A 56,598-nucleotide genomic window follows, 5' to 3' on the forward strand; every position below is an offset into this window, starting at 1 on the left:
GCCGTATGCTAGCTCCAGTGATCGAAGAACTTGCTGAAGACTTTGACGGTAAAGCAAAAATTTGCAAGGTAAATACTGACGAAGTGCAAGATCTTGCAGTTGAGTTTGGCATCAGATCGATCCCAACATTGTTATTTTTCAAAAATGGCGAGCTAGTTGAACAAATGGTCGGTGCACAGTCAAAACAAGCCTTAACTGACAAATTAAATTCGCTTCTTTAATGAGCGAAAAAAGAAGAGGAAGTCTACTTCCTCTTACATATATATTTGGTTCATTTTTTGGTGCAGCTATGATAGCAGCTGCATTTGCGTATAGCAACTATCGTTTTTCACAATATAAATTTGTTGATTTTGCAAAGCTAGTTTTTTACGAAAAAAGCGAAATTTTCACTCCAAAAGAGCCAAAATACACGCTTTTAATCTTCAGCTCAAATCAATCAAAATTAGATGAAATTTTACCAATCAAAAATGAAACAGTTGTGGCAATCGATATCTTTCAAAAAAGATATGAGTCAAACTCAACACTAAAATATATAAGCTCAGATATTAATACGGTCTTGGAGCTGATGCGAAATTTGAGCATTACAAAGCTTCCAAGTAGTGTTGAGATAGTTCATCAAAGGGGTGAAATTTATAAACAAAATTCGCCCATAAATGTTTTAGAATAAAGGAAATTTATGCTTGATTTAGCGATCATCGGAGGCGGTCCAGCAGGACTAAGCGCCGGACTTTACGCCACTAGAGGCGGACTAAAAAATGTTGTAATGTTTGAAAAAGGCGAGCCTGGCGGTCAGATCACCTCTAGCTCAGAGATAGAAAACTACCCAGGCCAAAAAGCCCCTGGCGAGAGTGGTTTTGACTTTATGAGCACTTGGTGGAAGCAGTGCAGTGCATTTGGGCTAGTTCACAAGTGGGCAAACGTCGTTGGCGTTAGAAAAAATAGCGACGGCAGCTTTGAAATTTTACTTGAAGGTGGTAATAGTGAGCAGGCAAAAGCGGTTATCGTAGCGACTGGCTCAACTCCAAGACGTGCTGGCTTTAAAGGCGAGGACGAGTTCTTTGGCAAAGGCGTAAGCACATGTGCGACATGCGATGGCTTCTTTTATAAAAATAAAGAGGTAGCTGTCCTTGGCGGTGGTGATACAGCTGTTGAAGAGGCACTTTATCTAGCAAATATCTGCTCAAAAGTCTATCTTATCCATAGACGTGACGAGTTTAGAGCAGCACCTACGACCGTTGAAAAAGCTAAAAAAAATGAAAAGATCGAATTTATAACAAGTGCAACGATAAAAGAGGCGCTTGGCGATAAAATGGGCCTAACAAAGATTGTGCTTGATACCAAAAATGGCGAGCGCGTGCTTGATGTGCCTGGCATTTTCACCTTCGTAGGACTAAATGTAAATAACGAAATTTTAAAAGATGAAAATGGCAAATTTATCTGCGAAATGGTTGATGGTGGACAGGTTAAGACAAACCTTAAGATGCAAACCAGCCTAAAAGGGCTCTTTGTAGCAGGCGACATCAGAGAGGACGCTCCAAAGCAAGTCATCGTAGCAGCAGGTGATGGCGCAGTGGCTGCACTTAGCGCTATGAGCTACATAGAAAGCTTGCATTAATACTCAAATTTAGCCAAATTTTTGGCTAAATTCCTCTTCTTTTTTTCTATCAAATTTTTGATTTTATACGTATTTTTAAAGCCTATTTGTAATCTATCTATAATAAATTTTATGTTAAATTTCAACCAAAAATCAAAGGATAAATTTTGGTAAAAATAGGCCTTTATGGTGCTAGTGGAAAGATGGCTCAAAGTATCATTTCTTGTTTAAAAGATGAAAAAGATGCCACTTTAAGCATCGCTTTTAGCCAAAAAAATCAGGTTGAAAATTTAAGTAGCGATCTTTTGACAAATGACTTTGCTAAATTTTTTGAAGCATGCGATGTAATAATCGACTTTAGTCAAAAAGAGGCGACTATGGCACTGCTAAACTACGCTAGAACTAATCCAAAACCACTAGTTATAGGTACGACCGGGTTAAATGACGAAGATAAAAACTTACTCCACCTAGCATCAGGAACTATGCCTATTCTTTACGCAACAAATATGAGTTTGGGTGTGGCTGTACTAAACCGCCTTGCAAGGATTGCTTCAAAAACATTAAGAGAATTTGACATAGAGATCGTAGAGCAACACCATAGGCACAAAAAGGACGCTCCAAGTGGTACAGCGATGACATTAGCTGGTTGCGTGGCTGAGGCTAGGGATTTAAATTTAAAAGATGTTTTAGTCACTGGTAGAGTTGGCATGGTGGGCGAAAGAAGCAAGGACGAGATCGCAGTTATGGCACTTCGTGGTGGAGATGTGGTCGGTCGCCACACAGTTGGCTTTTATAATGACGGCGAGTTTATTGAGCTAAATCACACCGCAACAAGTAGGGCAACCTTTTCAAAAGGTGCGATCAGGGCTGCTATTTGGCTAAAAGATCAAAGTAGTGGTCTATACTCGATAGACGATAGTTTAGGGCTTGATGATTAAATTTGAGCTTGATGATATAGAAAGCTATAAGCTAGAATTTGGTGATAAATTCTACTTGCCAGAGCGTGAAAAGCGTCAAAATTTAAGAACCGGCGATATAGTAAAGCTTATATTTGGATTTGAAGATGATGAAATTGCTCAGGTTGAGCGCATGTGGGTGGTCGTTAGCGAAACAAATAACGGCGAATTTACCGGTATACCGGTATTTTAGACAATGAACCATTTATAAAAGGCTATTTAAATGCTGGCGATGAGATCAAGTTTAACTATAAAAATGTTCTTGAAATTTACAAAGATGATGAAAACTAAAGGAAAAAAATGTGTGCAATAGTTGGTATTATAAATTCTAAAGATGCAGCAAAGACTGCCTATTATGCGTTATTTTCTATGCAGCATCGCGGTCAAGAGGCTAGCGGTATTAGTGTTTGTGATGACGGAGAAATTTCTACTCACAAGGGTAATGGTCTGGTTACAGAGGTTTTTAATGAAGAAATTTTAAGATCGCTAAAAGGCGATATGGCGATCGGTCACAACCGCTATGCAACGGCTGGTAAAAACTCGGGTCGTGATGCCCAGCCAATAGCCGCTAATTACTCTTTGGGACAAATTTCAATCGTCCATAATGGAAATTTGGTAAATAAAGATGAGGTTAGAGATGAGCTTATTAAAGATGGTGCGATATTTCAGACAAATATGGATACTGAAAATATCATCCATCTAATTGCAAGAAACCATAGCGAACACTTGCAGGACCGTATTATCGCGGCACTTGACAAGATAAAAGGTGCTTATTGTTTGCTTATCCAGTCACGCCATAAAACCTTTGCCATAAGAGATCGCTGGGGTGTTAGACCACTAAGCCTTGGCAAGCTAAAAGATGGTGGATATATCGTAGCTAGCGAGACTTGTGCTTTTGATCTTGTGGGGGCTAGCTTTATAAGAGATATTAGGCCTGGTGAGATGATAGTTTTTGAACATGGAAAAAGTGAGTTTCAAAGTATTCAAATTTATGATCCAGATCCTAGAATTTGTGCATTTGAATATATCTATTTCGCACGTCCAGATAGCGTGATAGAAGGTAAAAGTATCTATGAAGTTAGAAAAAAAATGGGTGAAGTACTAGCTAAGAAGAGCAAAATTAAAGCAGATTTTGTCGTACCTGTACCAGATAGCGGAGTACCAGCAGCGCTTGGATATGCAAATGAGAGCAAGATCCCTTTTGAGCTAGCTATCACCAGAAACCACTATGTTGGTAGAACCTTCATCGAGCCAAGCCAAGAGATGAGAAATTTAAAGGTTAAGCTAAAACTTAACCCGATGTCATCGGTTCTAAAAGGTAAAAGCATCGTTGTTATCGATGATAGTATAGTTCGCGGTACTACTTCAAAAAAGGTGGTTGATCTTTTAAGACATGCGGGCGCTAAAGAGATTCATTTTAGAGTCGCATGCCCTGAGCTTAAATACCCTGAGCGATACGGTATCGATACGCCAAGTTTTGAAGAGTTAATAAGCTCTAAAAAAAATGCAGAGGAAGTAAGAGAATATATCGGTGCAGATAGCTTAGAATTTTTAAGTATAGACGAACTTAAAGAAAGTATCGGCAATGAGCGAAAATATTCGCTTGTAAGCTTTGATGGTGACTATTTCATAAAGTGAAAAATTTAGCCATTTTTTTGCTTGTTGCAATATTTTTTAGTGGTTGCTCACAAAAGAGTCCAAGCAAAAAAGACGAAATTTCTATTTACGTAAGCTACTATGAGATAAATGGCACAAAGCAGCAGCTACAAATAAAAACTGTTCAAAATTTTGTAGAACAAAATGCTAGTGTGCCATTTTTTGGTGTAGTAAATTTTTTAGCAGAAGATAAAATTTTAAATGCTTATTCGCTTGCAAAGGGCACTATAAACGTACTTGAGGTAAATAATAGCTCTATAAATTTAAATAAATCAAGTGATATTCTGGCTTTAAAAAGAGCTAATGAGATAAAATTTTATGAGATAAGGCCTGATGTGCTTGAGAGTGTTAAATTTGGCTCACAAAATAGTGTTTGCGGTGATTTTTTGTTACAAAAGCCAGTGCATGTAAATGTAGCAACAAACTACTATTTAAGAGATGATAGCTTTTTTGCAAGCATTATAGAAGCAAATTTCTTTTATAAAAAAGGTGCAAAGATCCTAAAAAAAGAGTTTGCTTACAATATATCTGAGGCCAAAATCCTAGAAGAAGCAAAAGAATTTACACAAAAAACAAAGCAACTCTTTTTAAATGACCTACAAAAATTGGGTAGGCTACTTGACATACTTTGTACTTTTTAAGTCTTTAGCTTAGAAAATCGTGTTTATTGCAGATGCTAAAAAGATAAAATTTACTCTAAAATCAAACTAAGACTTAACGTTTTATCCTATGAAATTTGTAAAATTTTGCTTTAAATTTTTATTAGTAGCAATTTAGTTTTGTGATATTCATGCCATTTTTAAAATAAGGCGGATATGGCATATATACGGTAAATGGTGTGCTTTTTTGCTTTGGTAAATTTTTGGCTACATCAAATTTATATTCAACTGTATTTGGCCTCTCGTCCTTATCTGTACCAAGAACCCATGAGAAAAATGAAAGCCCACTTGGCTTAAAAAATGCTTCACCGCCAAGGTCATTTTTATTTAGCGGTTGGTTGATTAGTTTGACTGTCAGCGTGCAGTTGCTAATTGTAAATTTACCAATATTTCTCACTTGTCCCTTAAAAACAATACTTTCATTTCGCAAAATTCGCTCACTTTTTACATTTTCGAGCATGCCTTTTTTTGTGTATTTATCAAGCACTAGCATCAAAAAAACAGCAAGTGTGGTTGAGACTAGAATGTTTGTAAAAAATAGTGATAAAAATAACTTTCGCTCAGCTCTAAGTGAGAGAACAAGAAATAAAATAGAAAGCAGAGCAATCGCAAAAAGAACGATAATATGAACGATCGTAAAATATGCTGAGCTCATCAAAAACACTCCACTTTTTTAGAGATATTGTAATCTATAAATGCGAAATCATTGACAAATTCTTTAATCTCAATGCTTTGCTTTGGCAAAAATTCCTCGTTTAAGATGATTCTTTTTCTAGCAAATGGATTAAGTGAGTTAAAAAAATCTTTCGTATTTTGCCTTGAACTTAGATAGAAGTCAAGCTCGATTTTACAGATACTAAGTGCATTATTTGAATTATTTGTAATATTAAAATCAACCATTAGTGCATCAACATATTGAAGCTGCTTGGTTATTATTTTGCTTATGCTAACTGGTCTTAAATTTTCATTTATATATTTGTTCGCGTAGTAATTACCTACAAAAAGTCCGAAAAAAGCAGCCAAAATAAATAAAAATCCTATCTGCCACCACGACTTTATCGCAATAAAAATTCCTAAAAGTACAATTAATATAAATGCTAAAAATATCCAGCCATAGGTTAGAAAATCAATGAGCTTTGCATTTTGCAATACAAAAAGCAAGTTGTGCTTAATGCTATTTAACATCTCGCGATCTTTTCTCTTCAATGCCGCTCATGCCAAAACGCCTTGCAAGTTCGTTTTTTACAGCATCTGGATGGATATTATGGGCCGAAAGTGCTACAAGTGCATGAAAGCAAAGATCGGCTGCTTCGTAGATCAGATCATCTTTTGCTTTTTGCTCATTTTGCTTTGAGTTTTCTGCGAAGCTAAGATCCTTTGCGGCCATTATAAATTCGCCAGCCTCTTCGCCAACTTTCTTTAAAATTTGATTTTCGCCTTTTTTAAAAAGACTTGCCACATATGAAGCTTCAGGGTTAGCATTTAGCTTTCTATCTTCTATTACATGGTAAAGCTCGTCAAGTACGCCATAATTTATTTTTTTGACTTCAGTTTTTGTATCTAAAATTTTACCGTCATGCAAATTTATCTCATTAAAAAAACACGACCTTGCTCCAGTGTGACAAGCAGCGCTTCCGTTTTGAATCACCTTTAAAAGCAAAGTATCGTTGTCGCAGTCTAAAAAAGCAGCCTTTATCTCCTGAGTATTGCCACTTTCTTCGCCTTTTTTCCAAATTCTATTTTTAGTACGTGAAAAGTAGTGAGCGTAACGGCTAGATAGACTTAAATTTAATGCTTCTTCATTCATGTAAGCAAGCATTAAAACTTCATTTGTGGCATGATCGCAAACCACTACTGGAAGCAATCCACCAACCTTTTGCCAGTCTATACTTTTTGTTACGCTATTCATTTTTATCTCTCGCTTACTGAGCTAGCCCTTGCTTTATCTTTTGCATCTAGCCAGATGTTTGGCACAGCCCCACCAGGTGTTAAGAAAATTTTAGCATCTTTGTTTTCTTTTAGAGCCTCGTTAAATTTGTTTTGCGTCTCGATCTGCTTTAAATTTAGTAGATTTTGATCGACACTTTTTGCGACCTCTTTGTTCGCATACGCAGTTGCGTCAGCCTCGATTTTAATGGCATCAGCCTTACCTTTTGCTTCAATAATCGCAGCTTTAGCGGTACCTTCAGCAAGTGCGGCTTGTTTTAAGGCTTCTTGATTTGCTCTTTCTACTTCATATTTTGTTCTTTCGGCTTCTTGTTTAGCGATTTGGACGCGCTCGATCTGCTCTTTTACCTTTGAAGGCAAGATGATCTCACGAAGCTGCACTGTTAAAAGCTCAACTGGCTTATTTGGCTGAGAGTCGATGTCTTTTCTTATGCCATCATCGATTTGTCTTGCTAGATCGTTTCTCTTTGTTGGAAGCTCTTCTGCTGTATATTTACCAGCGATACTACGAACCACGTCACGAACGACAGGATCAACTATCTTGCTCTCCCAGCTAAGACCCCAAGAGGCAATGGTTTGAGGGGCATTTTCTGGATTTAAACGGTATTGCACAGTAATATCAATGCTAACTGGTAAATTTCTAGCATCAAGCACTGAAATAGAATTTTTACGTAAAATTCCAGCACCAACACCTTGATATGATTTTTGCATTGATTCGCCCATATCCTCGCCAGAAGTATAGTTTATGATCCTAACTCTGGTATCTACGATGATGATATCTTGGATAAAAGGTAAAAAGAAGTGAAAGCCTGGCTGCAAAGGATTTGGCTCATATTTACCTGCCGTAGACTTGATGCCAACTTCGCCTGAGTGAATCACTTTAAATGGCTGAGTGATAGCAAAAATAGCAATAATTGCAATTACAATGTAGGCAAGTGCTCCAAATTTACCAAAGCCACTTGGTAAATTTGGCATTTTAAAGTCCTTTTTGAAAGGCGGCTCTTTGTCGCTATTTTGACTAGAGCCTCTGTTGTCATTACCTGGCTTTTTTTTATTGAAATAATCGTTTAAATCAGCGGGCATTTCGTTCCTTTAAATTTTTAAATATATGTTAAAAATGATTCATATTTTTTATTTAGTCCATAAACTACGTCAAAATAAGCTTTTTGTAGTCTCTTTGTCACTTCTCCTCTAGCTCCGTTACCAATGATGCGGTTATCTATGCTATTTATCGGTGTTACTTCAGCTGCAGTACCTGTGAAAAATGCCTCGTCAGCTGTGTAAGCCTGATCTCTTGTGATGCGCTCTCTTCTTACTTCGATGTCAAGGTCGTGAGCAAGTTTGATAACTGTATCTTGAGTGATGCTAAGTAGGCTGTTGTCATTTGGTGGAGTGATCAATGCACCATTTTCAACGATAAAGAAGCACTCACCAGGACCTTCAGCTACAAAGCCTTCGCTATCAAGCAGTAGTGCCTCATCGTATCCAGCCTCTTTTGCCTCGTAGTTTGCCATTTGTGAGCTTAGGTAGTTTGAGCTAGCTTTTGCTCTGTTCATTTGAGCAGCAGGCGCAAGTTTGGCAAAGCTTGAAATTTTAACTCTAATGCCTTTTTCTAGGCCTTCATCGCCAAGATAAGCACCCCATTCCCATGAAGCGATAGCGGTTTGCACTGGTGCTTTTGTGTGAGCTACACCCATTACGCCGTATCCTAAAAATATAAGTGGGCGGATATAAACATTGCCGTCATATTTATTTGCACGAAGAAGCTCTATTTGCGCTTTTTCAAGCTCTTCCTCAGTGTAAGGTACATTTAAAACAGTCATTTTTGCTGATCTTAAAAGCCTTTTTGTATGATCTTGGAGTCTAAAAATAGCTAGACCTTTTTTTGTTTTATAAGCTCTTGTACCCTCAAATACGGCATTAGCGTAGTGCAAAGAGTGAGTTAGAACGTGTACTTTTGCATCGTCCCATTTAACTAATTTTCCATCCATCCAGATAAATTCTGAAGCATTCATTGTTAAACCTTTCTTTTTTCTTAGAAATTTTGGTCTGAGTTTATCTAAAATTGCTTTAAATTTACATTTCTAAGACCAAAATTTGCAGATATTGCCTGCTAAAAACTACTTATCTAAAAGGTCTTGTATGATCTTTGCCATCTCATCGATTGATGAAGCTGCGCTTAAGTTTATTAAGTATTTGCCACTTACTACAAAAGCTGGCACACCGCTGATACTTGCCACATCATAAGAGGCGAACCATGCGTCTAAAAGCTCTTTTGCTATTTCGCTATTTAGTGCTTTTTCGTAGTCGTCCTTGCTCACGTGAGCTGCTTTAAGGGCTAAATTTATAAATTTCTCTTTGTCTTTGCCATCACTAAAATCATCTTTTTCATCATGTCTTGCTTTATAGATCGCAAATTTTGCTTGCTTAAATTTTGACTCATCGCTTAGTAGATCAGTGCCATTTGCCTCATCTATCGATATAAGAGCGGCGAAAATTTTACTTGTTGTCTCGCCAAGCTTGCCTTTTGTGCTTAGGTGATATGGGATAAATTTAACCCCATCAAGCTTTGACATCAGCTTTCTTGTGATCGTTCGGTCAAATTTATAGCAGTGTGGGCAGTCGTAGCTAAAGACCTTAACTACCGAGTTTTTAGGCACATTAAGCGGTTTTGCTAGAGTTTGATACTCCACACCTTCAGTTAGTGCTGATAAATTTAGTGCAAAAAACGCACTTAAAATTAGCAATTTTATAAGCTTCATCTTTGCTCCTTATTTTGCTAGATCAGCTAGCACTTTTGCGGCGTGGTCTTTGGCTTTTACGCTTTTGTAAATTTTAGCTATCTTGCCGTCTTTGCCGATCACAAATGTGCTTCTTGCTATACCAAGATACTCTTTGCCGTAGTTTTTCTTAACTTGCCAAACACCATAAAGCTTTGAAATTTCTTTATCCTCGTCGCTTAATAGAATGTGCTTTAAATTTTGCTTTGCGATAAAGCCAACGTGAGACTTCACACTATCTGGGCTAACGCCGATGATAACTGTATCGTTTTTGATAAACTGATCGTAGTTTGCGCTAAATTCGCAAGCCTCAGTTGTGCAGCCTGGAGTGTTGTCCTTTGGGTAGAAGTAAAGCACTACATTTTTGCCCACAAAGTCTTTTAATGCGACCTTTACACCGTCTTGATTTAGTGCTTCAAACTCTGGCGCTTTATCGCCAACCTCAAGCGTTATCTTTCTTTCTAAGTCTGCTTTGCTAAATTCGCTCATTTCATCCCCTTTCTCTTATCTTCTACGCTTTCGCCACCTACGCCGATGTTGCTAGCATCGTGAGTTTCTATGAAAATCATAATCGCCTCTTTTTTCTTGCCAAGCACTCTTACAAGCGTCTCAGTCACCTCTTTAAAAACTTGATCTTTTTGCTCTTTTGTTGGCTCTGGGCCTGCTATTTTGATATTAACATAAGGCATTATTGCTCCTTTTTCAAGATGCAAAATATTAGCCAAAATGAGTGAAATTTCAGATTAAAGCCTTTATTTAAGAATTTGGCATTAAAATACAAAAACTTGTTACATAGGAGCGAAAAATGGACTACAACAAACATAACAAAGGCTTTGTTTGCTTTATGTACGGCTTTGGACGAAGCAGGGCAGTTTATGCTGTTTTGATGGTTTTAGTCATATTTTTGCTTGGTTTTTTGACATTTGGCTCAAGTGCTCAAACTGATATTTTAAATTTACAAATAGCCCTTGGTGTCATGCTTTGCGGGCTTTTACTCATCCTTCTAAATCCAAAAATTTTTATCATCAAGCTAATTGGCTATTTAATTTCGCTTGCTGGCGTTATGATCGCTCTTCACAATGCAAATTTACTAGGTGAAGGCTTTAGCTTATATTTTTACACAAGCCTAGTCTTTGGCGCATTTATGATGCTCATGCTTCTTAGCTGGTTTGTATATAATGCAAGAAGCAGCGAGATAAATGAAATTTAGTTCGCCACTCCCATAAGCACGCTTGTGTAGGTATTTTGTTTTGACTCTGAGCTTGTTGCATCGTTTATATTTATGCGGCCAGTCTCAAGCCCAGCTTTTATGAGTGCCTCTTTTACTGCATTTGCACGCTCATTTGCAAGCTCAACTAGCTTTTCCTTATCCACTTCGATAGCTTTTGTTGCCTCTTCTCTTAAGGCTTTATCGCTTTTGTCTTTAGCGTTTGGAACGAGAGAATTTAGCACGGTAATATAATCTTTGCCGCTTGAGGCGATTATTTGATTTATCTTTTGATCAAGCCTTTTTTCTTTAAAGTAGAGCACATCTATTTCGGAGTAAGTAGGCGTGATGCTAAGTTTCATCATAGGCTTTACAGTAGTTAATTTTATAAAATCAGCTATTTTTGGTGCTTCTGAGCTTATTAACTCGCTACTTCCAGCAAGAAAATCAATAGAGCTAAGATCCTTGCTGCCAAGTCCTAGAGCATTACCTAAAAATCTAAACGGAGCTAACGTAATGTCTGCAAAGAGTTTCTTAACAGCAGCCCAAATGACACCGCCATATTTAAAGTCAGGATCGTCTAAATTTCCTTCAACTGGCAGGTCGATATTTATTTGATTATTTTGATCGCTTAATATCGATATAGCAAGCGAAAGTGGCAAATTTACAGCATCTTTTGAATCAACCTTTTCTCCAAGTGTGAGTGTGTCAAAATTTATAAGATTTGAGCCGTTTAGTTTTGAATCAACAACGCTATAATTTAGATTTAAATTTAACTTACCTTTTTTTATTTTATAACCCAAAAATTGCCCACTATATGGCGTTATGTCGATTAGATCGATGTCTTTAAAATCAAGCTTAATATCGGTATTTTGCTTTAGCTCAAAAGGAAATAGTTTTGCTGTAATCTGAGAAAAACCGTTTTTACCAACTGTGCCTTTAAACTCGCCAGAACTTGGACGTTTTTTATCGATGTCAGTTAGCTTGCCATTTAGATTTGAAATTTTCGTAGCAAATGGCATAAATAGAGACGCATCTGAAAAATCAACCTCGCCGTTGTTAAGTGAGAAATTTTTAATGCTAAAATTTAGCTCGTCATCTTTTTTACTAGCTGCTTTTTTGCTCTCAGTTTTTTGCTCACTTTGGGCTTTATTTTTATCTTCTTTTACGATTTTGCTTAGGTTAAATTCGCGCTCTTTACTTAGATGAGCCTTGATAAATGGCGAATTTAGAGCAACTCCAGTAATTTCAAGATTATTTTTAAAAAGTGAAATTTTATCCACTTCTAAACTTTTAAATGCGATTAGCTTTTCTTTATTTTTATCATCTAATCTAATATCTTTTACGCTAAGCTTTGCATCCGCTTTTATATCTTTTGCATAGTGAAGCTGGGCATCTATACTCATCTCTCCACTTGAAAGGTCTGCCTCTAAAAATGGCTTTGCGTAGGCAAAATATTTTGGCAAATTTTTATCTTCAAGTTTGATTTTAGCAGTTATATCAAGTGGTTCAAGTTTGATCTTTGAGGTTAGGTCTAAATTTAGCTTTTGCGAGCTTTTCATATCCACTTTTGCGTCAAATGGCTTACTAAAATCGCTACTTAAATTTGCTATTTTTACAAACAAATTATCAAATTTATGAGCGATCTTCTCGCCTTCAAAAAGATGCGTCAAAGCGATATTGGCGTTATTTACATTGATATTTTTTATGTCAAATTTAAACTCACTCTCTTTGCTTTTTGAAGCTGATGTATTCTCTTTTTTAGTTTTAGTGCGATGATTGGCTGTTTTTGCTGGCTCTTGCTCACCAAGTCCAAGCTGGTTTATCGCGCTTAAGCTGCTACCATTTAACTCTGAGTTAAATTTTGGTCTATTTACATCGATATTCTCAGCACTCAAAGCCATATTTAAAATATCAAATTTGATCGTTTTTGTCAGCACATCAGCGATATCTAAAATTTCTTTATTTTTTGCCTTTAAATTTATGCCATTTATACTAAGCTCATCAAGAGTTGCAAGGCTTTTATTAGTATCTTGAGTGAAGCTAATGTTTGAGATTTTAGTCCCTGCCACATTTGCATTCGCATTTTTACTAAGCGGGGCATTGATACCTTCAAACGCTATTTTTTCAAGCGCTAGATTGGTTTTGTTATTTGCTAAATTTGCATTTAAATTTGAGGCATTTATATCTTTTAGATTTACTAAATTTTTACCAGTCTCGTCTATTTTTAGGGCATTTGCATTTATGCTATTTAGTGCAGCTGTCGCATTTAGCTCACTTTTTTCATTTAAATTTGCTAAAAGCGAAATATCGTTTAAATTTAGTGATTTTAAGCTTGCTGTTATTGCATTTTTAAATGATACATCGCTTAAATTTATGGCATTTGACTCTAATTTAGCATCTATCTTGTCTGCTATTTTACTCGATAAATCAAATTTTGGAAGCTCTAGCTCACCAAGGCTTAGTTCGTTTTTGCCCTCATCTATGTTTAGCGATTTTACATTTAAAAAGCTATCCTTTAAATTTATATTTGTAGCGTTCTCGTCGGCAATTAAAGCGTAATTTATTCCTAAATTTATGACCGCATTTTTAAGATTTAGTGTGTCGTTATCGATGAAGCTAATCGCGACTGGATCGATGCTAAAGTTCTTTATGCTGATATTGCCCTCGATTTTTAGGGGATTTAGCTTGATATCGCCATTTAGATCGATCTTGTGAGCTAGAGTCGAATTTGAGTCAAAGATGTGGCTGCCTGCGCTATTTTTCTTCGTATTTAGCGAGCTTAGCTCGTAGTTTATATCGTCAAAATTTACGTTAAATGGCTTTGTTAAATTTTGATCGCTATATGAAAATGAGCCTTTGATGATTTTTGCGTTATTTAGGGCAAAATTTATAGAGCTAGTGCTGTTATCTTCGGTAGTTGCGTTATCGTCGCTTATAAAATTGCTAAAGTTAAATTTTGAATTTTTATCTCTTAAAATTTTGACATTTGGCTCTTGAAGCCTAAAAATATCAACTTCAACTAATTTTTTAAAGATAGAAAATGGCTTTAGCTTGACATCGACTTGCTTTGTGCTAAAAAGCGGCAAAGTGGTGTTTAGCTCGGCATTTGTAGCGTTTAGCTCAAAAGTAAATGGGTTAAATTTAGCCTCTTTTACAAAAAGTGTTGCATTGTAGTCTTTTAGATACTTTGGAGCAACATTTTTGATAGCATAAGGAACACCAAAAAAGCCAAGAAGCGTATAAAAAAGCAAAAGTGAAACTAAACTTATGCCTGAAATTAGGGCTATTTTTTTATTTTTATTCATTTAAATTTTTACCTTGAAGTGATCTAAAATAAACTTTGATTTTACTTTAAATAAGGTTAAATTCTAGTTAGAAATTTCCAAATTTTTAGACGTTCAAATTTGCATTTTAGTTAATAATACTTTTATAAAATTCGTATTACCATTTCACAAATATTTCAATCAAAGGAGATAATTGTGAAGAGAATTTTATTCGTATTTTTCTTGTTGTTTGGCACCTATCTTTACGCAAATGAGAGTAAAGTCGTAGTCGCTATCGAGGAGCAAACACCTCGTATAAATCCACTTTACGACGAGGATCACGATCCTACGCTTTCGCTAGTTTTTTCTGGTCTTACGAGCCACGATGAGAACAGCAAACTTGTGCCAGAACTTGCCAAGTCTTGGCAGGTGAGTGATGATGGGCTGGAGTATGTTTTTGAGCTAAGAGATGATGCCTTTTGGCATGACGGGGTAAAATTTAGCTCAAAAGATGTGAAATTTACCATTGAAGCGGCTCAAGATAAGAAGCTAAATGCGCCTGCTATCTCAAATTATGAAATCGTAAAAAGCGTTGAAATTTTAGACGATTACAAAGTAAAGATTACGCTTAATGAGCCGTTTCCGCCATTTCTTGACGCGCTTAGCTTTGGCGTTTTGCCTGAGCACATTTTAAAAGGCAAAGATATCTCAACCGATAAATTTAACGAGGCTCCAGTAGGAACTGGCGCATACAAGCTTGTAAAATGGAAAAAAGATGAGAGCTTGGAATTTGTGGCAAATGAGAAATTCTATAAAGGTGAGCCAAAGATAAAAAGGGTATTTTTTAAAATTGTTGGTGATGAAAATTTAAGGCTCGTTGGGCTTAAAAGTGGTGAGATCGACGTCGCACTCATCTCTCCAACTGGTGTAAATTTCATAAAAGATGATAAAAAATTAAGCCTGCTTAAATTTAAAAGCGCGGATTATAGAGCTTTGATGTTTAACTTTAATGATCCTCTTTTTCAAGATAAAAATGTAAGAATCGCCCTAAACTACGCGGTAAATAAAGATGAGATAGTTAAAAATTTATTTCACGGATATGCAAGTGTGGCGAACAATCCTATAGAAAAAAGCTTTGCAAATGATGGCGAGTTTAAATTTAGCTACGATCCGCGAAAGGCTAGGGGGCTACTTGAAAATAGCGGCTTTAAGAAAAACAAGGCTGGCTTTTTTGAAAAAGACGGCAAGGAGCTTGGCTTTGATATCTACGCCTTTAATAACGACATCTTAAGGGTCAATCTAGCCAAAATTTTAAGCAGTGAGCTAAATAAATTTGGCGTAAGAGCCAAAGCCTACGCAAAGCCAAGAACAGCCTTTAGCATAAGCGAGGTTGATAGCTTTATCATCGGCTGGGGAAGTCCGTTTGATCCAGATTTTCACACGTATAGAATTTTTGGTGGATTTGCTGATGTGAGTGTGAATGAAAATGGCTGGAATTTTAACCACTACAAAGACGCAAATGTCGATCTTGCCCTAAAAAATGCAAGATATACAAAGGATGTGGAGCTTAGAAAAAAATACTACAAAGAATTTCTAAAAGCGCTTTTTGAAAATCCACCTTATATTTTCATAGCCTATCTTGACTATCCGCTCGTCTTTAACAATAAAATTTCAGGCATCAAGACGCAAATTTTAGGCCACCATGGAGCTGGATTTTTATGGAACATAAGAGAGTGGCAAGTAAAATAGTGGATAAAAACTTTGTTTAGAGCCATTTTAAAAACAGCGATCTCAAGCCTTGGATTGCTGTTTTTCATCTCATTTTTTCTATTTTTGCTCATATACTTTTTGCCAGGCAATGTCACTGACGCGATGTTTTTGCGAAGTGAAGCGCTAAGCGTTGCTATAAAAGAGCAAATTTTAGAAAATTTGGGGCTAAAAGATGGCTTTTTTGTGCAGTATTTTAGATGGCTGGCTCACTTTGTCATGGGGGATTTTGGCACCAGTTTTGTAAGCGGAGCAAGCGTTTTTTTACTCATTAAAGAGAGGCTTTTAAACTCGCTTATCTTATTTTTTGCTTCGTTTTTTCTGATAGTTTTTTTATCATTTTTCTTGGGGCTTTTAAGCGCCATTTATAAAAACAAATTTACCGATATCTTTATAAACTTTAGTTCCTTTTTACTGGCATCACTACCGCATTTTTACATCGCACTCGTGCTAATAGCGATCTTTAGCGTCTATCTAAACGTGCTGCCAAGCTCTGGCGCAAACGAGCTAGGATCTAGCGGGTTGGGAGCTAAATTTATCATCTTGCCAACTCTTGCCATCATCTTGCCACACCTTGGCGCAAACGTGAAATTTGTAAGAGACAGGCTAAATCAAAGCCTAAACGCTGACTTTATCCAAACGGCTCACGCTAGAGGTTTGGGGCGGGGCAAAATTTATCTCTTTGCCATAAAGCACGCAAGCACCGATATAGTCTATTATTTTGCCACACTTGTGGCTGGCGTTTTTGCTGGCTCATACGTCATTGAGAGCATTTTTTCATTTCCAGGCATAGGCAAACTTAGTCTTGATGCAGTGATCGCCAAAGACTATCCAGTCGCACTTGCGACCATTTTGCTAACGGCTGTTTTTGTCGTTTTTGCAAATTTACTGGCAAAAATTTTCGCTATCTTGGCAGATAAGAGAAATTTATGAGAAAAGTCATATTTTTTCTAGCCTGTTTTGTCTTTTTGTCACTTGTCATATTTGCCTTTGTGACGCCATTTTTCTCTAAATTTGAGCCAAATTTCACTGACTTTATGGCGGTAAATTTAGCCCCAAGTAGCGAGCATATCTTTGGCACTGACATCCTTGGTAGGGACAATCTCATAAGAGTAGCTTACGCGCTTAAAAACTCGCTTCTTATCTTGCTTCTTGCTGGCTTTTTAACGACGCTTTTTTCGCTCATCTACGCATATTTTGGCATGAGTAAGAGCAGAGTTTGTGAGAGTCTTTTTGATAAGGGACTTGATGCATTTTTAAGCATACCAAACATCGTTTTTATCATGCTTTTTAGCTCATTTAGTAGCGGAGATCTGCTTATCACCTCTTTTATAATCGCCATTTGCTCGTTTATGCAGGGCGCAAAAGTTTTTATGCAAAATTTAAGACTTAGTAAAAAGTGCGACTACGCCGAGCAGGCTGTGATAAATGGAGCTAGTAAATTTAGCCTTATCTGCTTTGAAATTTTGCCAAATTTAAAGCATTTAATAATTAGTATCTTTGGCATAAACGCGATAAACGCAGTCGTCATGGAGGCCACACTTGGCTTTTTTGGCGTGGGCAGCGACGCAAACAAGATAAGCCTTGGCATCATGCTAAATGAGAGCAAAGAGGCACTTTTTCTTGGCTCTTGGTGGATGGTGCTTTTCCCTGGTGTGATGCTCTTTTTGCTCATCCTTGCAACCTCGATCATCACATCAAATTCAAAAAACGGCAATATAAAAATATGATAGAGATTAAAAATTTAAATATTTTTTATAAGGATAAGAAGCTTTTGCGTGAGCTTGATTTTAGCATGAGCGAGGGTAAATTTATAGGTATCACAGGCGCTAGTGGCAGTGGCAAATCGCTCTTTGCAAAGAGCCTAATAAGGCTTTTTGATGATGGTTTTAGAGTGAGGGCGGATAAATTTAGCATTTATAAAAAAGATATCTTAAAACTTAGCCAAAATGAGCTAAAAGAGTACCGCAGAAAGGTCGTTGCGCTCGTTTTTCAAAACTCTGTTGCCAGCCTTCATCCGCTCTTAAATGTCGGCGATCACTTCAACGCCTATCTTGGCGGCGATAATAAATCAAATAAAGAGCTTGCATTTAGCTATTTTAGGGAGTTTGGGCTAGATAATGCTAATCTCATCTGGCACAAATACTCATACGAGCTAAGTGGCGGTGAGGCGAGCCGCGTGCAGATCGCTCTTGCGCTTTGCTTGAAGCCAAAAATTTTAGTCTGCGACGAGATAACAAGTGGGCTTGATAGCATTAGCGCTAGCCACGTAGCAGGTATCTTAGAGAGTCTAAAAGGCAAGATGAGCGTCATCTTTATCTCGCATGATGAGGCGCTAACGAACTATCTTAGTGATGAGATTTGGCAGATGAGAGATGGACGGCTAAGCTTAAAGGAAAATGCGTGAAAATCAGGCTTGAAAACATATCAAAAAGTTTAAGCTTTAAGGAGCATTTTAACGCTAGAGCTGAAGTGTTGCACCTTTTGGAGGGGATAAATTACGAGCTTGATGATGGCGAAAATCTAGCCATTTTGGGGCAAAGTGGTAGTGGCAAAAGCACGCTTGCAAAGCTTATATCATTTAGTGAGCCAAAAAGTGGGGGCAAAATTTACATAAACGATAAGGAGATCACGGATAAAAATGAGCTTAAAAAGGACATCAGATATATCTTGCAAAATCAAAAACAAGCCCTAAATCCAGCGCTAAAAGTAAAAACCGCGATCGCTCACGTGAGGTCATATCTTAAGCTTAGCTTTAGTGAAAATGAGCTTAAAGAGCTTTTGGCAAATTTAAATTTAAAAGATGAAATTTTAGAAAAATTCCCCTCTCAACTAAGTGGCGGTGAGGCGACAAGGGTCGGGATACTGCTAGCACTTCTTTCAAAGCCAAAAATCTTAATCTGTGACGAGATAACAAGCGGGCTTGATAACGAGACAAAGCAAAAGATCATAAATTTGCTTTTAAGCTTAGATGAAAAGATCAGCATTATTTTTATCACGCACGATATTTTAAGCGCGATGAAGATAGCACAAAAGGTGCTAATAATCGAGGCTGGCAAGCAGGTGGCTTTTGGTAAATTTGAGGATATTGCAAGCCAAAATGTCCTTAAAAAATACCTTGATGCTGCAAAAATTTATAAAAATAATCTTTGATATAATGCGAGCAAAAAAAGGTTAAATTTTGCTAGTTCACATCTGCTGCTCGGTCGATAGCCACTACTTTTTAGGGCGCTTACGAAAAGACTTCCCAAATGAACGAATAGTCGGCTATTTTTATGATCCAAACATACATCCATATAGCGAATTTTTACTGCGTTTTGAGGACGTGAAGCGAAGCTGCGAGAAGCTAGGCATCGAGCTAATGTGCGGCGAATACGACTATGAGGCGTGGCTTGGTGGCACAAAGGGGCTTGAAGATGAGCCAGAAAAGGGCAAAAGGTGCGAATATTGCTTTGATTTTCGTATGAAAGGCTCCGCTAAAAAGGCGCTTGAGCTGGGGCTAAATAAGATCACGACGACACTTTTAATGAGTCCAAAAAAGGACTTTTCTCAGCTTAAAAAGGCGCTTGATGAGGCGGTGGCTGGCTCAAATTTAGAGGCTGTTGCGGTTGATTATAGAAAAAATGGCGGCACGAGCGAACAGTTTATCCTCGCTAAAAAAGACAAACTCTATCACCAAAATTACTGCGGCTGTGTCTTTGCACTAAAAAAACAGCGCGACTCGCAAAATTTGCCCCAAAGTGAGCTAATGAGCGAGCTACACGCAAGGGCGCTTTATGGAAGCATTGAGGCTAGGCTTGAGCTTTATAAAAAGGTGCGCGAGTGCGAGGCGAGAGATGAGAAATTTCATCTTTTTAGAAGGCGATTTTTAAACTACAGGCTTTTACGTGCTAGTGTGAAATTTCAAAACGCTGTGATACCAAGCTACTTTGTGCTTTACTCTGGCTTTAAAAGAGAAAATTTGAAGCTAAATGTAGAAAATTCTTGTGAGCTGGACGATGAGCTAAAAGAGGGCGCGATTTTTATAAGTATTGATCGCTTTAATAAATTTACAAATAGTAAATTTAAAAGCGTTGATGAGCTTTGCAAAAGGCCGCTTGAGCTTGATAAGGAGCTGAAATTTCGCCGTGATATAAGCGGAGATTTTTCACAAAATCCTATCATCATCCTAGACGAGGTCAAAAAGGGTAGCTACGAAATTTACGCAAAGGCTGTTTTTTACAACGACAGCGAAGAAATTTTGGTTTTAGACTAAAAGGCGAGTTTATAAAATTTATCTTAAAGCGGTGAATTAAATTTTTGCTACATAAGGCGAAATTTAGAGATTTTTAAAAGAGGCTAATAATTTTTTTCTTAGTATAAATTTGTTACAATCGCCACAAATTTACATTACTAAGGCTAAAACGTGATAGACGTCGTAGAAATTCAAAAAATTCTCCCGCATAGATTCCCATTTTTACTTATAGATAGAGTTGTTGAGCTAGAGCCTGCAAAAAACATTGTCGCTTATAAAAATGTAACCATTGGTGAGCCGATATTTCAAGGACACTTCCCAGGTCACCCGATCTATCCTGGCGTAATGATCATTGAAGGTATGGCGCAAGCTGGCGGCGTGCTAGCTTTTAAAAGTATGAGCGACGAGCATCAAGCTGGTATCGAGAATAAAGTGGTCTATTTTATGAGCATAGACGGAGCGAAATTTCGCCATCCAGTCCGCCCTGGAGATAGACTAGAGTATAGATTAAATGTATTAAAACACAAGGGAAATATCTGGGTGCTTGAAGGCAAGGCATATGTAGATGACGCACTTTGCGCTGAGGCTGAGCTAAAAGCGATGATAGTCGATAAATAGGCTTTAAGAAAAAGAGAGACAATGAAAAATATCCACCAAACAGCAGTTATAGAAGATGGAGCGATCATTGGAGATGACGCAAATATCGAGGCTTATGCATTTGTAAGTAAAGATGCAGTCCTTGGCAACAACGTCACGATAAAGCAAGGCGCAAGGGTGCTTGGCAAGACTAAAATCGGCGATAACTCTCGTGTATTTAGCTACGCGATCGTGGGCGACATCCCGCAAGATATCAGCTATAAAGACGAGGTTGATACTGGCGTCATCATCGGCGAGCACGCAACTATACGTGAATTTTGCACGATAAACTCAGGCACGCACAAGGGCGATGGTATAACAAGGATCGGCGATAATGCTTTTATAATGGCATATTCTCACATTGCACACGACTGCATAATAGGCAACAACGTCATTTTGGCAAATAACGCAACCCTGGCAGGTCACGTCGAGCTTGGTGACTACGCTGTTGTGGGTGGTCTTACGCCTATTCATCAGTTTGTTAGAGTGGGTGAGAGCTGCATGATCGCAGGTGCAAGTGCACTAAGCCAAGATGTAGTGCCATTTTGCCTAGCTGAGGGCAATAGAGCATATATAAGAAGCTTAAATTTAGTCGGCATTAGACGTAGATTTGACAAAGAGCAGGTTGAAGAGCTTGTTCGTGCTTATAAATTTTTGTTTAATCAAGGCATTAGCCTAAAAGATCAAGCAAACGAGCTGATCGCTAAAACCAGCGACGAAAACGTAAAGAAAATGTGTAAATTTATATTAGAAACGACAAGAGGAATTCCGCTTGCAAAAGGAAGAGATTAATGGCTAGAAAGTGTAATTTTTGTGGAGAGGCAGAGTCTGCCGAGAGAAGATTACTCGCTGATATCGAAGGAAATGCCTATATATGCGAGTACTGCATAGCAGCCGCATACGATATGATACATGGAGATACTAGCGTAGAAGAGAGTAAAAATGACGAAACGATAGAGTATCAAAAGCTCACACCAAAGGAGTTAAAAGCGGTACTTGATAACTACGTGATCGGTCAAGACAGGGCTAAAAAGGTCTTTAGTGTCGGCGTATATAACCACTATAAGAGAATTTTTAAACAAAGCGACATCAAAGACGATACTGAAATTTCAAAATCAAACATCTTGCTTGTTGGTCCAACTGGAAGTGGTAAGACATTGATGGCTCAGACTTTGGCGAGATTTCTTGACGTGCCTATCGCGATTTGTGACGCGACAAGCCTAACTGAGGCTGGATATGTCGGCGAGGACGTTGAAAATATCCTTACAAGGCTCTTGCAAGCTGCAAATGGTGATGTTAAAAAGGCGGAGCAGGGGATTGTTTTTGTAGATGAGATCGATAAGATCGCTAGAATGAGCGAAAATAGAAGCATCACAAGAGACGTTTCAGGCGAAGGCGTGCAGCAAGCACTTTTAAAGATCATCGAAGGAAGCGTCGTAAACATCCCACCAAAAGGCGGCAGAAAACATCCAAACCAAGACTTCATCCAGATAGATACGACAAATATCTTATTTGTTTGCGGTGGTGCATTTGACGGACTTCTTGATATCATAGAAAGAAGAGTTGGAAAAAACGTACTTGGATTTAACCAAGAAAAACGTGGCAAAAATGAAAAAGAAAATTTACTAAGCCTGCTTGAGCCAGACGATCTAGTAAGATATGGCCTCATCCCAGAGCTTATTGGCAGACTTCACGTAGTAGCTACTTTGAACGAGATAACAAAAGAAGATATGGTTAAAATTTTAACCGAGCCAAAAAATGCGATACTAAAACAATATCAAAAGCTTTGTGCAATTGACGGTGCTACGCTTAAATTTGATGATGAGGCACTTGAAGAGATAGCAAGTCTAGCCATTGAGCGAAAGACCGGAGCCAGGGGACTTAGAAGTATAATGGAAGAGCTTATGACAGACATAATGTATGAGCTGCCAGAGTTAAAAGGGTATGATATTGTTATCTCAAAAGAGACTGTAAAAGATAAGGCAAAGCCAATTTTAATAAAGCACGATAAGAAAATAGCGTAAAGGAAATAGATGTTTTTAGATCAGGTTATAGGTTTTTTCTCAAGTGATATGGGCATAGATCTCGGTACGGCAAATACACTTGTTTTGGTAAAAGATAAAGGCATAATAATAAATGAACCTTCTGTTGTTGCAGTAAGGCGTGAGAAATATGGCAAACAAAAAATTTTAGCGGTCGGACATGCTGCAAAAGAGATGGTAGGAAAAACTCCAGGCGATATCGAGGCGATAAGGCCGATGAGAGATGGTGTTATTGCGGATTTTGATATGACTGAGCGTATGATACGCTATTTTATAGAAAAGACTCATAAAAGAAAAAGCTTTTTACGCCCAAGGATCATCATCTCAGTTCCTTATGGACTTACTCAGGTCGAAAGAAAAGCTGTTAGAGAAAGTGCTTTAAGTGCTGGAGCAAGAGAAGTATTTTTGATCGAAGAGCCTATGGCAGCAGCGATTGGCGCAAATTTACCAGTTCGTGAGCCACAAGGTAACCTAGTAGTTGATATCGGTGGTGGTACGACTGAGATAGGTGTTGTCTCGCTTGGTGGTCTAGTTATTTCAAAATCAATCCGCACAGCTGGCGATAAGATTGATATTAGTATTGTTAATTACATAAAAGAGAAATATAACTTACTAATAGGTGAGCGAACTGGCGAGGAGATAAAGATCGCCGTAGGTTCTGCTGTACAGCTTGAAAAAGAGCTGAGTGTAGTGGTAAAAGGACGCGACCAAGTAAGTGGTCTTTTAAGTAGAGTCGAGCTAACAAGCGAAGATGTAAGAGAGGCGATGAGAGAGCCACTAAAAGAGATCGCAGATGCGCTTAAAACCGTGCTTGAGATGATGCCACCTGATCTTGCGGGCGATATCGTGGAGACTGGTATCGTACTAACTGGTGGTGGAGCACTTATTAGAGGACTTGATAAATTTTTATCTGATATCGTTAAACTTCCAGTTTTTGTAGCAGATGAGCCACTCCTTGCGGTTGCTAGAGGAACGGGCAAGGCACTTGAAGAGATTGGGCTTTTACAACAGCTGACAAATGAAGAGTAAGATTGTTCTTTTTGTTTTTATAGCATTGCTTGCTATGGCCTCAGTTTTCAAGGGAGAAATTTTAAGTAATCTTTCTATTGGGCTTAGTAACTATGCTACAAATTCATACGACAATTTTGCTAAAAGCGTGAAAGACTATATAAACGAATATTTTAGGCAGGCTAGCGAGATAGAAAAACTAAGAGCGCAAAATGAAGAGCTAGAGCGCTCAGCCACGCTTCTTTCTACTTTTGCGAACGAGCTAAATCAAATTTTAAAAGATAAAAACTCGACTGCCTACGCCCCAGCTGTAAAGCTAGTAAAAGGGCTTAGCTACGTGCATATCGGGGATTATAATAAAATTTGGATAAGTGAGTTTGAAGGATACGACCCAAATAAAATTTATGGACTCATCTATCAAGGAAATAGCGCTGGCATCGTCATCGCAAAAGATGGCAAGCCACTAGCTTACTTGCAAAATGACCCAAAAAGTATATTTGCAGTCTATATAGGAAATGACAAAATTCCAGGCGTCGCGCATGGAAATCAAGGCCAAATAATGGTGAAATTTATCCCACAATGGCTCAGCCCAAAAGAGGGCGACGAGGTCTTTACGAGCGGGCTTGACGGGATATTTTTTAGTGGGGTGCCAGTAGGGCGCGTGAGTAAAATTTTAAAAGAGAGCTCCTATCAAAGCGTGATAGTTGAGCCCTATGCAAAGCTAAACATACCAAACTACCTATACGTTGTAACAAAGGAAAAATGATGCCAAAAAGAACAGATATAAATACCATTTTGCTAATAGGCTCAGGCCCTATCGTCATCGGTCAAGCCTGCGAATTTGACTACTCAGGCACGCAAGCAGCCAAGACGCTAAAAGAGCTTGGATACCGCGTAGTGCTCATAAATTCAAACCCAGCCACCATCATGACTGACCCAAATTTCGCCGACGCAACGTATATAGAGCCGATCACAAAAGATAGCATTTTAAAGATCATCGAAAAAGAAAATATTGACGCCATTTTGCCAACGATGGGCGGACAAGTAGCGCTAAATGCCGCTATGGAGGTCTTTGAGAGCGGTCTTTTAAAGGATGTGAAATTTCTTGGTGCAAACCCAGAAGCGATAAAAAAGGGCGAAGATAGACAAATTTTTAAAGCGACCATGCAAAAGATCGGCATGGACCTGCCTGAGAGTAGATATGCTTATAACATGGACGACGCGCTAAATGCGGCAAATGAGATAGGCTTCCCACTCATCATAAGAGCTAGCTACACGCTTGGTGGCGCAGGAAGTGGCGTGGCTTATAATATGGACGAATTTAAAGAGCTAGCCAACACTGGCCTTGACGCAAGTCCGATACATGAAATTTTGATAGAAGAGAGCTTGCTTGGCTGGAAAGAGTACGAGATGGAGGTCATCAGAGATAGAAATGACAACTGCATCATCGTCTGCTCGATCGAAAATTTCGACCCAATGGGCGTTCACACAGGCGATAGCATCACGGTTGCGCCAGCTTTAACGCTCACAGATAAAGAGTATCAGGCGATGCGTGATGCTAGCTTTGCCATACTTCGCGAGATAGGCGTTGATACTGGCGGTAGCAACGTGCAGTTTGCCATAGACCCAAAAACGGGCCGCATGATCGTTATCGAGATGAACCCACGCGTTAGCCGAAGCTCAGCACTAGCAAGTAAAGCTACTGGCTATCCTATCGCAAAGGTCGCGACACTGCTTGCAGTTGGTTTTAGTCTTGATGAGATCAAAAACGACATAACTGGCACGCCTGCTAGCTTTGAGCCGGTGATCGACTACATCGTGACAAAGATCCCACGTTTTACATTTGAGAAATTCCCAGGATCAAACCCATATCTAGGCACCGCTATGAAGTCAGTTGGTGAGGTAATGGCGATAGGTAGGACATTTAAAGAGAGTATCCAAAAGGCGCTTTGTAGCCTAGAGCGTGATCTTTGCGGATTTAACAGCCTTAGTTTAGAGAAAAACGCTTTGATTTATGGCATCAGAAATGCAAATGAGAGAAGAATTTTATATCTAGCACAAGCTTTTAGAGATGGATTTAGCGTGGCTGAGGTGCATGAATTTAGCAAGATCGATCCTTGGTTTTTGGAGCAAATTTATGAGATAGTTAAATTTGAAGATAAGATCGACATGGATATCTTAAATAATGAAGAGCTTTTGCGAGAGGCCAAAAGTATGGGCTTTTCAGACAAGATGATAGCTGTGCTTATAAATGAAAAAGACGATCTTGAGCTTAGTCAAAATGATATCTATTCTGCTAGGCAAAAGCTTGGCATCGAGCTTGAATACAACGAGGTCGATACTTGTGCGGGCGAGTTTAAGGCACTAACGCCATATCTTTACTCAACCACAAATATCACTAAATTCCCTAAAAAAGAGCTAGCAAAAGACGCTAAAAAGGTGATGATAATAGGTGGTGGTCCAAATAGGATCGGTCAGGGCATAGAGTTTGACTACTGTTGCGTGCACGCAAGCTACGCCCTAAGAGACCTTGGCATAAAAACGATAATGTATAACTGCAACCCAGAAACCGTCTCGACTGACTACGATACGAGTGATATTTTGTACTTTGAGCCGATTGATTTTGAGCACGTGAGATCAGTCATCGAGCGTGAAAAGCCAGACGGCGTGATCGTGCATTTCGGCGGCCAAACTCCGCTTAAATTTGCAAAACGCCTAAGCGTGATCGGCGCTAAGATCATCGGAACAACTGCAAGAGTGATTGATGTGGCCGAGGATAGAAAGAAATTTAGCGAATTTATAAATAAAATAGGCGTTCTTCAGCCTAAAAATGACACCGCCACTAGCCTAGAGGAAGCCTTACAAAAGGCCGCAACTATTGGCTATCCAGTGCTTGTTCGCCCAAGCTACGTTCTAGGCGGTAGGGCGATGAGAAGGGTGCACAACGAGAGCGAGCTAAAAGAGTATATGAGCGAGGCGGTGAAAGTTAGCAACCACTCGCCAGTGCTACTTGATAAATTTTTACAAGATGCAAAAGAGCTCGACGTAGACGCGATATGTGACGGCAAAGAGGTCTATATTGGCGCGATAATGGAGCACATCGAGGAGGCTGGAATTCACTCTGGCGACTCGGCTTGCATATTGCCACCGATGAGCTTAAGCGATGAGATGATAAAAAAAGTGGAGAAGCAAACCAGAGATATCGCGCTAAATTTAGGCGTTGTCGGCCTTATGAATATCCAGTTTGCTATCTATGAAAACGAGCTTTATATGATCGAGGTAAATCCTCGCGCAAGCAGAACTGTGCCGTTTGTGAGCAAAGCTACTGGCGTGCCTATGGCAAAGGTAGCTACAAGAGTTATGTGGCAGGGAAATTTACGTGAGGCGCTTAAATTTTATGATGATTACAAGGTTGTTTATGAAGATGGTGACATCTTAAAACCTCGCGTAAGTTCGCATATTTGTGTAAAAGAGTGTGTATTGCCATTTAACAAGCTAAGTGGCGCCGACCTCATCCTTGGCCCTGAGATGAAGAGTACGGGCGAGGTCATGGGCATAAGCCACGATTTTGCAAGCTCATTTGCAAAGAGCCAGATCGCTGCTAGCAACACTTTGCCAAGCAAAGGTAGGGTCTTTTTAACGCTAGCTGACGCTGATAAATCTTACGCACCAGACCTTGCAAAAGAGCTAATAGCGCTTGGCTTTAGCATCATCGCAACTGGTGGTACGCATAAAATTTTAAGCGAAGCTGGCGTTGAGGCTGAGTTTGTCTATAAGATAAGCGAAGGCAGGCCAAACGTCGAAGATAGGCTAAAAAACGGCGACATCGCGCTTGTTATAAATACAAGTGATACAAAATCAAGCGTGGATGATGGCAAAAAGATCCGCCAAAATGTGCTTAGATTTAAGATTCCTTACTTCACAACGATCCGTGCAGCACTAGCAGCTGCTAAGTCCCTAAGTGCGGTTCAAACTGGTAAAGCACTTGAAGTAAAAAGCTTGCAAGAGTATTTATCTAAAAAGTAATAAATTTAAGGCAGTTTAGCTTATAGCTAAACTGTTTTTTAAAGTATTGTTAGAAGCAATAGATGTTCATATATGGTATTTTGCTTTTAATTTTAGTTTAGCTTTCATCAATCTAGTAATATTAAAGCTTATGTTTAATATAATCTCACTCAAAAGGAGAGATTATGAAAATTTTAAATGCTTTTTTTACGGGTATTATATTTGTCCTTGCTCCTATTTTTACGCTATTTGTTGGAATTTACAACAACTACTTTTCTTACTATGGCATAAGCGAGTATTTTAATGTTATTTTTGTTGATAACGTACCTTTCTTATGGCTTTTGCCCGTATTTTTTATATTTGGGTATTGCTTTTTTTACGCGCCTTTTAGAAAAATTTTTAGAGCCTTTTATTTAGTTTTGCTGATAGTTTGTGCTTTTAGTTGGTATCCTGACTTTGGACGCACTTTAGGAGAAAATTATTTTATGAGCAAATCGCTATCTTTAGATATCTCATCAAATTTAGAAAATGAGCAAAAGACTGATGGAAAGATACTTTATGAAGGACGAAGAGAAATTTATTTTTTAAGAAGCGATAATAATAAAGTCGTTAAAATTTCAAAGTAAAGTTTTACCTTTATTTAGTTAAAATGGCATAAAAATTTAAAGGTTTAAAATGCGTTTAAAACTCCCACACGTTCCGTATATTTCACATAAAATAGCAATAGATCTTCTAAATTGTGGTTTCGTAAGACTAAATAAAGGTATTGAGCCTATCGTAGCAAAAACAAGTGAAATTTTAACAGTCGATATTCAAAAAGAAAGAGCTTTAGATGAGCGAGTAAATGAGCTTTTGGAAAAAAATGAAGACGAGATGCAAACTATGCAAATTGACCGCAAAAATATGTTTTGGCTCGTTAAAAAGAAGCTCGCAGGTGAATTCGATGTAATTTTAACCCACGAAGATAGATTTAGTAATATCGCTCACAAAGTGCTTGAAACTATTTGGAAGAGCGGTCTTGTTGATTATAATGTATCTGAAAATCGCGTAAAAAATGTGATTTATAACTCAATAGACGAGTACTTAAAAAGCTATGAGAAGATAGAAGATGATGTTTATGAAATGATACAAAATTATAAACATAAGCTAATCCCAGGAACTGATGAATATGATCTTGTCTTTGAGCGTTTGTATCAAGATGAGCTTAAAAAAAGAGGCATGCTTTAATGAAAGCTTACATTTATATTGAAAATGGTGTTTTTTTAGAAGCAAAAGCTTTTGGTGCTCATGGTGAGTGTGCAGGCGAGCTCGTTTTTAATACCTCGATGACTGGCTATGAAGAGATCATGAGCGATCCAAGCTATGCTGGTCAGTTTATCGTCTTTACTATGCCAGAAATAGGCATAGTGGGTATAAATGAAGACGATATGGAGAGCCTTAGAATTCATGCAAGTGGCGTTATAATGAGAAGCTACAATGAAATTCCATCAAACTACCGCTCGCAAAAATCTTTGGGAAAATTTTTCGAAGAGCAAGGTAAATTTGGCGTTTATGACGTTGATACTAGATATCTCACAAAGATGCTACGTGACGAGGGTGCGCTTATGGCCTATATCTCAACGCAGATAAGTGATAAAGATGAGCTAAAACGCAGGCTTGAAAGTAGCGGGCGTATTGAAAATATAAACTACGTGAAAACAGTTAGCGCGATGGACGAGTATGAGCACAAAAAAGGCGCTTGGGATAGAAATTTAAAGTCATATAAGCCGCTAAAAAGTATTGGTAAAAAGATAGCTGTTTTTGACTTTGGTGTAAAGAGAAATATCCTAAACGAGCTATGTGAAACTGGTCTTGAAGTCATCGTAGTGCCACACGACACTAAGGCTGAAATTTTGATAGAAAAATTTAAAAATGGCGAGATAAATGGGGTGTTTTTATCAAATGGTCCTGGTGAGCCAAAAAATTTAAAGGCTGAAATAGGCGAGATCAAAAAGATGATTGAGGCTAAGATACCTATATTTGGCATTTGCCTTGGACATCAGTTACTCTCAAACGCCTTTGGGTACGAGACATATAAGCTTAAATTTGGTCAGCACGGAGCAAATCACCCAGTGCTAAATTTAGAGACAAAAGCAATTGAGATAACAACACAAAATCACAACTACAACGTGCCAGAGAGCATCGCTGAAATAGCGGTTGTGACTCATAGAAATTTATTTGACAACACAATTGAGGGTGTGAGATACAAAGACTATCCGATCTTTTCAGTTCAGCACCACCCAGAAGCAAGTGGTGGTCCAAGTGAGAGTAAATATATATTTAAGCAGTTTTTAGAAATTTTATAAGATGCAAAATATAAACCTTTACATGATTATCTCAGTTGCATTTTTAAGTAGCTTTAGTCATTGTGTAGGTATGTGCAGCGGATTTTTGAGCTTACAGACTCTATTTTTTAAAGGCAAAAGCAAGAGAGAAATTTTAATGCTAAGCACACTTTATAGTCTAGCTAGAATTTTTGCTTATGTAGTTTTAGGAGCTTTGTTTGGCGCCTTTGGAGCTGTTATTAGCTTTAGTATGCAAGCAAGAGGTGTGATATTTTTTATAGTTGGCTTAGTGATCACGTTTATCGGCATTGCCTTGCTTCTTAGGGGCGAGCTTTTAAAATTTGTAGAGAATCAAAAGGCACTTAATTTTGTAGTAAGAATTGCAAAAACGAGGATTCAAAAGAGAAATTTAACAAATTTTTTATTACTTGGTTTTTTAAATGGCTTTTTACCTTGTGGTGTGGTTTATTATTTTTTGGCACTTGGGATTTTAAGTGCAAATTTTATTGATTCGGCTTTTATAATGCTTATATTTGGTCTTTGTACATTGCCAGCTATGCTTTTAGCTAGCTTTGTATTTGGGATTTTAAATGAAAAATTTAAAGATATAATGTTTAAGATTTCAGCTAGCATAATGATAATAAATGGAATTTATCTATCATTTTTAGGATATAGAGCAAATGCTTAAGATAGAAAAATAAGAGAAATAATTGTTAGTTGCGTCAAAATTTATGATGTTTGATAAATATAACCAAAAAGGAAGAATAAATGAGCAAGATTCTTAATAATCTAACTGTTCTTATCGTTGAAAATGAGGGAGATGGTAAAAAAATAGTACAAGAAGTTATGCGAGATAAATTCGAAAAAGTTATCACTGCTCAAAATGGAGATGAAGGACTTAAGAAATTTAAAAAATATAATCCAAATATGGTTATAACAGACGTTTTTATGCCTATAATGAATGGCCTTGATATGGCTAAATGCATTAAAGAAATTTCAAAAGATACACCTATTATAGTTTTTAGCACAAATAGTGAAAAAGAGACACTTCTAAAAGCGATAGATGTTGGTATTGATAAATACGTTTTAAAGCCGATTGACCTTGATGATTTTTTGGTTACTTTAGAAAATGTTGCCAAAAATAAGATAGAAACAGCAAATATTATTCAGGTTACAAATGGATATAGTTTTAATAAGATAAAACGTGTGCTTATCAGAGATGGTGTTGAAATTTCTCTTACAAAAAAAGAACTTGCTTTTATATCTTTGCTCATAAAAAGACTTGGTACGCTTGTGCTTCATGATGAAATAAAAAATGTTGTTTGGGTTGGCGAGAGTGTGACAGAGGCTGCTATTAGGACCTTTGTTAAACGTGTCAGGGATAAAGTCGGCAGTAATTTTATAAAAAATGTTCCTGGGCTTGGTTACAAAATAGATAGAAGACTCTCCTAGTAAAAGAGAATTTATATTAATTAAGTCTTTTTATAGTTTTTCTACTCTAAAATAACCGAAAATTAATATAAATTTAACTAGGAGGAAAATTTATGCGACCATCCCAGTTGCTACATTATGATTATAGTGTGGCAAAACTCTTTATGTTCTCCACGATATTTTTTGGTATTGTTGGCATGGCTATTGGTGTTTTGGTGGCTTTTCAGCTTGCCTGTCCTGATCTAAACTATATAGCTGGTGAGTATTCGGCATTTGGTAGATTGCGTCCTCTTCATACTAACGGTATCATTTTTGGTTTTATGCTCTCTGGTATATTTGCCACTTGGTATTACATAGGACAGCGTGTTCTAAAAGTATCAATGAGCGAATCTCCGTTTTTGATGTTCATTGGTAAGCTTCATTTTTGGCTTTATATACTTGTTATGATTCTAGCTGTTGTGACACTTTTTATGGGTGAGAGTACATCTAAGGAGTACGCCGAGCTTGAGTGGCCACTAGATATTGCAGTAGTAGTAGTCTGGGTGCTTTGGGGTGTTAGTATATTTGGACTTATTGGTATACGCCGTGAGAAGACACTTTACATCTCAGTTTGGTATTACATTGCTACATTTCTTGGCGTTGCTATGCTTTATCTATTTAATAACATGGAAATTCCAACAAGACTAGTTAGTGGATATGGCTCATGGCTACACTCAGTTTCGATGTATGCTGGCTCAAATGATGCCTTGGTTCAGTGGTGGTACGGTCACAACGCAGTTGCGTTTGTATTTACAGTAGCGATCATCGCCCAAATTTATTATTTCTTGCCAAAAGAGAGCGGACAGCCAATATTTTCTTATAAGCTTTCGTTATTTTCATTCTGGGGCCTTATGTTTATCTATCTTTGGGCTGGCGGTCACCACCTAATATATACTGCTGTGCCTGATTGGATGCAGACTATGGGTTCGGTTTTTTCTATTGTTTTGATTTTACCTTCTTGGGGTTCAGCTATTAATATGCTTCTTACAATGAAAGGCGAATGGACACAACTTCGCGAGAGTCCGCTTATTAAATTTATGATTCTAGCTTCAACTTTTTATATGTTTTCAACTCTTGAAGGCCCTATCTTAGCTATTAAATCTGTAAATGCACTAGCTCACTATACTGACTGGGTGCCAGGACACGTACATGATGGCGCACTTGGCTGGGTTGGTTTTATGACTATGGCAGCACTTTATCACATGACGCCACGTGTCTTTAAGCGCGAAATTTATTCAAAATCCTTAATGGAAGCTCAATTTTGGATACAAACAACAGGTATCGTTTTATACTTTGCTTCGATGTGGATCGCCGGTATCACACAAGGTATGATGTGGAGAGCGACTGACAGCTATGGAAATTTACTCTACTCATTTATTGATACTGTTGTAGTGCTTATACCTTATTATTACATTAGAGCTATTGGCGGACTTTTGTATTTGATTGGCTTTTTGATGTTTGCTTACAATATCTACAAATCAACTTCTGCTAAAGCTATTTTGGCAGAGCCAAAAAGTGCAACGCCTATGGGCGGTACTAAAGCCAATGCGGAGGTGATGTGATGTTTGCTTGGTTAGAAAAAAATCCATTCTTTTTTGCAGTTTGCGTATTTATCGTCATAGCTTACGCTGGCGTGGTAGAAATTTTACCTGATTTTGCAAATAGAGCTAGACCACTTGAGGGTACAAAGCCTTATACAGTTTTAGAGCTTGCTGGAAAAAATATATATATACAAAATGGTTGCAATACTTGTCACTCACAGATGATACGCCCGTTTAAAGCTGAGACTGATAGATATGGCATGTACTCGTTAAGCGGCGAATTTGCTTATGATCGTCCGCATCTTTGGGGTTCAAAAAGAACTGGTCCAGATCTTATGCGTGTGGGTAATTATAGAACGACAGATTGGCATGAAAATCACATGCTAAATCCAGCCTCTGTAGTGCCAGGTTCGATCATGCCAGCATATCCATTTTTATTTAAGAAAAATGCTGATATCGAGACTGCTTACGCTGAAGCACTAACTGTTAAAAAGGTCTTTAACACGCCTTATGATGAGAAAGATATGCCAGCTCTTGGTACTTTTGAGCAAGCAAATGCTAACGTGAAAGAGCAGGCTGCAAGTATCGTTGAAAATATGAAAGATGAGCAGGTTAAACAAGCTTTTGAAAAAGGTGAAATTCGCCAGATCGTAGCACTTATCGCCTATCTAAATAGTCTAAAATAGGAGTTAGTAATGGATATTAGAGAACTTCAAGCTTATGGCTATTTTATTTTGACAGCATTCTTAGCTATCACTTTGTACGCTTATTTTTTTCATCTTTACAAAAGTGAAAAGCAAGGTAGAAGAAATTATGAGAAGTATTCGAAATTAGCCCTAGATGATGAGATCGGTAGTAAAATTTTAGAGCAAAAGGCTACAAAGGAGAGCGTATGCAATGGCTAAATTTAGAAGATAATATAAATTTACTTGCGTTAATAGGTGCCATCTTAATTATCGTACTAACTGTCGTTGTAGCTGGCAAGTATGTTGGTCAAATGAAAGTTAAAAAAGATGAAAGCGTAGAGCTTAGCGAGCACAACTGGGATGGGATAGGCGAGTATAAAAATCCAGTTCCATTTGGTTGGGCAGTAGTTTTTTTACTAACGCTTGTTTGGGCGATTTGGTATTATTTACTTGGTTATCCACTAAATTCTTACTCACAAATCGGTGAATATAATAAAGAGGTAAAAGAGGCAAACGCTAAATTTGAAAAAGAGTATGCAAACCCAAGCAAAGAAACGCTTCATGCTATGGGAGAGAGCGTATTTTTAGTGCAATGCTCAGCATGTCATGGTATCACAGGCGATGGTATTGGTGGCAAAGCTGCAAATTTACAAATTTGGGGTAGCGAACAAGGAATAGTTGATACGATACTAAATGGCTCAAAAGGGCTTGATTATCCTATGGGCGAGATGCCAGCAGGGCTAGCTGATGCTGATGGAGCAAAGGCTATCGCAGCTTATGTAGCAAAAGAGATAAGTGCTATAAAAAGTACAAAAAATGAAAATTTAGTAGCTATGGGAAAAGAGCTTTACGTAGCTTGTGCAGCTTGTCACGGAGATGATGGCAAAGGCATGGATGGTATGTCGGCTGATCTTAGTAAATATGGTTCAAGTGAGTTCATCGTAGATGTACTAAATCGTGGTAAAAACGGCAACATTGGTGTTATGCCTAAATTTAATGATGGCAGATTAAACGAGATACAACAAAAAGCAGTTGGCGAATATGTCATATCGCTATCAAAGGGCGAATAATGGAAAATAAAAATAGAAATATCTTTGCTTTAAATGGCATTAGCGGTTATTTGGTGGCAGTTTTGCTTTTGCTATCTATCCTTGGCGTACTTACTTATATTGGTATTGGCTTGCAAAAAGATGTAGCAACCAAGCCTTACTCATTAAAAGACGCAAGTAGCATTGAGATGAAGAGCGTTGACAACGCTAAACATGTCATTATAAAGGAGTAGTGATGCTAGGCATAATAGAAAAAGCCATAATCTTGCTGATAGTTGTTGCAGGAGCTATTTGTGCGTGGTCAGTGCTTACATCAAACCACCTTTTTGTAGGCTAGGTGTGAGAAAATTTATACTCATTTTTATATTTTTGCTCTCACAAAGTTTGGCTTTGGGAGCAAATTTTGTGATAAATAATGATGAAATCCTAAGCCAAAAAGTAAGTGTAAAGCTAAATGAGATCGGCAGTGAGCTTTACGCAAAAAGCGGTATAAATTTAGCAGTCGGTATATATAAAGATGGTGAGCTAGAAGCTCTTTTTAAAGAGCAAAACCTTAGCTCACCTTATGCTTTTTTGCTGCTTATAAAGGATAAAAAGAAAGTAGAAATTTTTGCCGATGCTAATACTTCAAAGCTTTTTAATAAAGAACAAATTTTAAGCGTAAATCCAGAATCAGGAACGATAATTCCTATTTTGGTTTCTAAAAATGGCAAAGATGTCTATAATGCTGCTATATTAAATGGCTACGCTGATATTGCCGAGCAAATCGCATCTAGCTTAAATTTACAGCTTGAAAGTAGTGTTGGAAATTCAAACAAAACTACATTAAATTTTTTAAGATTTTTCATCTATGGTTTGGTTGCATTTTTTGTAATTGTTGTCTTTTATAAAAAGGTAAAAAATGGATAAAAAAACCTTTTGGCCTTATGCTATTGTGCTTAGCTTCATTGCTATCATTATCGCTTGTGCAGTAACGATCATTATAGCACTAAAACATCCAGTCGAGATGGATAGCTCCTATATGCAAAGCTACCAAAATGTCGATGAAAATATAACCTTTATCAAAGAGAGTGAAAAACGCTTCGATGAGAAATTTGATCTAAAATTTGAGCCAAATTTTAACGCCTTAAATGCTAAGCTTAAATTTCATCTAACTCCAAAAAAAGGAGAAATTTCAGCTTTAAAATATGAAATTTTACTTACTCGCCCACAGACAAATAAAGAAAATAAAATTTTAAGAGCTTCATGGCAAGAAAATGATCTAGTAAGCGAAGAAACAAGTCTAAAAGAAGGCAGGTGGCAGCTACTTTTAAGGCTAAGTGACACCAATGATACAAGGTATTATAAATTTGATCTTAATGTCACAAAATGATCTTAAAATCGCAGCTTTGGCATCTGAGAAAGATCTCAAAGCTGGGCTTAAATTTTAACAAACTAATCTTTTTGGCTAAAACTAAAATACTAAGTTTTTATCAAATAAAACTATAAATCAAATCTCTTTAAATCCAAAATTTAATCCCAAACGCTCGCAAGTGCCGACATATTCTTTAAATTTATAGATTAATGGATGCCATTTTTGCGTGTCTATCTTTTCATCTTTTAGTAAATTTTCATCTACAAAAATGCCTGTAATCTTACAAGTAACGATGCTAAACCACTCTTTTAACTCTATCTTTTCTACAACCGTTTCTATCTGTATCTTGCACTCTTTTATCCTGACGGTTTTTGCATTTATGCCAGGCTCTTTGCTGAGATTTGCCACCTTAAATTTGTCGTGCTCGTAGGTGTAGCCAAGATTCTTTTTTTCTTCTGGTACGTTACTATCGCCAGTTAGTTTTTCCATTTTTTGCACAGCTTCTAGTAGGCTTTCATCACATAAATTTAGCGTGATATCTGAACCATTTTTGATATTTTTAAAGCCTTGATTTTCAATACCTATGCCAAGCACTACTGTGTTCCCCAATGTCCAAGAAGATGAAAGCACCGTGATATCATCGTTTGCATTTTTATCTTTTGTGGTGGCTAGCAAAACCGGAAAGCCGTAGTAAAAACCTTGTCTGTTTAACTCTTTATGCATTTTTGCTCCTTTTTTGTGATTGTAGCTTTTGGCTCTTTAAGGCTTAAAATTTTAATGTATTTAGATGAAAATTTAAAGCTTTGGCTAAGCGTAAAAAGCGCTCTTTTATAAGCATTTAGCTATCATTGCTTAAAAATTTAAGAGAGAAAAATGCATAACCTAAACCAACTTTTTGTCTTTACGAACTCGCGTAAGATTCGTGAATTTAATGCAAGTTTTAATGATGAGCTAATCCCAAAAAGCCTAAGTATTGCTGAGTTTTATAAAAAGATAGTTTATGTAGATGGTAGGTTTGAGATTGATAGCACCTATGCTTTAGTGCTTATGAATAGAGCCTGTGCTAGCGTCAAAAAGGCAAACTCGGTTCTTAAAATTCCAACTGAGTTTTTTGAATTTTTGAAAAATAATGACTATCTTTTTTCATTTTTTAAAGAGCTAGCTATTAGTAAAAAGAGTATTGCTGAGATCAAATTTAACGATATTTACGCTAACTTTGAGGAGCATTTAAACATACTTGAAGAGGTTTTAAAAGAGTATGAGAGCTTGCTTGATAGAGAAAATCTCTACGATGATATAACCTTGCCAAAAATTTACTCCATTAATGAAGGCTATATCAGAAGCTTTAGTAAAATTTCACTACACATAGATGGAATTTTAAGCGAATTTGAGTGGGAAATTTTAGAGAAAATATCAAAGCTAACTACGCTAAAAATTATCTTTCAAACTAGTGTTTTCAATACAAAGCTAATCAATAAAATAAAGCAAATTTCAGCTATTAGCGAGATTGAAAATTACAAAAAATATGAGCTAGATTTAAAGACAAATGAGCTAATTTGCTTAGAAAATATCAAAAAATTTGAGCCAGTTTTAGAGAAGCGATTTGCCACTAGAAGCCTGCAATGTGCCTACGCTATGGCAAAGGCGAGCGAGTTTGTGCGTGAGGGCATAAAGCCTGAAAACATCGCTGTTATATTGCCAGATGAGAGTTTTAGTGAAATTTTAAGGCTTCATGATAGCAATAAAATTTTTAACTACGCTATGGGCGAGAGCTTTAAAGATACAAAATTTTATGAGACGCTTTACTACATCTCAAGAGCGATCAATGAAGAGGCAAGGCCGGTTTTTGATCAAAGCAAGTGTGAGAGCTACGAGGAGCTTGGCTTTATCTTGAGCACGCTTGGCGTAAGTGAAGAGCTTTTTAATAAATTTAAATCAAGCTACTTTGATCTTTGCGATTTTGCTAAATTTAAAGAGCTAATAGACGAGCTTTTGGTGCTTGAAAGTGAGCCAAGATGCGAAGAGAAGCTTGCGCTTGAGCTTTTTAGGATCGAGAATTTATGTAGGTATTTTAGCTTTAGCTTAAAGCAGTTAAGTGAAATTTTCTTACTAAATATCTCGCGCCTTAGCATCGATGATGTGGGTGGTGGAAAGATCAGTGTCATGGGCATGCTAGAGAGCCGTGGAATGAAATTTGATGGTGTGATCATAGTTGATTTTAATGATAACTTCATCCCAGCAAGAAGCACAAACGAGATGTTTTTAAACTCGAAAGTGAGGCAAAAAGCAGGGCTTATAAGCTACCTTGAGCGTGAAAATTTGCAGAGATTTTACTATGAAAGTCTTATAAACAATGCCAAAAAGGTCGCCATAAGCTGTGTTTTAAACGAAGAGAGTATTCCTTCAAGATTTTTAAAAAATTTCAAAACAATAAAAGATGAGAAATTTAGTGACGAGGCGTATTTAAAATTATTTTTAAAAGGAAATACAGGCCTAAATTTAAGCGATGATGAGATCATTTTGGAGCATGATTTTTTCACTAAACCGCTATCATTTTCGACACTAAATTTATTTCTAACTTGCCCAAGAAAGTATTATTATGCAAAGATAGCTGGTATAAAAGGAGCAAAAGCAATAGCAACTGAGCCAGGATCTAAGCAAGGAAATAGCGTACACAAGGCGCTTTATGAGTACTACACAAGTGATTTTTATAGACAAAAAAATATATTTGATTTGGCTATTTTTAAAGAAATACTTGCAAAGCAAGATTTTTCTTCGCTTGAGCTTGAGATTTGGTCGCAGAAATTTAAAGAATACACAGAGTTTGAAAATGAACGTTTAAGTGCTGGCTTTAGGGTGCTTGAGTGTGAAAAAGATATAGAGAGCAGTTTTTGTGATGTAAAGATAAAAGGCATTATCGATAGGATCGATGCTAGCCCTGATGGCGAACCTTTTATACTTGATTATAAAACTGGTGATGCAAATGCGAACTCGCTTCAGCTTGCATTTTATGAAGCACTTTACGGTAGCGAGGTAAAAAGTGCTTACTTTGCTCTAAAAAATGAACCTGTGCTTATTAGCTCAAAAAAAAGCGTGGATGATCTAAAGGCCGAGATAGAAAATCTAAAGAGTATAAATAACACTAAGATAAATTTTGAAAGAAAGAGCGGAGCTTGTAAATTTTGCGAGTATGCCATACTTTGTAGGAGAGAGTTATGAAAGATTTTTTAGCCCTAAAAGCAAGTGCTGGAAGCGGAAAAACATTCGCTTTAAGCGTTCGTTATATCGCTTTGGTGCTTAGAGGCGAAAATATAAACGAGATCATCGCTCTAACCTTCACCAAAAAAGCGGCCAATGAGATGAAAGAGCGCATAATCACAACTTTTTTGGACTTGCAAAACAAAAAGGACGAGCTTGAAAAGCTTTGCAAAGAGCTTAGTTTGAGCCAAGATGAGGTCATAAAAAGACGCGATGAGAAGCTTGATAGGTTTTTGCAAAGTGAGCTAAAAATTTATACATTTGATGCATTTTTCTCTGGAATTCTAAAGAAATTTAGTCAAAATTTAGGACTTAGTCCTGATTACAGCGTGCAAGATAGTCTGCAAGACCTGGCGTGGAAAAAATTTGTAAAAGAGGTAAGTAAAGATCAAAAGCTTCTTAGTGAGCTTGCACTCATGATGATAATCTCAAGCCAGAAAGAGGCGAGTTTTTCGCAGACTTTGGCTAAATTTTATGAGAGCTTTGGCGGTGAGCTAAAAGATAGTGGCGCAAGCTATCCAGATGATAGCAAGGTAAGAGCAGCGCAAAAAGATATAAATGAGCATATAGCCTTGCAAAATGGTGCTAGCGATACGGCCAAAAAGACATTTAAAGAGCAGAATTTGTTTGAGCTTTTTAAAAATAAGGTCTTTGAAAGAGAGAGCCTAGATTACCGCACTTTTAGCAAAATTTATACAAGTGAGCTTGATAGGCTCTTTAACGAGCTAAAAGAGGCGGCAAAAGAGTATATTTTGGAGGTCGAAAGATACAGACTTAGCGGTTTTAGCAAGCTCTTAAACGTTTATAAATACTCAAATTTAGAGCTAAATAAAGAGATAAATGCTTTAAGTTTTGCTGATATAAATAAGCTGGTCTTTAAGCTTTTGGTTGAAAATTTTGATAAAGATGTGCTTTATTTCAGGCTTGATGGCCGCATAAATCACCTTTTGATAGATGAGTTCCAAGATACAAATGTGATCCAATATGAGATCATCTTGCCAATTATCAATGAAATCGTTTCAGGATACGGACAAAACGGACTTGGAAGCTTCTTTTACGTTGGAGATACGAAGCAAAGTATCTATAAATTTAGGGGCGGTAAAAAAGAGCTTTTTGATAAGCTTGGAGATGATTTTAGTCAGATAGATATAGAAAATTTACCAAGTAACTACCGTAGTTTAAAGGCTTTAGTGAAATTTAATAACGCTATTTTTGAAGAAATTTATCATAGATATGGGCTTAGTTTTGAGCCACAAGATCCAGCTAAAAAAGATAAGGAACTAAGCTATAAAGTAAGTGGCGAGTGTCCTTATTTTGAGGTCAAGGAAGATGACTATGGCTACTTACGTGTGCTAAGTTACGAAGATATCGCGGGTGTAGTCGTTTCACAAGTAAAAGAGCTACTTGCAGCTGGCGTAAATGCAAGTGAGATAACTGTGCTTTGCTGGAAAAATAGTGACATCAGTCTTATCTCAGAGGTGCTTAGCAGTGAGGGGATAAAAAGCGTAAATGAAGGCACCTTGGAGCTAAAGCGAACGCCATTTGTTGCAGCGATCATCGAGTATGCGAAATTTTGTCTTTTTAGTGAAGAAATTTATGAAAAAAATGTAAAAGCACTCGTAAATACAAATCCTAAAAAATTAAAAATAAAAGCTGAAGATAGCGCGACAGAAAGCCTATTTTATCTAGCAAAAAATTTATATATAAATATGGCTGATGTTGATATTTTAAGGCTTTTTGAGCTAAGTAGTGGCTATAAAAATTTAAGCGATTTTATCTTTAATCTTGAAAATTTCAGCTCTAAAATCAGTCCTAAAAATGCTGACGGCGTAAAGATAATGACTGTTCATAAGTCAAAAGGGCTCGAGTTTGCTCACGTGATAGTTTGTGATATGATGAGCAAGGGCAGGGGCGATGACTCAAGCTTCATAACAGAATATAGCGAAAAAGGCGAGTGGATAGTAAAAAGTAGAATTTCTGGTAGAGAAAATTTTGATCCTGAGTATGCTGGCGTGTTAGAGCAAATAAAAGAGCTTGAGAAGCAAGAAAATATCAATAAAATTTACGTTGCTTTCACTAGGGCTACAAAGTCGCTTATTATCATTAAACAAGCCGCTCCAAGTGGAAATAGCCCTAGCTTTTTTTCTTTTTATACTAGAAGTGATAAAAGCGAAGTAAGCGACTATCTTGATCTAAAAGAGTTTAGCTTTGGCAAAATTTTACCTAGCAAGAGCGAGCAAAAAGAAGCTATAAAAGATGAAAAAATGCCTGAAATTTTAAAGATAGAAAGACAAGAGGTAGAAGCAAGAGAGCAAAAAACGAGCGGTAAAAATTTAGAGGCAATCTATTTTGGCTTAGCGTTTCACTATTTGCTTGAGATGAGTGAGAAATTTGATAAAAATTCGCTTTTAAAAGCCAAGAGTTTAATGCTAAATAAATTTTACAAATTTCTCTCACCTGATAGGCTCGAAGATGCCTTTAAACGGGCAAAAATGCTAATAAATGAGCCAAAATTTATAGAGTGCATAAAAGATAAAGAAATTTACAAAGAGCAGCCATTTAAAGTAAAAAATGAACTAAAACAGATGGACTTATTTTGTATTGGAGAGAGCGAAATTTGCGTGATTGACTATAAAACGACCGATAAAAATATCGAGGAAAATAAAAAACAAGTTGGAGAATACAAAGAGGCATTAAGTAAATTTTATCCAAAGCATAGTATAATCGCCGTCATCTTCTACGCTCTTGATGGAAAAATTTCATATATTGAAGTTTAAATGCTACTTAATTTAAGCTTTATAAAAGCATTGTTTAAATACAATCACAACTCAAAAATTAACTTGGCAAAGGTAAGAAAATGACAAAAATAACAAAGCCAAACGAAGTTAAACGAGACTGGATCGTTGTTGATGCAGCTGGTAAACGTTTTGGTAGATTGCTAACTGAGGTAGCAACTATACTTCGTGGCAAAAACAAACCATGCTTCACGCCAAACGTAGATTGTGGCGACTATGTTATCATCATAAATGCTTCAAAAGTAGAATTTACTGGTAATAACAAGGCTGAAGACAAACTTTATCACAGACACTCAGGATATTTTGGTAGCGTAAAGAGTGAAAAATTTGGCGATTTGATAGCAAATAAGCCAGAAAAACTATTTAAATTAGCTGTTCGTGGAATGCTTCCAAAAACTAAACTTGGAAGAGAGATGATAAAAAAACTAAAAGTTTATGCTGGCAGTGAGCATCCTCATACGGCACAAATAGCTAAAAAAGAAGGAAAATAATTATGGCAAAAGTTTATGCAACTGGTAAAAGAAAAACTGCCGTAGCAAAGGTTTGGATAAAAGCTGGAAGCGGTAAAATCGTAGTAAATGGTATGGACCTTAATACTTGGCTTGGCGGACATGAAGCTATAAAGCTTAAAGTAATTCAGCCACTTTTAGTAACAAAACAAGAGAGTTTAATAGATGTAGTAGCCACAACTTTAGGTGGTGGTTATTCAGCACAAGCAGAGGCTTTAAGACACGGTATTTCACGTGCTTTAGCTGATATGGATGCTGATTTTAGAGCAGCACTTAAACCAAAAGGCTTATTAACTAGAGATTCTCGTGTTGTTGAACGTAAGAAATTTGGTAGAAGAAAGGCAAGAAGAAGCCCACAATTCTCTAAACGTTAATGAGTTTTTGCAAGTGCTTTTGCATTTGCAAAATTTAAGTTGTGTAAATTTCAAATTTACATTATTAATTAAATTATGATTTAGAGTCGGTTAAATTTTATTCAGTTAAAATGTAACCACTTTAAGATAAATCCTAAGAAAGGAATTCTAAATATGAAAAAGATTGCTTTAGCTATGGTTGCCGCAACAGCGGTTTTTGCGTCTAACGCAGCATATAATTATGAAGTTACTCCAACTATTGGTGGCGTTCACCCAGAGGGAAATTTACGTGTAAAAGACCACAACTTCGTTGGTGTTAGAGCTGCTAGAAATCTTGAAGATTTTTTCTTTGATCAAGTAGAACTTGGTGTTGATTACACTCAAAAAGCAAAAGAAAAAACAGGTAGCTTAACAAGAGAAGGAAGAGTCCTTAGATATCATGCGAATCTTGTAAAAGATATAGTTGATTTTGGACCAGTTAGTCTATATGGCTTAGTTGGCGCTGGATATGAAGATGTTCCAGCTATTTTTGTTAAAAATGAAGATGGCGGTTTTGGCCAATATGGTTTTGGCTTAAGATATCAAGTAACTGATAGATTTGCTCTTAAAGCAGAAGCAAGAGACGCTATCAAATTTGAACATGCTGATCATAACCTATTCTATTCACTAGGCTTTGGTATCGGTCTTGATTCAAAAGCAGCTCCAGTTGTGGCAGCAGCTCCAGTTGCAGCAGCAACTCCAGCAGCAACTCCAGTTCTTGATGATGATAATGATGGCGTGCCAAACGATATAGATCAATGCCCTAACACTCCAGCTGGCGTTGTTGTTGATGAAAGAGGATGCGAAAAAGTTATCGTTCTTAGAGATTTAGATGTTAACTTTGCATTTGATAGCTATAAAGTTGGACCAAAATATGCTGCTGAGATCAAAAAAGTAGCTGACTTTATGGGCGAACACCCAGATTATAAAGTTGTACTTGCTGGTCACACTGATAGCGTAGGCGCAGAAGCTTATAACCAAAAACTATCTGAGAAAAGAGCAAAAGCAGTAGCTGATGTTCTTGCTGGCTATGGTGTAAGTGAGGATAAAATTTCAACAGTTGGTTACGGTGAGCTTAAACCAATTGCTACAAATAAAACTAAAGAAGGCCGCGCTCAAAATAGACGCGTTGAAGCTACTTTCAATAAATAATCTTATTATTTAAAGTTACTTCTTTTAGGGGCTTAGCTTCGGCTAGGCCCTTTTTTATTTCTACGGAGAAAATGATGAAAAAAACCATACTTTTTGATTTGGACGGTACGCTTATTGATTCAACTTCTGCTATTTTAAAAGGATTTGATAGAGCTTTCTTATCCCATGGTAAAAAAGAGCCAGACCATAATGCATTAAAGTCTTTGGTTGGTCATCCGCTTGAAATAATGTTTGAAAGACTTGGTGCAAGCAAAAATTTAATTGATAGCTATATAAAAGAATATAAAGCTTGCTACGAAAAAATTTATCTTGATGAGACAGTACTCTTAGATTATGCAAATGAAGCATTGAAGGAGGCAAGTAGCTTTGCTGATGTGGGTATAGTTACTACGAAAACTTCAAAATTTTCTATTATCTTGCTTGAGCATTTAGGGGTTATGAAATATATAAAAACTGTTATTGGAAGAGATGATGTTACTAATCCAAAACCAAATCCAGAGCCAATAAATTTGGCTTTAACTAGACTTAATAAAGATAAAAATAATGCATTTATGGTAGGCGATACCATTATGGATCTAATGGCTGCACAAGCTGCTTTTATTACAGGCGTAGGTCTAACTTGTGGATATGGTCAAAAGAGTGATTTGGAGAAATTTAGTAAACATATTTTCTCAAACCCATTTGAAGCCGTTGGCTTTATAAAAGAGGTTTAATAATCTAATACTCCTAAACTACTTATACTTTAAATTAAATTCAACCTAATGTTTAGCTTGCTTAGCTATAAAATTTACTCCAAAAATTTATTACCTTTGTTTGGTACAAAATCTTTTTAAAAATATTTATTATGAATTTTTAACATCTAAATTACTCTAAATAAATTTGCTTAAAAACGCTACTTTCATGGTAATTTTATCTTATTTAAAATATAAAATTTATCTAAAATTAGCTAATTTTAGGAGATCATAGATTTAAGACCCTAGCCACCTTTAGAGCGCTTGCAAATGCAAAATGTAAGTTATATCCGCCAAGCATGCCAGTGATGTCCAAGACTTCACCAACAAAATAAAGCCCCTTAACGTTATAAGCTTGTAAATTTTTATCTAAAAATTCACTCTTTACGCCACCTTTTGTAACTTCCGCTCTTTCAAAGCCAAATGTCCCAGCTGGGGCAAATTCATAAGCAAAAAGCCTTTTTATGATTTGTCTCTCATTATCGCTAAATTCATAAAAAGCTCTGTCTTTTAAGCCAAAATTTCTTAAAAACTCTAGCACAAACCTTTTTGGCAAGGGCAAAACCGAGCTAAACTGCTTTTTACCATCTATTAAATTTTTCTCACTAAATTTGGGTAAAAAATTTATGCAAATTCGCCCCTTTTGCCAAAATAGAGAGGCGTTTAGTACCGCTGGTCCGCTTATGCCCCTATGTGTAAAAAGCAAATTGCCACTAAATTTATGACTCTCGTTTTTGCTATTTATCTTTACGTCCGCGTTTAGGCTGACGCCACTAAGCTCTTTAAACCAAAACTCATCCTTTTGCACGCTAAATCCAACAAGTGCAGGCGCAAGAGCTGAGATTTCAATGCCAAAATTATTTGCTATTTTATAGCCAATGTCACTTGCGCCAAGGGCTTTGTAGCTTAGTCCTCCACTTGCAATGACTAAATTTCTAGCTCTAAATTTCTCACTTTTGGTTGAAATTTCAAAAATTTCATCTATTTTTTTAGCGCCAAGAACTTCTTTGTTATAAAAAATATCTGCATTTTGTCTTTTTAAAAGTACGCTCAAGACGCTCTTTGCGCCGCTATCGCAGAAAAACTGATTTTGCTTTTCCTCACTAAATTTAAGCTCGCTAAAAAATTTTAAAACTTGATCTGGAGTCAGCACTTTTAAAATTTGTTCTATAAATTTTTGCTCGCCAAGATAGTTTTTAGCGCTTATGAAGTGATTTGTGATGTTGCATCTGCCACCACCGCTTGCTAGGATCTTTTTGCCAGCGCTGCTATTTTTCTCTAAGATGGCAACCTTTTTACCCTTTAAATTTGCTCCTAAAAATAGTCCACTAGCACCAGCGCCAATAATGATGACGTCGTAGATCAAAGCTTCAAGCTCTCTTTTAAAGCAGCCTCGCTTGTAAGGCGAGAGTCAAATTTTATCACTTGATTTTTCTCGTTTTTGTAATAATCGACTACACCTTTTTGGCTATTTAGTAACTCTAAATTTAAGCTTACTTCAGGGTTTAGATAGATATTTTTAAAAATTCTTGGATCGCTTAGGCTAAAGAGTAAAACAAGCCAGATCACGCAAAGCACCACGCAGATGATGGCGAGTACTTTAAAGCCAAAGGCGTGCAAGATATACCCACCAAACGCACCTCCAACAAAGCTTCCTAGATAGCCAAATGAATTAAATACACCAAGGGCTGAGCCTTTTTGTGAGGATTTTACAAATTTTGTTGCAGTTGATTGCATAATGGGCTCGTGAAGGTTAAATCCTATAAAAAATATAGCAACTCCCAAAACGAAGATAAAAAGTGTAAAGCTAATGGCAAAAATAGTGTAGGTTAGGGCAAAAAGTAGCGTACCAGCTATCAAGATGACCTTGCTAAGTCCCTTGCCATCGCCAAGGGCGCCAGCTAGCCCCATAGCCAAAAAGCCAAGCACGGCGCCAAGTGTATAGACCTTGTAAAGCTCGCTACTTTCGTAACCATACTCTTTTACCAAAACGATAGGGATCACCAAAAATGCGATACTTGCTAGCATCTTTTGCATAAAAGAGGTGAAATTTATGATCATGTAGTCTTTTTGTAAAAACAGCTTACCAAATGGCACTTTTTCACTTTTGGCACTCACTTTTATCTCTTTTGGCACAACGGTGTAAAGAAGTACAATGCAAAGTAGGCTAAGAGCGGCACTTAGGTAAAAGAGACTTGAAAGTCCGTAGTCTTTGGCAAGAAGTGGCCCAAGCACCATAGAAAGTGTGAAACTAAGCCCTATAAAAGCGCCCATTATCGCCATAGCTTTTGAGCGTTTTTCTTCTGTTATATAGTCACTTATCATCGCAGTTGCAACTGCTCCGATAGCACCTACACCTTGTAAAAATCTACCAAATAGCATGGTAAAAATATCGCTTGTATGTGCACAAATTATTGAGCCGATGATAAAAACCAAAAGTCCGATTGTTAATGTTTTTTTGCGTCCTATCCTATCCGAGAGTGCTCCAAAAGGTACTTGAAATATCATCTGAGAGATCGCATAGACGCCTACTATTAGCCCTACTAAAAACTCGTTTGCTCCGCGTAAATTTAAGGCATAAAGGCTAAGCACTGGCAAAACTATAAAAAGACCTAAAAATCTACTTGCTATGATAAAAGATAGTGGTAAAACGCTTTTTAACATAAAATTTTCCTTATTTTTAAAAGGACTAAGTTTATCATTTTAACGCTAATTTAAATTTAAAAATTTAATCTACTTTTTTGTAAAATACGCCCAAAAATCAAGGAGCTCTTGCAATGAAGATCGTGCTTGCGACATCAAATTTAGACAAAGTAAAAGAGATAAAAGAGTTTTTAAAAGGCTATGAAATTTACGCTTTAAGCGAGGTTGTAAAGCCATTTGAGATCGTTGAAGATGGTAGCACTTTTCAGCAAAATGCACTCATAAAGTCAAAGGCTGTTTTTGCAAAGCTTAAAGAGCAGGGGCTTGATAATGAGCTTATAGCTCTTAGCGATGATAGTGGCATCAGCGTGGATGCACTTGGCGGTGAGCCAGGGATCTACTCAGCTCGTTATTTTGACCTTGATGAAAATGGCAAAGTATGCGGTAAAAACGCAAATGACGCAAACAACAGAGCAAAGTTAATTAGCAAGCTAAAGGCGCTAAATTTAGAGAGTTCACCAGCTCACTATACTGCCTGTATCGCTATTAGCTCGAAATTTGGCGACTACACGACGCATGGCTTTATGTATGGCAAGGCGGTAAATGAGGAGCGTGGCACAAATGGTTTTGGCTACGACGCGCTCTTTATCCCAGATGGCTTTACTAAAACGCTTGGTGAGCTAGATAATGAGACGAAGCTTAAAATTTCTCACCGCTCAAAGGGGCTTGAACTTGCAAATTTTGTGCTAAAGAGCCTAAAGAAAAACTTTAGTTAAGCCCATTTAGCCCTTTGTTAGCTCTCTCTAAAAGATCCCGTGCGCGAGGATTTTGCTTTTTTCCATTTAAAATTTCAAGCACTTTTTTGTAGTTTTGGGTAGCTTCGTCCTTTTGATTAAGCTTTGCTAGGTCGTTAGCAAGCTCTACTAAAAGCTCTGATCGCACAAGCTCGTTGCCACTTAACTCCGGCGTAATATCAAGTAAATTTAGCGCTAAAAGGTGGTTGTCGTGGGCTTTGTCAAAGTCGTTTTTTAGGTAGTAGGCACTAGCGATGCCTTTTATGCAGACTAACTCGTCGTGCATTGGAGCATCTGGCGCATCGTCATAAATTTTTAGAGCTTCTTGAAAATTAGCAAGCGCTTCGTCGTATCTGCCTAGCGCCTTTTGTGCCGCACCTAGGCTATGATAAGAGCGAGCTAGTAGCAGCTTGTCGCTAACGTTTGCCGCAAGCTCTAGGGCTCTTTGTGAGAGCTCTAACGCCTTTTGTGGCTCTTTATTTACCATGCAAATGCTAGCGCTATTTATGAGCGAAGTGATCGCCTGCTCGGTGTTGCCCTCTTTTAAGCAGACATCAGTCGCTTGCTCGGCTAAATTTATGGCTCTCTCCAAATTTCTATCGCTTTTATAAAACTCCCTCACACTCTCTTGTATTAGCTCGTCACAGCTACTTGCAAAGAGGCAAATAGGCGCTAAAAATGGCAAAATTTTCTTCATGTTTTTACCTTTAAAATTTTTGCCTTATTTTACCTTTTAAAGCGAGAAATTTATATTAACTTTGCTAAAATCACTAAAATTTTAAGGAGCCAAAAATGTCAAATATCTTAATCATCGGAGCAGGTGGCGTGAGCCAAGTCGCAACCGTAAAATGCGCGATGAACGCGGACGTTTTTAGTAAGATCACCCTTGCTAGCCGCACCAAAAGCAAGTGCGACTCGATCGCCAAATTTATCAAAGGCCGCCTAGGTGTGGCTATTGACACCGCACAGATCGACGCGGACGATACGGACGCCGTAGTCGCTCTCATCAAAAAAACGGGTGCCGAGCTGCTGCTAAACGTCGCGTTGCCGTATCAAGACCTAACCCTCATGGATGCGTGCTCTCGCGCCGGCATCCCCTACATCGACACCGCAAACTATGAGCATCCAGATACCGCTAAATTTGAGTACAAGCTGCAGTGGGCGAAAGACGGCGAGTTTAAAGCCGCAAACACGATGGCGCTGCTGGGAAGCGGCTTTGACCCAGGCGTGACAAACGTATTTTGCGCCTATGCACAGCAAAATTTATTTGATGAGATCCACGAGATCGACATCCTTGACTGCAACGCTGGCGATCACGGATATCCGTTCGCGACGAATTTCAATCCCGAAATCAACCTGCGCGAAGTTAGCGCAAAGGGCCGCTACTGGGAGCGCGGCGAGTGGAAAGAGACCGAGCCGATGGAAATAATGTTCAAATGGGACTATCCGAAAGTCGGCGTCAAGGACAGCTACCTGCTCTATCACGAAGAACTTGAAAGCCTTGTTAAAAACATCAAGGGGCTAAAGCGAATCCGCTTTTTCATGACCTTCGGACAGAGCTATCTAACTCACATGAAGTGTCTAGAAAACGTGGGGATGCTGCGCATAGACGAGGTCGAGCATAACGGCGTGAAAATCGTGCCGATACAGTTTCTAAAGACCTTGCTACCTGATCCTGCAAGCCTCGGCCCTCGCACGAAGGGTAAAACCAACATCGGCTGCGTGATCCGCGGCCTAAAAGACGGCAAAGAGCGCCAGGTCTATATCTACAACGTCTGCGACCACGAGGCTTGCTTCGCCGAGACGGGCGCGCAAGCGGTGAGCTACACGACGGGCGTACCTGCGATGATCGGCTCGATGATGGTTGCAAAAGGCATCTGGAGTGGAAAAGGCGTCTTTAACATGGAAAATTTCGACGCCAAGCCTTTCATGGACGAGCTAAATAAACAGGGATTGCCGTGGGAGATAATCGAAATGAAACCCGGCGAGAGGTATGAAGTCTAAATTTAAGGCTTGTCTTTTTCTACTTATACTTTGTTGGTTTTAAATTTTGCTCGGTCATTACCCACTCGGTAACTCCAGTCACAAAATTTAAAACCGCCTCCTCTAAGCAAAAAATACTACGCCTTGTTCTTTTTTGTTCAAATTTTTGCTAACTTAAATTTTACTTGCTCAGTCGTAAAATTTTAATCCGCCTTGAGTAAGGCAAAAATACCGCGCTTTGATCTACCGTATTTAAATTTCTAGTTTAAATTTTGCACCGCTTGCATTCAAATTTTGCATCAATTTAATTTAAGCTTCCACATCGAAAAGCGTTTAAATTTAGCTATAATCGTGCAGAATCTATCAAAACAAATTTGAGTAAATTTAAAGCTCTCAATCTCCAGTCGCGCAAACTCTACGCCCACCCAAATAATAACAAAAGGAAAAATTTGAACTCCTCAAAAACTTCACTATCTTTTTTAGTCGTACTAAGCGCGCTCATGGCATGTACATCGCTATCTACGGACGTATATCTGCCCGCTATGCCTACGATGGAGCGGCAGCTGCACGGAGACTCGGAGCTCACGATAACGGGCTTTTTGATCGGCTTTGCTACCATGCAGCTCGTCTGGGGGCCTATCAGCGATAGGATCGGGCGTAAAATCCCGCTTTTTATCGGTATGGCGCTCTTTGCGACCGGATCAGTAGGATGCGCGATGTCAGACACTATGGCTAGTGTCGTATTATGGCGCGTGTTTCAGGCCGTGAGCGCGTGCGTAGGACCGATGCTAAGCAGGGCGATGATTAGCGATCTTTTCGGTAGCTCGCAGGCCGCACAGATGCTCTCTACGCTAGTTATTATCATGGCAATAGCGCCGATAGCGGGTCCGTTATTGGGCGGTGCGATACTGGAATTTGGCTCTTGGCACGGGATATTTTGGCTGATGGCGCTAGCTAGCGCGGTTATGTTTGCGATGATTTTTTCTCTACCGGAGACCTTGCCGCCGCAAAAGCGCTCCACAAAGCCCATCGTATCGTCTTTTAGAAACTATCTAAGATTATTGCAAGACGCCAAATTTATGCGATACACTCTTAGCGTGACGTTTTTCTACGTAGCCGCCTATGCCTTTATCACTGGCTCGTCGTTTGTATATATCGATTATTTCGGCATTCCTAGCAAATACTACGGATTTTTATTCGGCATAAACATCGTGGGCGTCATGGCGCTAAGTTTCGTAAATAAAAAGCTGGTAAAGCGCTATGCGCTAAACCGCCTGCTCATAGTCTCCGCGCTCGTTGCCGCGCTTGCTGCCAGCGTGCTGTTTGCGTTTTTCAAAACGGGCGACGTTCTTGGCGTGATAATCCCGATGTTTTTCGTTTTTAGCATGAACGGCATTATAGCTTCTTGCTCCAATGCCGCCGCTCTTGATAGCGTGCCGCAGGAGATGAAGGGCTCGGCCGCTGCGCTCATCGGCTCGCTGCAATACGGCAGCGGCATCCTCTCCTCGGCGATGCTTGCGGCGTTTTCTGCGGCTACGCCGTGGGCGATGTCTTGGATAATAGCGTTGTTTGTTTGGCTAAGCGCACTCGCGGCGTATTTTAATAAATAAATTTAGCCTTGCGGGTTTGACTCAAATTTTGGTCAAATTTGTAAAATTTCGGTCGCCAAAGCCAAAAATCAAATTTAGCGCTGGCAGGCCTAGCCAAATTTTACTTTTTCTTATTTTCGCTTTTTTTGCGCGCTTAGCGCCTCAAATTTCTGCTTTAAATTTTAAAAATCTCGTGCTTGGATAGCTCGTATTTGTCGTATATCACGGCATTATCATCGCCAGTAGGCTGCATGAGGTCGTATGCTAGCCCACCTTTTTTAAATTTTACATTTAAAACGCTAATTTTGCGCTTGGCGTCTATCTCGCGAATGCTGATTTGCTTGATATCTTTAAAGTAAAATTTCGCATTCTTGCCGCTTTTTATATGAAAAATCCGTCATCTTTGATTTTTCGGTATCACAGAGCAAGAAACTAGGATAAAGAGGTAACTTCGGCGCAAGCTAACTTACTGGCTGGCGCCGAATTTGAAAGTTATTTTATTACTGCTTCAAAGCCAACATCTACATCTGGATAGCTCTTTCCACCATGAAATGGTTTAGCAACAGCGGCAAATTTATCAAAGCTTTCATTTAGCTTCAAATCATCTACAAGATCAACTGAAAATTTTGCTACTAGCTTGCCATTTTGCACTTCATATTTTGTTTTAAAAATTTTTGAATTGCCATTTATGCTAAGCTCAACATCCATTTCTCCAGCCTTATCGTCGCCATTTACTGCTATGATCTTACCATCTACGGCCTTGCCATCGAAAATAATGCCAATCCTTTTATCGCGGTCAGGCAGCTTTGTGTCGATATCTTTTGGCTCTAGCTTAAATTCAAAGCTCTTTAAAAAATCAGCAAAATTTACATTTTCTTGACTTTTAAAATTTATCGTTTTAAAAGTACCTGGTACGGCTGTCTTATTTGCTAGCTTGTAGCCAGTAAATGTTACCTTTGGTTCACCTTCTACGCTAAATGCAAGAGCTGAAACTGCAAAAAATGAAGCTGCTAAAGCAACAGAAGTAAGTTTGTTCATAAAGAATCCTTTTTATAATATTGATAATAAATATCGCAAATTATATACCCACTTACTTCAAAAAAGACTTAAAAACTCTTTTTAATTAATGAATAAATTTTTAATAGCTTCTTACTCTGGATCATCGCTAAAATCGTTATCCCTAAAGATCACATAAAAATTTATGAGCCAAAAAACAAAAGCGATTGCTATGAGCATTGCGGGCAAATGAATGTAAAAGCCACTCCAAAAATAAGCCAAAATTCCTCTACTAATGCCAGCTAAAAGAACTAAAATAAAAGCAATTCTACTAAGGCGTAAAAACTCAAGTTCTTGTCCGCTGTGACGAAGCCCTGCGACATTAAATATAAGCATCACGCTAAAAATTACCGCATTTATCGCTATTAGATGCATAAAATTTGTTTCAAGATGGAGCCCAAAAATGCCGCTAAAGCCGATCCCTAAAAATCCAACTGCTAAAAATAGTTGCATAAAATAGTATAAAAGCACAAAGCTATGTTTAAAAAGCTCTTTATAGTGCCACTCTTTAAGCTTTGCAAGTACCGCACTTCCACAAGCTATCGCGGCATAATAGACACCTAAGCTTGCTTCAAAAAATATATTTAAAAGTAAAAAAGCACAAACGCAGCAGATAGCGATATTTTTATAGATAAAATTTGGCACAAAAACAGCTTCATCCATACCTTTTTCTCTTTTTAGCGCTTCTTTCCCAAGCACGACACTAACGCGGTAGGAGATGAGTAAGATAGCGATTACGTGGATAAAAACTTGTAAATTTAGAAATTTTTCGTTGCCGCTTATTAGATAATAAATTTCAAAGCTTAAAATGCCAAACAAAAAGCCAAGTACGCCAAATTGATCATCATTTTTATCTCGCCAGATCATATAAAGGCAAAGCAAAACCAAGTAAAGCCAAAAAAGAGCGATAAAATAGTGTGCTAAAAATAGGCTAAAAAATGCCAAGATAAAGCTTATGAAAAAGAGTGAAAATAATATATAGGCGTGTATTTTTAGAGATGCTTGAAAATTTGTCCAATCAGTTAATCCAGTTAGCAAAAATCCAGCATAAGCAAGGGCTAAGAAAAGTTGCAAAAATATAAATTTATGCAAACTCACAAAATCAGTTGGAGTAAAAAACACACTAGCACCAAGCGCTGCACAGACGGCACTCGTTAAGAAAAATATCCTCATAGGATGAGTAAAAAAATTATTAATCATAATAAATTTGCCCTTTGAAATTTTCATCTATCATCTTGCTAATAAAAGTAAAATCGCGCTCTTTGAAATCTTTGTCTATTTCAAGTTCTCTTTGTATGACTGCGCCTTTATTTGACAGGAAGTAAATTCTATTTGACATCTTCACAGCTTCCATTCTATCGTGTGTGACGAGAACTACGCTCATACCTTCACTTACTCTTTGGCCAATAATCTCAATTAAAATTTCTTTCATATCATAATCAAGCCCAGAAAAAGGCTCATCCATTAAAAGTAGATCAGGCTTTGTCACGACCGCTCTTACGAAAGCTACCCTTTGTCTCATACCGCCACTTAGCTCGCTTGGGTATTTTAAAGTGTCCTTTTGACTTAACCCAACCTTTTTAAAAAGCTCTAAAACAGCGTTAATATCTGGTTTATCCATAACTAAAAGCACATTTTCAAGGGCATTTTTCCATGTAAGCAGGCGATTTTCTTGAAAAAAATATGTAGTCTTTTTAAAGTTATTAAAAATTTTTCCTTTTCTAGGCTCATTTAGTCCGCTAATAAGCCGAAGTATCGTCGTCTTACCACATCCTGATGGCCCAAAAAGCGTCACTACTTCGCCACTTTTTACGTTTAGGCTAAAATTCCTTACGACCTTATCTCTTAAAATTTCATACTCTACATTTTTAAGCTCAAGCATCATCTTCTCCAAGGCATCAAAGCTATTTTTAGTGGCTCGATGATGAGGTATTCAAAAAGCATGATAAGAGTGATGCTTAAAAGAACATACGCCATTACTTCGGTTGTTTCAAGCATTGCCCTTGCATTTGCTATCTTTGCTCCCATGCCGTTATTTGCACCCAGTAGCTCAGCCATTATGACTATCTTTACGCCCATTGCGACAGCTACGCTAATAGAACTTATTATGTAGCTCGTAAGATGCGGGATGTAAAGGTGTCTTATCTTTTTTAAAATTCCTAGATTATAAGCGTCAAACATCTCTTTTAGCTCCTCATCTACACTACTCATAGCAACTGCTGAGCTTGCAAAAGTAAGCGGTAAAACGGTTATAAAGATAGTAAAAACGGTGCTAAAATTTCCAAATCCAAACCAAAAAATAGCAAGCACTATCCAAATAATTGGTGGCATCGATAAAAGCAAGGTGATAACAGGCTTTAAAAAGGCTGCAAAACTTTTAAAACTACCTGCTATTAGCCCTAGAAATATACCAAAAAATGTTGCCGAGCAAACTCCAATCAGTGATCTGCAAAGCGTTATATTTATCTCGCTGTTTTTATAATCTTTTATAATCTCACAGGCTTTTAAAAATACATCTTTTGGTGGCGGAAGTAGGAGTGGGGAGCTAAACTCGCTTCCCACTTGCCAAATAGCTAAGATCAAAAAAACTACGGCAAATCCGCTAAATCCGCCCCAAAAATAGTCAATTATTTTTAAAAAGCTTGAGCGATCTTTTTTGATGCCATCAATTAGTATCATAAAAATAGACCTTTATCAGGCATCTTGCCGCCTAGAAATTTTGGATTAAACTGATAAATTTCTTCAAAAAATGCCATGATCTCATTTTGTAGTTCATTTGCTTTTGTTACTGTTAGATTTGCCTTGTCAAAGGCATTTGCAAGTGCTACTTCTGGAGCTGGCAAGTAGCTTGAACCTATCTTTGCTGCACTTTGTTTGTTTTCAAGTATCCATGAAAGTGCATTTTTAAGATCACTATGAAGTGTGTCAAATAGATTTAAGTTTTTCTCGTAAAAGCCTCTTTCTACGATAATGCCAGCCATTGGGATTATCGGTTTTGTACCAAAGCTCTCGCCCCAAATTTTTGGAAAATCAACTGAGTAATGCACGCTAACGCCTGCTTTTTTACCGCGCAAAATAGTCGCTTCGCCAAGAGGTTGTGGAACTATTAAAATGTCAAAATCTTTTTGTAAAAATAAAAGCAAAGCCTCAGGCGGCGTTGCTGTATAGGTGATGTCTATCTTGCTAACGTCTATGCCTCTCTTCTTGCAAAGCGCTCTTAAAACAAGATCAGGCATGTCGCCTCGAAATGGCATGACTAGCTTTTTGCCTACAAAATCTTCTAAATTTTTGATCTTTTCATCCTTGACCATAGCGTTCATTACGCCAAGAGTTAGTAAATTTAACATCGCAAAATCAAGCCCTTGATTTCTTAAATTTGCAGCGACATTTGATGGTGACATCGTGACTTTAATATCTCCACTAGCCACGCCTGCACGAAGCTGATCTGGTGTTTTCCAGATATTTAGACTTACATCATAAGTTTTATTTAACTCGCCTTGCAATGCAGCAACCGC

The 56,598-nt window shown here is 37.7% G+C and carries 59 protein-coding genes (2 of these 59 cut by a window edge); 41 read left to right on the forward strand and 18 right to left on the reverse strand.

The features are described from left to right. From trxA to CVT17_RS01430, 7 genes are all read left to right on the forward strand, one after another. Nucleotides 1-221 carry the 3' portion of a thioredoxin gene (gene trxA / locus CVT17_RS01400; RefSeq protein ID WP_012001054.1) on the forward strand. It extends 94 nt beyond the left edge of the window, so only the last 221 of its 315 coding nucleotides appear in the window; the start codon falls outside the window, past its left edge; it ends in the stop codon at nucleotides 219-221. Next, nucleotides 221-667: a hypothetical protein gene (locus tag CVT17_RS01405; RefSeq protein WP_054196066.1), complete on the forward strand. Its 447-nt coding sequence runs from the start codon at nucleotides 221-223 to the stop codon at nucleotides 665-667. Before trxA ends, CVT17_RS01405 begins: the two co-directional genes overlap by 1 nt. Nucleotides 668-676: 9 nt before the next feature. Continuing rightward, entirely contained in the window at nucleotides 677-1,615 is a 939-nt protein-coding gene (locus CVT17_RS01410) for an NAD(P)/FAD-dependent oxidoreductase (RefSeq protein WP_107769797.1), read from the forward strand. 146 nt (nucleotides 1,616-1,761) lie between these two features. Continuing rightward, nucleotides 1,762-2,532: a 4-hydroxy-tetrahydrodipicolinate reductase gene (gene dapB, locus CVT17_RS01415; protein ID WP_107769795.1), complete on the forward strand. Its 771-nt coding sequence runs from the start codon at nucleotides 1,762-1,764 to the stop codon at nucleotides 2,530-2,532. After that, entirely contained in the window at nucleotides 2,525-2,743 is a 219-nt protein-coding gene (locus tag CVT17_RS01420) for a hypothetical protein (protein WP_084041605.1), read from the forward strand. The genes dapB and CVT17_RS01420 overlap by 8 nt, the downstream gene beginning before the upstream one ends. Nucleotides 2,744-2,850: 107 nt before the next feature. Further along, nucleotides 2,851-4,188 carry an amidophosphoribosyltransferase gene (gene purF, locus CVT17_RS01425; RefSeq protein ID WP_107769794.1) on the forward strand — a complete coding sequence of 446 codons (1,338 nt, stop codon included), beginning with the start codon at nucleotides 2,851-2,853 and terminating at the stop codon, nucleotides 4,186-4,188. Next, the gene (locus CVT17_RS01430; RefSeq protein ID WP_107769793.1) at nucleotides 4,185-4,847 is read left to right on the forward strand and encodes a hypothetical protein; all 663 of its coding nucleotides are present in this window, start codon (nucleotides 4,185-4,187) and stop codon (nucleotides 4,845-4,847) included. The genes purF and CVT17_RS01430 overlap by 4 nt, the downstream gene beginning before the upstream one ends. A gap of 121 nt (nucleotides 4,848-4,968) precedes the next feature. Here the strand turns inward: CVT17_RS01430 and CVT17_RS01435 are convergent, their stop codons facing one another. The 8 genes from CVT17_RS01435 to CVT17_RS01470 form a co-directional block, all read right to left on the reverse strand. Further along, the gene (locus tag CVT17_RS01435; RefSeq protein WP_021090969.1) at nucleotides 4,969-5,520 is read right to left on the reverse strand and encodes a DUF2393 family protein; all 552 of its coding nucleotides are present in this window, start codon (nucleotides 5,518-5,520) and stop codon (nucleotides 4,969-4,971) included. Further along, nucleotides 5,520-6,050, reverse strand: coding sequence for a DUF2393 family protein (locus CVT17_RS01440; RefSeq protein WP_107769792.1), 531 nt, complete (start codon nucleotides 6,048-6,050; stop codon nucleotides 5,520-5,522). Before CVT17_RS01440 ends, CVT17_RS01435 begins: the two co-directional genes overlap by 1 nt. Beyond that, complete coding sequence (gene hisIE, locus CVT17_RS01445; protein WP_107769791.1) at nucleotides 6,040-6,774, reverse strand: bifunctional phosphoribosyl-AMP cyclohydrolase/phosphoribosyl-ATP diphosphatase HisIE; 735 nt, start codon at nucleotides 6,772-6,774, stop codon at nucleotides 6,040-6,042. The genes CVT17_RS01440 and hisIE overlap by 11 nt, the downstream gene beginning before the upstream one ends. Before the next feature lie 2 nt (nucleotides 6,775-6,776). After that, nucleotides 6,777-7,895 (reverse strand): prohibitin family protein, encoded by a 1,119-nt coding sequence (locus CVT17_RS01450; protein ID WP_021090685.1) that lies wholly within the window; start codon nucleotides 7,893-7,895, stop codon nucleotides 6,777-6,779. A gap of 17 nt (nucleotides 7,896-7,912) precedes the next feature. Beyond that, nucleotides 7,913-8,827, reverse strand: a complete 915-nt coding sequence (locus tag CVT17_RS01455) for a branched-chain amino acid transaminase (RefSeq protein WP_107769790.1) — start codon at nucleotides 8,825-8,827, stop codon at nucleotides 7,913-7,915. A gap of 105 nt (nucleotides 8,828-8,932) precedes the next feature. Then, nucleotides 8,933-9,574, reverse strand: coding sequence for a thiol:disulfide interchange protein DsbA/DsbL (locus CVT17_RS01460; protein ID WP_107858440.1), 642 nt, complete (start codon nucleotides 9,572-9,574; stop codon nucleotides 8,933-8,935). A 9-nt stretch (nucleotides 9,575-9,583) separates the two neighbouring features. Continuing rightward, the gene (gene bcp, locus CVT17_RS01465) at nucleotides 9,584-10,081 is read right to left on the reverse strand and encodes a thioredoxin-dependent thiol peroxidase (protein WP_107769788.1); all 498 of its coding nucleotides are present in this window, start codon (nucleotides 10,079-10,081) and stop codon (nucleotides 9,584-9,586) included. Further along, on the reverse strand, nucleotides 10,078-10,281 hold the full coding sequence (locus CVT17_RS01470; protein WP_107769787.1) for a tautomerase family protein: 204 nt from the start codon (nucleotides 10,279-10,281) through the stop codon (nucleotides 10,078-10,080). The genes bcp and CVT17_RS01470 overlap by 4 nt, the downstream gene beginning before the upstream one ends. A gap of 116 nt (nucleotides 10,282-10,397) precedes the next feature. On the opposite strand from CVT17_RS01470, the gene CVT17_RS01475 reads away from it, so the two are divergent. Continuing rightward, nucleotides 10,398-10,802 carry a hypothetical protein gene (locus CVT17_RS01475; RefSeq protein WP_107858441.1) on the forward strand — a complete coding sequence of 135 codons (405 nt, stop codon included), beginning with the start codon at nucleotides 10,398-10,400 and terminating at the stop codon, nucleotides 10,800-10,802. Here CVT17_RS01475 and CVT17_RS01480 read toward each other — a convergent pair. Next, nucleotides 10,799-14,107: a DUF748 domain-containing protein gene (locus tag CVT17_RS01480; protein WP_107858442.1), complete on the reverse strand. Its 3,309-nt coding sequence runs from the start codon at nucleotides 14,105-14,107 to the stop codon at nucleotides 10,799-10,801. The genes CVT17_RS01475 and CVT17_RS01480 overlap by 4 nt on opposite strands. 171 nt (nucleotides 14,108-14,278) lie before the next feature. Between CVT17_RS01480 and CVT17_RS01485 the strand changes: the two genes are divergently transcribed. From CVT17_RS01485 to CVT17_RS01600, 24 genes are all read left to right on the forward strand, one after another. Then, on the forward strand, nucleotides 14,279-15,814 hold the full coding sequence (locus CVT17_RS01485) for an ABC transporter substrate-binding protein (protein WP_431188777.1): 1,536 nt from the start codon (nucleotides 14,279-14,281) through the stop codon (nucleotides 15,812-15,814). 12 nt (nucleotides 15,815-15,826) lie between these two features. Continuing rightward, nucleotides 15,827-16,765, forward strand: coding sequence for an ABC transporter permease (locus CVT17_RS01490; RefSeq protein WP_107858444.1), 939 nt, complete (start codon nucleotides 15,827-15,829; stop codon nucleotides 16,763-16,765). Further along, on the forward strand, nucleotides 16,762-17,562 hold the full coding sequence (locus CVT17_RS01495; RefSeq protein ID WP_107769782.1) for an ABC transporter permease: 801 nt from the start codon (nucleotides 16,762-16,764) through the stop codon (nucleotides 17,560-17,562). The genes CVT17_RS01490 and CVT17_RS01495 overlap by 4 nt, the downstream gene beginning before the upstream one ends. Next, the gene (locus tag CVT17_RS01500; RefSeq protein WP_107769781.1) at nucleotides 17,559-18,239 is read left to right on the forward strand and encodes an ATP-binding cassette domain-containing protein; all 681 of its coding nucleotides are present in this window, start codon (nucleotides 17,559-17,561) and stop codon (nucleotides 18,237-18,239) included. The genes CVT17_RS01495 and CVT17_RS01500 overlap by 4 nt, the downstream gene beginning before the upstream one ends. Further along, nucleotides 18,236-18,985, forward strand: a complete 750-nt coding sequence (locus tag CVT17_RS01505; protein ID WP_107858445.1) for an ATP-binding cassette domain-containing protein — start codon at nucleotides 18,236-18,238, stop codon at nucleotides 18,983-18,985. Before CVT17_RS01500 ends, CVT17_RS01505 begins: the two co-directional genes overlap by 4 nt. A gap of 28 nt (nucleotides 18,986-19,013) precedes the next feature. After that, nucleotides 19,014-20,087 (forward strand): epoxyqueuosine reductase QueH, encoded by a 1,074-nt coding sequence (locus CVT17_RS01510; protein WP_107858446.1) that lies wholly within the window; start codon nucleotides 19,014-19,016, stop codon nucleotides 20,085-20,087. A 150-nt stretch (nucleotides 20,088-20,237) separates the two neighbouring features. Further along, entirely contained in the window at nucleotides 20,238-20,684 is a 447-nt protein-coding gene (gene fabZ / locus CVT17_RS01515; protein ID WP_021091063.1) for a 3-hydroxyacyl-ACP dehydratase FabZ, read from the forward strand. A gap of 21 nt (nucleotides 20,685-20,705) precedes the next feature. Further along, on the forward strand, nucleotides 20,706-21,494 hold the full coding sequence (lpxA, locus tag CVT17_RS01520; protein WP_107858447.1) for an acyl-ACP--UDP-N-acetylglucosamine O-acyltransferase: 789 nt from the start codon (nucleotides 20,706-20,708) through the stop codon (nucleotides 21,492-21,494). Beyond that, nucleotides 21,494-22,726, forward strand: coding sequence for an ATP-dependent Clp protease ATP-binding subunit ClpX (gene clpX, locus CVT17_RS01525; protein ID WP_107858448.1), 1,233 nt, complete (start codon nucleotides 21,494-21,496; stop codon nucleotides 22,724-22,726). The genes lpxA and clpX overlap by 1 nt, the downstream gene beginning before the upstream one ends. A gap of 9 nt (nucleotides 22,727-22,735) precedes the next feature. After that, nucleotides 22,736-23,773 (forward strand): rod shape-determining protein, encoded by a 1,038-nt coding sequence (locus CVT17_RS01530; protein WP_021090637.1) that lies wholly within the window; start codon nucleotides 22,736-22,738, stop codon nucleotides 23,771-23,773. After that, nucleotides 23,763-24,518 (forward strand): rod shape-determining protein MreC, encoded by a 756-nt coding sequence (gene mreC / locus CVT17_RS01535; RefSeq protein ID WP_103600250.1) that lies wholly within the window; start codon nucleotides 23,763-23,765, stop codon nucleotides 24,516-24,518. Before CVT17_RS01530 ends, mreC begins: the two co-directional genes overlap by 11 nt. Continuing rightward, nucleotides 24,518-27,778, forward strand: a complete 3,261-nt coding sequence (carB, locus tag CVT17_RS01540) for a carbamoyl-phosphate synthase large subunit (RefSeq protein ID WP_107858449.1) — start codon at nucleotides 24,518-24,520, stop codon at nucleotides 27,776-27,778. The genes mreC and carB overlap by 1 nt, the downstream gene beginning before the upstream one ends. 164 nt (nucleotides 27,779-27,942) lie before the next feature. Then, nucleotides 27,943-28,383, forward strand: a complete 441-nt coding sequence (locus tag CVT17_RS01545) for a hypothetical protein (RefSeq protein WP_021090558.1) — start codon at nucleotides 27,943-27,945, stop codon at nucleotides 28,381-28,383. Between the two features lie 49 nt (nucleotides 28,384-28,432). Beyond that, the gene (locus CVT17_RS01550; RefSeq protein ID WP_087578297.1) at nucleotides 28,433-28,984 is read left to right on the forward strand and encodes a DUF507 family protein; all 552 of its coding nucleotides are present in this window, start codon (nucleotides 28,433-28,435) and stop codon (nucleotides 28,982-28,984) included. Beyond that, entirely contained in the window at nucleotides 28,984-30,102 is a 1,119-nt protein-coding gene (gene carA, locus CVT17_RS01555; RefSeq protein WP_107698244.1) for a glutamine-hydrolyzing carbamoyl-phosphate synthase small subunit, read from the forward strand. Before CVT17_RS01550 ends, carA begins: the two co-directional genes overlap by 1 nt. Nucleotide 30,103: 1 nt before the next feature. Continuing rightward, entirely contained in the window at nucleotides 30,104-30,769 is a 666-nt protein-coding gene (locus tag CVT17_RS01560; RefSeq protein ID WP_230853305.1) for a sulfite exporter TauE/SafE family protein, read from the forward strand. Between the two features lie 80 nt (nucleotides 30,770-30,849). Next, entirely contained in the window at nucleotides 30,850-31,533 is a 684-nt protein-coding gene (locus tag CVT17_RS01565) for a response regulator transcription factor (protein ID WP_084041627.1), read from the forward strand. A 92-nt stretch (nucleotides 31,534-31,625) separates the two neighbouring features. Continuing rightward, nucleotides 31,626-33,113, forward strand: coding sequence for a cytochrome-c oxidase, cbb3-type subunit I (gene ccoN, locus CVT17_RS01570; protein ID WP_072593933.1), 1,488 nt, complete (start codon nucleotides 31,626-31,628; stop codon nucleotides 33,111-33,113). Further along, the gene (gene ccoO / locus CVT17_RS01575; protein ID WP_107769777.1) at nucleotides 33,113-33,778 is read left to right on the forward strand and encodes a cytochrome-c oxidase, cbb3-type subunit II; all 666 of its coding nucleotides are present in this window, start codon (nucleotides 33,113-33,115) and stop codon (nucleotides 33,776-33,778) included. Before ccoN ends, ccoO begins: the two co-directional genes overlap by 1 nt. Nucleotides 33,779-33,787: 9 nt before the next feature. Beyond that, complete coding sequence (locus tag CVT17_RS01580; RefSeq protein ID WP_054196093.1) at nucleotides 33,788-33,997, forward strand: cytochrome c oxidase, cbb3-type, CcoQ subunit; 210 nt, start codon at nucleotides 33,788-33,790, stop codon at nucleotides 33,995-33,997. Next, nucleotides 33,985-34,848, forward strand: coding sequence for a cbb3-type cytochrome c oxidase N-terminal domain-containing protein (locus CVT17_RS01585; protein ID WP_087578301.1), 864 nt, complete (start codon nucleotides 33,985-33,987; stop codon nucleotides 34,846-34,848). The genes CVT17_RS01580 and CVT17_RS01585 overlap by 13 nt, the downstream gene beginning before the upstream one ends. Beyond that, on the forward strand, nucleotides 34,848-35,060 hold the full coding sequence (locus tag CVT17_RS01590) for a DUF4006 family protein (protein WP_021090794.1): 213 nt from the start codon (nucleotides 34,848-34,850) through the stop codon (nucleotides 35,058-35,060). The genes CVT17_RS01585 and CVT17_RS01590 overlap by 1 nt, the downstream gene beginning before the upstream one ends. A gap of 106 nt (nucleotides 35,061-35,166) precedes the next feature. Next, nucleotides 35,167-35,736, forward strand: coding sequence for a hypothetical protein (locus CVT17_RS01595; protein ID WP_107858450.1), 570 nt, complete (start codon nucleotides 35,167-35,169; stop codon nucleotides 35,734-35,736). Then, a complete protein-coding gene (locus CVT17_RS01600) occupies nucleotides 35,729-36,199 on the forward strand; it encodes a FixH family protein (RefSeq protein WP_107858451.1) in 471 nt (156 codons plus the stop codon). The genes CVT17_RS01595 and CVT17_RS01600 overlap by 8 nt, the downstream gene beginning before the upstream one ends. Before the next feature lie 117 nt (nucleotides 36,200-36,316). Here the strand turns inward: CVT17_RS01600 and CVT17_RS01605 are convergent, their stop codons facing one another. Next, nucleotides 36,317-36,904 carry a flavin reductase gene (locus CVT17_RS01605; RefSeq protein WP_085657824.1) on the reverse strand — a complete coding sequence of 196 codons (588 nt, stop codon included), beginning with the start codon at nucleotides 36,902-36,904 and terminating at the stop codon, nucleotides 36,317-36,319. A gap of 150 nt (nucleotides 36,905-37,054) precedes the next feature. On the opposite strand from CVT17_RS01605, the gene CVT17_RS01610 reads away from it, so the two are divergent. The 6 genes from CVT17_RS01610 to CVT17_RS01635 all read left to right on the forward strand — a co-directional run bounded on the left by CVT17_RS01610 (nucleotide 37,055) and on the right by CVT17_RS01635 (nucleotide 45,000). Continuing rightward, on the forward strand, nucleotides 37,055-39,400 hold the full coding sequence (locus CVT17_RS01610; protein ID WP_107858452.1) for a PD-(D/E)XK nuclease family protein: 2,346 nt from the start codon (nucleotides 37,055-37,057) through the stop codon (nucleotides 39,398-39,400). After that, nucleotides 39,397-42,216, forward strand: coding sequence for a RecB-like helicase (locus tag CVT17_RS01615; RefSeq protein WP_107858453.1), 2,820 nt, complete (start codon nucleotides 39,397-39,399; stop codon nucleotides 42,214-42,216). The genes CVT17_RS01610 and CVT17_RS01615 overlap by 4 nt, the downstream gene beginning before the upstream one ends. Before the next feature lie 80 nt (nucleotides 42,217-42,296). Beyond that, complete coding sequence (gene rplM, locus CVT17_RS01620) at nucleotides 42,297-42,725, forward strand: 50S ribosomal protein L13 (RefSeq protein WP_002939292.1); 429 nt, start codon at nucleotides 42,297-42,299, stop codon at nucleotides 42,723-42,725. Between the two features lie 2 nt (nucleotides 42,726-42,727). Then, entirely contained in the window at nucleotides 42,728-43,117 is a 390-nt protein-coding gene (rpsI, locus tag CVT17_RS01625; protein WP_021084780.1) for a 30S ribosomal protein S9, read from the forward strand. A gap of 153 nt (nucleotides 43,118-43,270) precedes the next feature. After that, complete coding sequence (locus CVT17_RS01630) at nucleotides 43,271-44,287, forward strand: OmpA family protein (protein ID WP_084041636.1); 1,017 nt, start codon at nucleotides 43,271-43,273, stop codon at nucleotides 44,285-44,287. Nucleotides 44,288-44,361: 74 nt separating this feature from the next. Further along, a complete protein-coding gene (locus tag CVT17_RS01635) occupies nucleotides 44,362-45,000 on the forward strand; it encodes an HAD family hydrolase (protein WP_107769772.1) in 639 nt (212 codons plus the stop codon). Between the two features lie 247 nt (nucleotides 45,001-45,247). On the opposite strand, the gene CVT17_RS01640 is transcribed toward CVT17_RS01635, so the two are convergent. Together CVT17_RS01640 and CVT17_RS01645 are read right to left on the reverse strand one after the other, a co-directional pair. Further along, on the reverse strand, nucleotides 45,248-46,384 hold the full coding sequence (locus CVT17_RS01640; protein WP_107858454.1) for an NAD(P)/FAD-dependent oxidoreductase: 1,137 nt from the start codon (nucleotides 46,382-46,384) through the stop codon (nucleotides 45,248-45,250). Further along, nucleotides 46,381-47,682, reverse strand: a complete 1,302-nt coding sequence (locus tag CVT17_RS01645; protein WP_107858455.1) for an MFS transporter — start codon at nucleotides 47,680-47,682, stop codon at nucleotides 46,381-46,383. Before CVT17_RS01645 ends, CVT17_RS01640 begins: the two co-directional genes overlap by 4 nt. Nucleotides 47,683-47,795: 113 nt before the next feature. On the opposite strand from CVT17_RS01645, the gene CVT17_RS01650 reads away from it, so the two are divergent. Next, complete coding sequence (locus tag CVT17_RS01650; RefSeq protein ID WP_107769769.1) at nucleotides 47,796-48,437, forward strand: non-canonical purine NTP pyrophosphatase; 642 nt, start codon at nucleotides 47,796-47,798, stop codon at nucleotides 48,435-48,437. Here CVT17_RS01650 and CVT17_RS01655 read toward each other — a convergent pair. Beyond that, nucleotides 48,430-49,152 (reverse strand): tetratricopeptide repeat protein, encoded by a 723-nt coding sequence (locus CVT17_RS01655; RefSeq protein ID WP_107769768.1) that lies wholly within the window; start codon nucleotides 49,150-49,152, stop codon nucleotides 48,430-48,432. The genes CVT17_RS01650 and CVT17_RS01655 overlap by 8 nt on opposite strands. A gap of 95 nt (nucleotides 49,153-49,247) precedes the next feature. Between CVT17_RS01655 and CVT17_RS01660 the strand changes: the two genes are divergently transcribed. Both CVT17_RS01660 and CVT17_RS01665 read left to right on the forward strand, forming a co-directional pair. Continuing rightward, nucleotides 49,248-50,459, forward strand: a complete 1,212-nt coding sequence (locus CVT17_RS01660; RefSeq protein WP_107858456.1) for a saccharopine dehydrogenase family protein — start codon at nucleotides 49,248-49,250, stop codon at nucleotides 50,457-50,459. 428 nt (nucleotides 50,460-50,887) lie between these two features. Further along, nucleotides 50,888-52,048 (forward strand): multidrug effflux MFS transporter, encoded by a 1,161-nt coding sequence (locus CVT17_RS01665; protein ID WP_107769766.1) that lies wholly within the window; start codon nucleotides 50,888-50,890, stop codon nucleotides 52,046-52,048. Between the two features lie 471 nt (nucleotides 52,049-52,519). On the opposite strand, the gene CVT17_RS01670 is transcribed toward CVT17_RS01665, so the two are convergent. The 5 genes from CVT17_RS01670 to CVT17_RS01690 form a co-directional block, all read right to left on the reverse strand. Then, nucleotides 52,520-53,065, reverse strand: a complete 546-nt coding sequence (locus CVT17_RS01670; protein WP_107858457.1) for a hypothetical protein — start codon at nucleotides 53,063-53,065, stop codon at nucleotides 52,520-52,522. A 111-nt stretch (nucleotides 53,066-53,176) separates the two neighbouring features. Then, on the reverse strand, nucleotides 53,177-54,283 hold the full coding sequence (locus tag CVT17_RS01675; protein ID WP_107858492.1) for an NnrS family protein: 1,107 nt from the start codon (nucleotides 54,281-54,283) through the stop codon (nucleotides 53,177-53,179). Further along, nucleotides 54,276-54,965, reverse strand: a complete 690-nt coding sequence (locus tag CVT17_RS01680; protein WP_107858491.1) for an ABC transporter ATP-binding protein — start codon at nucleotides 54,963-54,965, stop codon at nucleotides 54,276-54,278. Before CVT17_RS01680 ends, CVT17_RS01675 begins: the two co-directional genes overlap by 8 nt. Beyond that, the gene (locus CVT17_RS01685) at nucleotides 54,965-55,762 is read right to left on the reverse strand and encodes an ABC transporter permease (protein ID WP_103560510.1); all 798 of its coding nucleotides are present in this window, start codon (nucleotides 55,760-55,762) and stop codon (nucleotides 54,965-54,967) included. Before CVT17_RS01685 ends, CVT17_RS01680 begins: the two co-directional genes overlap by 1 nt. Beyond that, nucleotides 55,759-56,598, reverse strand: partial view of an ABC transporter substrate-binding protein gene (locus tag CVT17_RS01690; RefSeq protein ID WP_107858458.1) — the 3' portion only. Its footprint extends 126 nt past the window's final position; only the last 840 of its 966 coding nucleotides appear in the window; the start codon falls outside the window, past its right edge; it ends in the stop codon at nucleotides 55,759-55,761. The genes CVT17_RS01685 and CVT17_RS01690 overlap by 4 nt, the downstream gene beginning before the upstream one ends.

Source organism: Campylobacter concisus (genome assembly GCF_003048775.2).
In the GTDB taxonomy this organism is placed as follows: domain Bacteria; phylum Campylobacterota; class Campylobacteria; order Campylobacterales; family Campylobacteraceae; genus Campylobacter_A; species Campylobacter_A concisus_I.

What these genes read in the sequence shown, in the direction of transcription:
- CVT17_RS01405 (WP_054196066.1), top strand. Translation starts at nt 221, where the DNA reads ATGAGCGAAAAAAGAAGAGGAAGTCTACTTCCTCTTACATATATATTT.
- CVT17_RS01410 (WP_107769797.1), top strand. Translation starts at nt 677, where the DNA reads ATGCTTGATTTAGCGATCATCGGAGGCGGTCCAGCAGGACTAAGCGCC.
- CVT17_RS01420 (WP_084041605.1), top strand. Translation starts at nt 2,525, where the DNA reads ATGATTAAATTTGAGCTTGATGATATAGAAAGCTATAAGCTAGAATTT.
- purF (WP_107769794.1), top strand. Translation starts at nt 2,851, where the DNA reads ATGTGTGCAATAGTTGGTATTATAAATTCTAAAGATGCAGCAAAGACT.
- CVT17_RS01435 (WP_021090969.1), bottom strand. Translation starts at nt 5,520, where the DNA reads ATGAGCTCAGCATATTTTACGATCGTTCATATTATCGTTCTTTTTGCG.
- CVT17_RS01440 (WP_107769792.1), bottom strand. Translation starts at nt 6,050, where the DNA reads ATGTTAAATAGCATTAAGCACAACTTGCTTTTTGTATTGCAAAATGCA.
- hisIE (WP_107769791.1), bottom strand. Translation starts at nt 6,774, where the DNA reads ATGAATAGCGTAACAAAAAGTATAGACTGGCAAAAGGTTGGTGGATTG.
- CVT17_RS01450 (WP_021090685.1), bottom strand. Translation starts at nt 7,895, where the DNA reads ATGCCCGCTGATTTAAACGATTATTTCAATAAAAAAAAGCCAGGTAAT.
- CVT17_RS01455 (WP_107769790.1), bottom strand. Translation starts at nt 8,827, where the DNA reads ATGAATGCTTCAGAATTTATCTGGATGGATGGAAAATTAGTTAAATGG.
- CVT17_RS01460 (WP_107858440.1), bottom strand. Translation starts at nt 9,574, where the DNA reads ATGAAGCTTATAAAATTGCTAATTTTAAGTGCGTTTTTTGCACTAAAT.
- bcp (WP_107769788.1), bottom strand. Translation starts at nt 10,081, where the DNA reads ATGAGCGAATTTAGCAAAGCAGACTTAGAAAGAAAGATAACGCTTGAG.
- CVT17_RS01470 (WP_107769787.1), bottom strand. Translation starts at nt 10,281, where the DNA reads ATGCCTTATGTTAATATCAAAATAGCAGGCCCAGAGCCAACAAAAGAG.
- CVT17_RS01475 (WP_107858441.1), top strand. Translation starts at nt 10,398, where the DNA reads ATGGACTACAACAAACATAACAAAGGCTTTGTTTGCTTTATGTACGGC.
- CVT17_RS01480 (WP_107858442.1), bottom strand. Translation starts at nt 14,107, where the DNA reads ATGAATAAAAATAAAAAAATAGCCCTAATTTCAGGCATAAGTTTAGTT.
- CVT17_RS01495 (WP_107769782.1), top strand. Translation starts at nt 16,762, where the DNA reads ATGAGAAAAGTCATATTTTTTCTAGCCTGTTTTGTCTTTTTGTCACTT.
- CVT17_RS01500 (WP_107769781.1), top strand. Translation starts at nt 17,559, where the DNA reads ATGATAGAGATTAAAAATTTAAATATTTTTTATAAGGATAAGAAGCTT.
- lpxA (WP_107858447.1), top strand. Translation starts at nt 20,706, where the DNA reads ATGAAAAATATCCACCAAACAGCAGTTATAGAAGATGGAGCGATCATT.
- clpX (WP_107858448.1), top strand. Translation starts at nt 21,494, where the DNA reads ATGGCTAGAAAGTGTAATTTTTGTGGAGAGGCAGAGTCTGCCGAGAGA.
- CVT17_RS01530 (WP_021090637.1), top strand. Translation starts at nt 22,736, where the DNA reads ATGTTTTTAGATCAGGTTATAGGTTTTTTCTCAAGTGATATGGGCATA.
- mreC (WP_103600250.1), top strand. Translation starts at nt 23,763, where the DNA reads ATGAAGAGTAAGATTGTTCTTTTTGTTTTTATAGCATTGCTTGCTATG.
- carB (WP_107858449.1), top strand. Translation starts at nt 24,518, where the DNA reads ATGCCAAAAAGAACAGATATAAATACCATTTTGCTAATAGGCTCAGGC.
- CVT17_RS01545 (WP_021090558.1), top strand. Translation starts at nt 27,943, where the DNA reads ATGAAAATTTTAAATGCTTTTTTTACGGGTATTATATTTGTCCTTGCT.
- CVT17_RS01550 (WP_087578297.1), top strand. Translation starts at nt 28,433, where the DNA reads ATGCGTTTAAAACTCCCACACGTTCCGTATATTTCACATAAAATAGCA.
- carA (WP_107698244.1), top strand. Translation starts at nt 28,984, where the DNA reads ATGAAAGCTTACATTTATATTGAAAATGGTGTTTTTTTAGAAGCAAAA.
- CVT17_RS01560 (WP_230853305.1), top strand. Translation starts at nt 30,104, where the DNA reads ATGCAAAATATAAACCTTTACATGATTATCTCAGTTGCATTTTTAAGT.
- CVT17_RS01565 (WP_084041627.1), top strand. Translation starts at nt 30,850, where the DNA reads ATGAGCAAGATTCTTAATAATCTAACTGTTCTTATCGTTGAAAATGAG.
- ccoN (WP_072593933.1), top strand. Translation starts at nt 31,626, where the DNA reads ATGCGACCATCCCAGTTGCTACATTATGATTATAGTGTGGCAAAACTC.
- ccoO (WP_107769777.1), top strand. Translation starts at nt 33,113, where the DNA reads ATGTTTGCTTGGTTAGAAAAAAATCCATTCTTTTTTGCAGTTTGCGTA.
- CVT17_RS01580 (WP_054196093.1), top strand. Translation starts at nt 33,788, where the DNA reads ATGGATATTAGAGAACTTCAAGCTTATGGCTATTTTATTTTGACAGCA.
- CVT17_RS01585 (WP_087578301.1), top strand. Translation starts at nt 33,985, where the DNA reads ATGCAATGGCTAAATTTAGAAGATAATATAAATTTACTTGCGTTAATA.
- CVT17_RS01590 (WP_021090794.1), top strand. Translation starts at nt 34,848, where the DNA reads ATGGAAAATAAAAATAGAAATATCTTTGCTTTAAATGGCATTAGCGGT.
- CVT17_RS01600 (WP_107858451.1), top strand. Translation starts at nt 35,729, where the DNA reads ATGGATAAAAAAACCTTTTGGCCTTATGCTATTGTGCTTAGCTTCATT.
- CVT17_RS01605 (WP_085657824.1), bottom strand. Translation starts at nt 36,904, where the DNA reads ATGCATAAAGAGTTAAACAGACAAGGTTTTTACTACGGCTTTCCGGTT.
- CVT17_RS01610 (WP_107858452.1), top strand. Translation starts at nt 37,055, where the DNA reads ATGCATAACCTAAACCAACTTTTTGTCTTTACGAACTCGCGTAAGATT.
- CVT17_RS01615 (WP_107858453.1), top strand. Translation starts at nt 39,397, where the DNA reads ATGAAAGATTTTTTAGCCCTAAAAGCAAGTGCTGGAAGCGGAAAAACA.
- rplM (WP_002939292.1), top strand. Translation starts at nt 42,297, where the DNA reads ATGACAAAAATAACAAAGCCAAACGAAGTTAAACGAGACTGGATCGTT.
- rpsI (WP_021084780.1), top strand. Translation starts at nt 42,728, where the DNA reads ATGGCAAAAGTTTATGCAACTGGTAAAAGAAAAACTGCCGTAGCAAAG.
- CVT17_RS01630 (WP_084041636.1), top strand. Translation starts at nt 43,271, where the DNA reads ATGAAAAAGATTGCTTTAGCTATGGTTGCCGCAACAGCGGTTTTTGCG.
- CVT17_RS01635 (WP_107769772.1), top strand. Translation starts at nt 44,362, where the DNA reads ATGAAAAAAACCATACTTTTTGATTTGGACGGTACGCTTATTGATTCA.
- CVT17_RS01645 (WP_107858455.1), bottom strand. Translation starts at nt 47,682, where the DNA reads ATGTTAAAAAGCGTTTTACCACTATCTTTTATCATAGCAAGTAGATTT.
- CVT17_RS01650 (WP_107769769.1), top strand. Translation starts at nt 47,796, where the DNA reads ATGAAGATCGTGCTTGCGACATCAAATTTAGACAAAGTAAAAGAGATA.
- CVT17_RS01655 (WP_107769768.1), bottom strand. Translation starts at nt 49,152, where the DNA reads ATGAAGAAAATTTTGCCATTTTTAGCGCCTATTTGCCTCTTTGCAAGT.
- CVT17_RS01660 (WP_107858456.1), top strand. Translation starts at nt 49,248, where the DNA reads ATGTCAAATATCTTAATCATCGGAGCAGGTGGCGTGAGCCAAGTCGCA.
- CVT17_RS01670 (WP_107858457.1), bottom strand. Translation starts at nt 53,065, where the DNA reads ATGAACAAACTTACTTCTGTTGCTTTAGCAGCTTCATTTTTTGCAGTT.
- CVT17_RS01675 (WP_107858492.1), bottom strand. Translation starts at nt 54,283, where the DNA reads ATGATTAATAATTTTTTTACTCATCCTATGAGGATATTTTTCTTAACG.
- CVT17_RS01680 (WP_107858491.1), bottom strand. Translation starts at nt 54,965, where the DNA reads ATGCTTGAGCTTAAAAATGTAGAGTATGAAATTTTAAGAGATAAGGTC.
- CVT17_RS01685 (WP_103560510.1), bottom strand. Translation starts at nt 55,762, where the DNA reads ATGATACTAATTGATGGCATCAAAAAAGATCGCTCAAGCTTTTTAAAA.